The sequence below is a fragment of the Flavobacterium sp. Arc2 genome, assembly GCF_041431385.1.
GTDB lineage: Bacteria > Bacteroidota > Bacteroidia > Flavobacteriales > Flavobacteriaceae > Flavobacterium.
On sequence record NZ_JASMRH010000001.1, the window covers coordinates 1 to 57,671 of the forward strand.

The following is a 57,671-nucleotide window of genomic DNA, read 5'->3' on the forward strand; positions in this document are numbered from 1 at the left end:
CGAAAATTGAGCGGTTACGAACTTCCAGCCATCTCAAAGTGGCATAACGTCAGGCTGTGAAAAAACCTCCTTTTCCCCTAATTTCACAAATAATACATACTCATAAACGGCAATATAGTCGTTTTACTGCTAGCTGTTTTTTAGGCGGCAAATTGTCGCTCATTTTTAATACTGTCTTTAGAAAGCCTAAAATAGTTCGTTAGAAAGACAAAACAAGCTATTGCTTTATAGGGTGAGTTCCATTTTTTGAGTTTGGCAATTAAATCAGCCACGCCCAGTATATTGACCGAGCGTTTTATGTTGTATAGTTTAACCCCAAACCTCGCGAAGCCTTGGAGACGTTGTCATTCATTGCGGAACGCTCTTTAACCGAAACGTAAACATTTACATTTTGTAACATTTAACTATAATTAGTACACTAATAAAAAAACCATGATCTAATAAAGTAATAATATGAAAACTCAAGAAGGCGAATTTTTTATTGATAAAATGATTTTGAAGTACCAATCCCTATCAAAAAAGGAGAAATCAATTATTAATTTATGTTTAGGTGTGTTATTAGTTTTATTCATAATCGGAAAAATCTATAATGGTGGAGAAGTTATCGGAGAGTTTTTATATACCATTAGTCATTAAATTTTACAGAATTTAAAGCTTGTTTACCAACTGAAATCTCAATTGAAAAACCAAAACCGAATTGAATACGGAATTTAAGCTGTTGCGGAATTACTCACTCAAACGGAATTGAAAATACTTGCTGATTCAAAAACTGACAAAACTCAACCGAAAGACAAATCTTAATTTAACCCCTAATCACTTGTAGCAAGGGAACGTTAGGGGCAATGGCAACAGAGAAATTCCGGTGGAATTTACGCTGGCTTTTTTCATAGGTTTATGACTAAAACTGTGATTTAGAAAAGTGAAGTCTTGCAAAATAGAAACCTAAAAGTTACATTTTCTAGCAGAAGGTGGAAAAGCAAAACCGACAAACGAAACTTGCGAACGCTTTAAAGTTAGCAGAAATTTTAACACAACATTACAAATAAAAACAATGAAACAAATTTTACTTTTTTCCTTATTATTTTTAGGAAATTTAATGTCCGCTCAAAAAAAATATGATCAATTTTATGTAAATAATAAAAATGATACTATCAAATGTGAAATTATTAATTTCTCTAATAAAAGGGTAAATGTAATTGCAAACGGAGCAAAAATGAGTTTGAGTCCAAAGCTAATTAAATCTTTTTCATCATATACCTCTAATGGATATAGAACCTTTACTATTTTAAAAAATGATTTAAATAACTTCTATGAAGCAAATATTATAGGAAAAATATCATTTTATAAAGTTTATATAAGTAATGGCTATAATGGAATTTTACCCGTGATGGTTAAAGATGATAAAATTGTTTATTTAAATGTATTAAATCCAAGAAATAGAATTGCAGAATTAATAAGTGATTGCCCAAGTCTTTTAAAAGATTGGAATGAAACAGAAAATTATAAAACATCTGATAAGGAAAGAATTGTAAATGCATATAATCGTGATTGTGAATAAAAAAAATTCTGCTAACAGCCATTGAGCTAGCTGGAGTTTAGTGCAATTACCGTTTCGCATCAAGTTTTCGATAAGCTGAAAAGTGAGTGATTACGAATTTCCAGCCATCGTAAAGTGGCGAAACCCTGTATGCTGCTTTGCCCAGCTACAAACGCAAATCAGTATTAAATAGAAACTTTAAATTTACAACATTTAAAAAAAAGCACTATGAGTAATAGACGAAATTGGTTAAAGCAAACAAGTTTAGGTATTGTAGGTTTAGGTATTATTCCGTTTGAGAGTTTTGCAATTCCAACAAACGAAAATAGCACTAACGAAAAAAATATAAGTCTAATTCAGTTAAGGTCAAACGAAAATCCTTATGGCCCATCAGTTTTGGCTAGTAAAGCAATGAGAGATAGTGTGAGTGTCAGCAATCGCTATGATTGGGATTTGTTAGACGAACTAATGGAAAAAATTGCCCAAAAACATCATTTAACTTATCAAAACATATTATTAGGTGCCGGCTCTTCTGAAATTTTAAATTTAGTTGCTTTGTTTTGGTCAAAAAAATCAGGAAATTTAATTATTGCAGAAACTACGTTTGATTATTGGACAATAACAGCGGAAAATGCAGGTCTTAAAAAAATTGCAATCCCATTAACAGCAGATAAAAAACATGATTTATCTGCAATGTTAAATGCAATTGACACTGATACGAAAATGATTTATATATGTAATCCTAATAATCCAACTGGGACGATTTGTGCAAGTGAAGAACTTCTAAATTTCATAAATGAAGCCACAAAAAGAACGAAAGTTTTAGTAGATGAGGCTTACCTAGATTTTACCGACCAACCCTCACTTGCAAATCTTGTAACGGAGAATAAAAACTTAATTATTGCCAAAACCTTTTCTAAAATATATGCCTTAGCAGGTTCACGTATTGGATATGCAATAGCACATCCTGACACCATTAAGGAAATAAGTCAATTGCAATTTGCCGCAAATGGTAGTGTAAGTGTTGTCTCGGCTTCAGGAGCTTTAGCATCATTAAAGGATGATAAATTTGTAACAGATACTATTACATTTAACAATGAAGTAAGAAAATATACGGTTGATCAATTAGAGAATTTAAAAATACGTTGTATTCCGTCGCACGCAAACTTTGTCTATTTTTCATTAGAGAATTACAACAAAGACTTTTTTGAGCAATTAAAAAAGAATAATATTCAAGGAACTAAAATTTATGAAGAAAAGGGGAAATGGTCGAGAATTACAATTGGCACAATGAAAGAAATGAAACAATTTATTAAAGCATTAGAGTAAATATAAAAAACAGCACACAAACGCCGTTTAGCAATAAAACTATGAAATACATTAAAACATTAATCATTTTATTAGTCTTCACTAACTGTAAGGCTCAAGAAACTAAGATTCTTCTCAAACAAAAATTAATTTCTAATTTATCTAATACACCAATATATCAACATCTAACAGAAAATGTAGACGGTCAAATTAAATGGAAAGAAAATTTTAAATATTTAGATAGTATTGAAATTTTCAGCATAACATATTTAAGTGATGGCTTGAAAATAAATGGTCTTTTAGTAAAACCTAAAAAAGATGGGAAATATCCTTGTATAATTTATAATCGTGGTGGAAATAATGATTTTGGAGCTTTAGTAATTGCCAACGGAGCAATTACTCTTGGTCAAATTGCAAAAGAAGGTTATGTTGTAATCGCAAGTCAATATAGAGGAAATGCAGGAAGTGAAGGAAAAGAAGAATTTGGAGGCAAAGATGTAAATGATATTACTATACTTCCAAAAGTATTAAAAGAAATAAAAGAAGCTGATACTGAAAAAATTGGAATGTATGGCTGGAGTCGTGGAGGAATGATGACATATATTGCTTTAACAAAAATGAAAGAGATAAAAGTAGCTGTCGTTGGAGGAGCAGTTTCAGATATTTTTAGCTCAATTAAAGACAGACCCGAAATGGAAACTGATGTTCTATCAGAATTAATTCCCAATTATGCAGAAAACAAAGAAATAGAATTAGAGAAAAGGTCTGCTATCAAATGGGCAGACAAATTCCCAAAAAATATTCCGATTTTAATGATGCATGGAAATTCTGATTGGAGAGTTAAACCAACACAAAGTTTAAACCTTTCTTTAGAATTTGAAAAAAACAGAATTCCTTATAGACTAATAATGTTTGAAGGTGGTGACCATGGAGTTTCGGAACACGAAAAAGAAGTAAATGAACAAGTAATAAATTGGTTTGATAGGTATTTAAAGAATAATGAACCATTGCCAAATATGGCATATCACGGAAGATAAAAACGGCGTACAACAGCTGCGTTGATATCATGTGTGATTTAGTGGAATTAACTATTCGCATCCTATTTTCTGCAAAGCTAAAAAATGAAAGGTTACGAACCACATACCATCTCAAAGCAGCAAGACGTCAAACTGTCTAAAAACTTAAAACAAGTCTCTGAGATTTTTATATTTGAGATTTTTCATAGATAGGAGTCCAAATACAAAATGTAAAAGCATAGGTTATTAGACAAACTGACGTTGGCAGTAATACTCACCAATCCTGCATAGATTCTAAACAGTTATATATCAAAACGGCAAAGTAATTAAACGTTACAGCAAACCCTTAAAATTAAAAATTTCAGTCGAGTCGAATACTGATAAATACGCCACTAACTTTAGGCCTAAGTAGTGACTTGCATTTTAGTTCTGCCATTGGTACTGAAAATGTTGCCAACCGAAGATGAGAACGCTCAACTCATTTTAATAATGGGATTACAGATACCTCTAAAATTGGAATTTTAACACCCGAAAACGCTGTCTTTTATAAACTTTGTGATTCCCATAACCATACTATGCAAATACAACCATAAACTTAGCCAAAACCTTAATAAAAAAAGAATTTGCCTAGGAGAGGTATTTATAACAACAATATTAATGTTACATGTATCTATGTTACCACCTTTAATCCTTTTGAAGTAGTGGTTTTTTTAAGAAAAACCTTAACAAGACATGCAAGTGTTAAAGTTAACATATTGATTTTAAGACAGTATTAATAAAGTCCCCGTATTTAAATTGTAAACTGCAGATTAATAATTAAAACACTTATATATGAGTACAACATATTTGAATACCAAGTCAAGAGGATTAACCAAAACAGTAGCTGAATTCTCCAAACAGGATGGTCAGAGCAACAGTGAGTACCGTCAATTTATCAAGGAACAGGTGCTGGAGCATAGAAAAGAAGGAATGGACGTATTCAAATCCCCAAGACCAGGAGATGACCGAAATAACGAATAACTTCCTATCCACAATGGAAAAAGGAGTAAATAAAAAAGAAGTAAAAGGCTATTTAGGAAATCTAAATAGCCTTTTATCAATTTATCTAAAAAAGCAATAAAAACCATAAAGTATGACAATTAAATACCTATGAAACTAAAGCTAACACAGTATATAATTTATTACTAGTCCTCAACTACTTGCGAATCCTGAAGTGTCGGGACGCTGGAATTTACTATCTGTGATTTATTTAGTAAATTAGTTGCTTCAATGCGTAACAAAAAATATACCTAACGTTGTACTTCATTATGAAAACACTTAAAAATTAATAAATCATGAAACATCTTATTACAGCATTTGTTTTTGCAGGAATTTTGATTTCTTGTAATTCATCAGACAAAACAAAAACGGCAAAACAGGAATCCTCTGCAATGGAATCTGAAACAAAAAGTACATCAAATGATATCAATAAACAATTAAAGAATATTGATACTGATGAAGCTTTAATTGCAACAGCATTAATGGCTGCTCCCAAAGAAAGTAGATCCAAATGTAAAGTTATTGGATATAATATGGCAGGTGAATTTGTGACGCTCAAAGAAGGAGATAATGAATTTATTATTCTTGCAGATAATCCCAATCAGGATGGATTTAGTGCCGCATGTTATCATAAAGACCTCGAACCCTTTATGGCGAGAGGAAGAGCTTTAAGGGCAGAAGGAAAGACAGAACAAGAAGTCTTTGCTATCCGTGAAGCAGAGATGAAATCAGGTCAACTTAAAATAACACCTGGGTTGACGCTACAAATCTACTACGGGGCAAAGACAGTGTATGACCCTGCAGCCTCAAAAGTTGAAGGTGCGCAACTTCGCTATGTGGTATATTTACCTTGGGCCACATCAAAATCTACTGGTTTGCCAGAAGTTCCAATGGCTTCAAATCATCCTTGGATTATGAATTCCGGAACACATAAAGCGCACATTATGATTTCACCTTTACCAGAAGATAGAGAGTAGCCTTGATGAGGAACTATAAGTAATGATACCGCTGATTAAAACAAAACTAAAAAAGAGGAAATAACGAAACCACAACCCCCAGCATAATTTATTACAAGTTCTAGCCTACTTACTCTGCGAGACAAGCGAACTGGCTGAAAGCAATTTGCTCCCGGGAGCTATCTGGCCTATTCGGTCTGAATTTACTAAATTAGGTACTTAAAACACGTAAAAAAACATATACCAAACGTTGCCAACAATTAAAAAAATTTAAACTAAAAATTCAACAAATGGAAAAAATATGAATAATAGCAATATCGCTTTTTTTAATAATCACTTATGTTTTTTGGAGGGGTACTAGTGCTCATTTCAAAAAAGAATATGGTAAAAAGAGTTGGGAACTATGGGGGACGAGGACTTTTTATTGGCAAGGTGAATTATTAATCAGTGGAGGTATTACAATTCTACTACTGTTTGTTTTTAAATGGGCAAATGTATTGTCTTTTTAGAAGCCTAAAAAACAACTAAGCCGCCAAGACCGTGTTCCTACCTTCGCCGCCGTACGAATCTTTTTTTGTAGCTATAGCTAGCACTAATTTTCTATATTTAGTTAGTACTCTTTTTTTTTAGTAATGAGTAGCAATTATAAATTCCACAATGCAGAGTGTTTGTACGTTAAGAGCGCTACAATTGTAGCATTATCATTAGATGTATTTACCCATAATGATTACCAAAATTTATTAATTGAGTAAAGGATGTATCTGATCAAAAAAATAAAGGATTAGAAATTCATACTTGGTGTATTTGCGTTTTAGTGAAATTAAAAAAAATTATCGTGTTTTAGTCAATCGCAAATACACTGCTTTAAATTCCCCAACCTAGCAAATTGCCAGACCGTCAAACTGTCTAAAGACCCTTTTAAGAATTATGAGTTACTGCCTTTAAGAATAAATGAGTTGAAAAAAAGACATGGAATCAATCATTACACTCAACCCAAAACAGGGTGTTTCATAATAACTCAGTTATCAGTCCATACAGTTTAATGGTAATTCTACCTAAGAGTCAGAATTATTAAGAAGATTCAATTAGGATCTGCCAATCTTTATAATACTTCTAATAACGTCATCAAGTTGGTTGCAGCTTGCCAATATCATGTCACAAATATTACTGTTATTACTATCTAATAGCGTTTTGTCTAGAAGACCGGTAAGTCCGATTATATTACTTAGCGGCGCCCTAATAAGATGTGATTGTTGAAAAATGATTGTTGCCAAGATATTACTGTTTTTTTCAATCTCTTCTTTTGCCTTTTTTAAATGTAATTCTTCAGCAATATATTTTGTTATATTATATCCTATGCAGTATATCCCGACAGGTTTTTTTTGGTCATCAAACATGGCTTTATATTCCCACTGAGTATATACATACCCCCCATTCCCATCGTGTTTCCTAATTGTCGCCGGAAATAATTTGGTCGGGTTCTCAAAACATTTAGCAGCAACTTCGACGCAAGTATTCATATCGTCGGGATGCATTGTGATATGATAGGGTTGTCCTACAAAATTGCTGTTCACATGTAAAAATGCGTTAGCGTAATTTTCGTTTACATAAGAGTAATTGCCATCCATAGCAGTAGTTACCACATAAAATAAAGCCGAATCATTCAGTAATCCTCTAGTTTCTTCGAAATGTTTCATAACCCATTTTTCAATGCCTTAAATATAACAATAAATCCTACAAAGAGCCTCTTTTTTAATTCAAAATTAGGCTATCAGCCGATGAGGGCAATTTGCGGGAGAACCATATGGTACTAGGCAGTAGTGAAGCCAGTCATGCGTGATGCCCTAAAAAAGTCAGGTTTAACTAAAAAAGCCACCGTTCATACTTTACAGCATAGTTTTACTACCTATTTATTAGAGAGCGACACTGATATATATTACACTGAGGAATTACTAGCACATAGCAGTAGTAAAACGACTGAAATATACACCCGTGTAAGTACCAAAAGCCTACAACAAATAAAAAGTCAATTTGATGATTCGTACTATTTTATTTATACATTAGTACAATAATTAGCAGCAACTATTATGGCACAAAGCCAACCTAAATTGGGTGCATTGGAGCCATTTTAGCGCTAGTATATACAAGTTGTGCGTCACTTTAGAGCGACAGAAAACCGAAATGAAAATGAAAAAACATCATTGAAATTAACAAAAAAATGAAAAAATTAATTATTCCATCAATTGCAGGATTAATTTTCGCAGGTTTTTAATTTATGAACAAAATGGAACTTTTGGAATATCCGAAGTTATTGTTTTAATTATAACAGCAATTACATTACTTGGAGTATTATTTATAGTTAACAAAATGCCAAAAAATGACTAATTATTTACCTTTAATTTTCGGAATTTCATCTTTACTTCTTGGAATTTACTTGTTTTTAGTTTTTTTCGGTATTTACAAACCAAAAACTTCCGAAGAAACTGAAGAAAAATCAGAAAACATGAAATTAATGATGAAAGTAATATCTTTAATCTTAAAAGGTGGATATAACGTATTAAATCTTGATTCTGACACTTACAGAATAAACTCAAAAAAAGCAGAAACTAAATGGAGCGAAACTGCAAAAGATAGTTTAAACAAATATTGCTTAATTGGAATGAGGGAACAACCAAAAGAAAATTCAAAAATAAACTTTGATTATTGTAATTGCACAAGTGAAAAAATCATGAAAACTTATACGCAAATAGAATATGAAAAGATAATTAAAAAACCAATTGATGAACAATTTAAAGTGTTTTCTGAATTGGTAAAAGATTGCAAAGCAGAATTACAAAAGAAAATTGATAGTGTAGAAACAGCAAATAAATAAAAAGCGAACGCACAACAGCTAGGGTTTCGTTGCGTGCGTAGCACCAACAAAGAAACCCGGGTTGAACGGAACCAATTACACTTCCGCTATACTATGCACTTATCGTAAAGATTTTAAAGAGATATTCAAGAGGCTATTGCGCCTCTTTTTTTAATGAATAATAATGCCAGTGGTTTCCGAGTGTTTTCCATCACTTTAGAGCATAAATGCCCTTACCCGTCAAATTAATTTTCACAGTCCCGAGAGCTATCGGAAGAGTTTTGGCTATTGCCAAGATACCAAGCAGGAGGACCACGCTGATCAAAAAACATCAACCGGTATAAATGAGCTTTTAACCGTATTGTAATACGCATAGATATAGATTTTAAAAATGATATTGATGTAAAGTCAATAGCCTTGAAGTTAACTATTTTCTATAGCGGCATCGGTGGACAGAACTCGTCTTTCTACTAAAAACAATATTGTAAACTACTAAAAAGCAACATGTTGCATTTATATAAGTACATGTGTCGCCTCATTAAAAACCCAACTTTCTTACCGTTTGTTCAACTATTTTCGCTATTTTTGAGAGTAATAAAACGCAGGTTTTTTTTGACTGACGTTAGCAGTCAGTCAAAAAAAACCTGATTTCAATACTTTCTATTTTATCAAATGATTTGTTTTTATTACATCTCTTTTTTTAATTCTTGAAGCAATTGCTGTTTTATGAAATGAGAATCAACAAATGATCCGCTTATTCTAATTGGAATTGCTCGATGGAACACTGTAAGTAGTAGTAATCTATTTCTTTAAATGAAACTTATTTCACATCTGTAAAAATTATTATGTAAATAATTTCTATAGATTTTATTTATAATTAAATTAGATATGAAAATTAAGGATTGTAATTTAGTAATGCGATTTAGGCTAATTTTGGTAATGAAAGAAGATAACAACGAAAATATAAATCTATAAAACTTTTAAACATGGAAAATAATAACAATCCAGACCCTTCTAACGGTCAAGGTAAATGCCCTGTAAATCATGAACAGCTTCCATTAAATGAAGGCGCTACTATTGTTGAAACAAACCATGATGCATCAGCAGGTAAATGCCCAGTGATGCATGGCGGAAATACCTCTACCAAATCAAATGTTATGGATTGGTGGCCTAATGCACTTAATCTTGATATATTGAGTCAACATGATACTAAAACAAATCCTTTAGGACAAGAATTTAATTATCACGAAGAACTTAAGAAACTAGATATTGAAGCCTTAAAAAAAGATATGCATGCTTTAATGACGGATAGTCAAGAATGGTGGCCTGCAGATTGGGGACACTATGGAGGTTTGATGATACGTCTTTCTTGGCATTCTACTGGATCGTACCGTATTTCTGATGGTCGCGGAGGTGGTGGCGCAGGAAATCAACGTTTTGCACCTTTAAACTCTTGGCCAGACAATGTTAGTTTAGACAAAGCAAGAAGATTGCTATGGCCTATTAAGAAAAAATACGGAAATAAAGTGAGTTGGGCCGATTTAATTGTTTTGGCTGGTACAATTGCTTATGCTGATATGGGATTAACAACCTTTGGTTTTGCATTTGGACGTGAAGATATTTGGCACCCAGAAATAGATACGTATTGGGGAGCTGAAAAAGAATGGTTAGCGCCTAGTGATGAGCGTTATACTAATGTAGAGGATCCAAAAACAATGGAAAACCCTTTAGCTTCTGTACAAATGGGGCTAATTTATGTGAATCCAGAAGGAGTTAACGGAAAACCAGATCCTCTAAAAACTGCTGCTCAAGTACGTGAAACGTTTGAACGTATGGCGATGAATGATGAAGAAACGGTTGCTTTAACTGCTGGTGGACATACAGTAGGTAAATGTCACGGTAATGGTGATGCCAGTATTTTAGGACCAGATCCTGAAACTGCAGGTGTAGAAGAACAAGGATTAGGGTGGCACAACCCTAATAAATCAGGTAAAGGTCGCTATACGGTAACAAGTGGAATTGAGGGCGCATGGACTACAAACCCTACTAAATGGGACAATGGTTATTTTGAGATGTTATTTAAACATGAATGGCAGTCTGTCAAAAGTCCTGCAGGAGCATTTCAATGGGAACCAGTGACTATTAAAGAAGAAGATAGACCGGTAGATGTTGAAGATCCAAGTATTCGACAAAACCCAATAATGACTGACGCTGATATGGCTATGAAAGTAGATCCTATTTATAAAGAGATCTCATTGAAGTTCATGAACGACCAAGCTTATTTCTCAGAAACTTTTGCTCGTGCTTGGTTCAAGTTAACGCATAGAGATATGGGACCAAAAGTAAGATACTTTGGTACAGACGTACCACAAGAAGATTTAATATGGCAAGATCCTATTCCAGCAGGAACGACAGGGTATGACGTAGCCGCAGTAAAAGCCAAAATTGCTGCATCAGGATTATCTATTCCAGAAATGGTAAATACCGCTTGGGATAGCGCACGTACTTTCCGTGGATCTGATATGCGTGGTGGTGCCAATGGTGCCCGAATTCGTTTAGCTCCTCAAAAAGATTGGGAAGGAAATGAACCACAACGTTTAGCCTATGTTTTATCTGTTCTAGAGCCTATTGCTGCTGAGTTTGGCATTAGTATCGCTGATACAATTATTTTAGCGGGTAATCTAGGTATTGAGCAAGCTGCAAAAGCCGCAGGTGTTGCCGTTTCTGTTCCTTTTTCACCAGGTCGTGGAGATGCTACTGATGAAATGACTGATGCTGATTCTTTTGATCCATTAGAGCCTTTAGCAGATGGCTACCGTAACTATAGTAAAAAAGATTACATTGTAAGTTCAGAAGAATTAATGCTGGATCGCACACAATTAATGGGATTAACAGCTCCAGAAATGACCGTACTTGTTGGTGGTATGAGAATGTTAGGTACGAATTATGGTAATACAAAACATGGCGTTTTTACCAATACAATAGGTGCTTTGACTAATGATTTCTTTATCAACCTAACTGATATGCGCAACACTTGGAAACCAACAGAAAAAGGACTTTATGAAATTTGCGATCGCAAAACAGGATTAGTAAAATGGACCGCTACCAGTATGGATTTAGTATTTGGATCCAATTCTATTTTACGTTCTTACTCTGAAGTTTATGCACAAGACGACAACAAAGAAAAATTTGTACACGACTTTGTAAAAGCTTGGGCAAAAGTTATGGATGCTGATCGTTTCGATATAAAATTAAAATAGAATACTTATAGCTAATACTATAATCAATAGCGGTTTCGGTTCTATATCGAAACCGCTATTTTATTTATTACTGTTCTGATTAGTTGAGAAAATAATATTTAAAAAATGAAAGTTGTCTTAATAGGGAAAGAATACTAAGTAGCTATTGCACTCCTATTTACATCAATTTGGATTATCTTCAATACCCCAGGTATCCAAGCTTCGTAAAATATTTTCAAGAGATCGTCCTCTCTCGCTCAATTTATATTCCACTTTTGGAGGAACTACTGGAAAAACTTTTCTGGAAATAAGGCCGTCCGATTCTAATTCTCTTACGGTTTGGGTAAACATTTTATTTGAAATACCGGATATTTTCTTTTGTAACAATCCAGAACGTAAACCGCCATCCAATAAATGAAATAAAATCAAAGGTTTCCATTTAGTCCCTATTAAACTCATTGTATAATTCAGAGGACAATATTTTTTTTCGCTCATTTTAAAATATAAAACATTGATAATCCATATTTTACTCTTTTTAGTAACTATAATACTTTATGGTTAGTACTTGCTGTTTATGCAAATATAGCCTAAATTTGTAATCTAATACTATAACATATGACAACTAATACAAATTATCCAAAATCATTTTCTCATATCGGGATTACTGTTCCTAATATAAAAGAGGCTGTTAAATTCTACTCAGAAGTAATGGGCTGGTACATAATTATGGAACCATCTACAGTAAAGAAAGAAAAGGAAACGGCTATTGGCCAAATGTGTATTGACGTTTTTGGCGAAGATTGGGAAGAATTTGAAATTGCACATTTAGCAACTTCAGACGGCATTGGAATCGAATTATTCTCTTTCCCTCACGGAGTCAAGGAAGCGCCTGAATTCAATCCTTTCAATACGGGGCTATTTCATTTTTGTGTACAAGATCCAAATATTGAAGACCTCATCGAAAAAATCGTATCTTACGGTGGTAAACAAAGAATGCCTATTAGAGAATATTATCCAAATGAGAAGCCTTTTAAAATGTGTTACGTACAAGATCCTTTTGGAATCGTTTTCGAAATATACACGCACAGTTATGAACTGACTTATTCTTCTGGAGCCTACACGAAATAAAAAGGTTTAATAAGCTTATATTTGACCTTTAAAAACGCAACTAAAATGAAAAAAAGCCTTTATCTACTCTCTCTTTTTATAGTAGTAATTTCCTGTAAAGAGACGACAATCAAGAAAACAGAAACTGAAGTCCCACAACATACAGATAGTCTTACAACACAAGTGCAACAAGTCGCTGAATTCGTAGGGCAGCAAGTTACGGGTGTTACTGTGAGCAATACGGGGAAAATTTTCGTAAACTTTCCTAGATGGAGAAAAGGGGTTAAGAATTCGGTTGTTGAAATTACTAAAGACAATCAGCAAAATGCCTATCCGAATAAAGAATGGAATTCATGGGAAATTGGTGATGCAGTTGAAGAGCAAAAATTTATTGGCGTACAATCTGTTGTTGCTTTCGAAAATAAACTATATGTCTTAGACACCCGTAGTCCTCTATTTGGAAACGTTTTAGACGCACCCAGAATTTTTGTATTTAATCTTGATGATAACAAATTAGAGAAAACCTATCTATTACAAAAAGACAGCTACTATCCTAATTCTTACATTAACGATTTACGCGTTGATATAAAAAACAATAAAATCTATTGCACTGATTCTGGCAGAGCCGGATTGATTGTATTAGATATAACTTCTGGAAAATCTACTAGAGTTTTAGACAATCATTTTTCAACAAAAGCGGAGCAATCCTATTTGACTTTCGATACTAAAAAATGGGAGAATACGATTAATTCTGACGGAATTGCATTAGACACCAAGAATGACCTCCTCTATTTCCATACACTAACAGGCTATAGTTTATACTCAGTACCTACAAAGGTATTAGCTAATGGAACTAATAAAGAAATAGAAAAATCAGTAAAATTAGTAGCTAAAACCTCAGCTCCAGATGGAATGATACTTGACGAAAATGGCACATTATATTTTGCTGATTTAGAAAACAACAAAATTATGTACCGAAAAAAAGATGGCAGCATTCATACCCTAGTTGAAGGAGATGAAATTAGATGGGCTGATACGTTTAGTATTTATAACAACTACTTGTATTTCACAAACTCAAGGATTAATGAGGTTACAGCCGATATTTCCAACATGACTTTTACTTTGAATAAAATCGAATTGTCTAACAATTAAGAAAAGGAAAAAGCGACTTTCTGCTAAAAAAATCCAAAAGAAGACTGTATTTAAGGTAACTTAAATACAGTCTTCTTTGTTTGTTAATTACTTGATTGCTGTGTATTCGACACTCCAATTGCATTAGAAAATACCAATAACATCGTTGCCAATAAACTGCCTGATGATGATCACAAAGATAATTTAAAACTCAATCTATTCGAAGCTAATCAAAGATGAGGTAAATTAGCATCCTAATTTTACTACAAAGCAACTTTTTTCATCATATAAATGTAACAAATAATTAAACCGGCCGACTTATTACTATTAATTAAATTCCATTTTGAAAACTGAAATCAGCATTGTTCTAAAAGAATAACTCGCAATTTTCAATATAAAAAGGGAGGAAACTAATTTAATTTTAATCAAATATTAATTTACACCGTATGAAAAAGATAATGCTACCGCTTTTTCTTTTGCTCTCCTTAGCAGGACAAGCACAAATAAAAGCAGACGACGTAAACACTTTTACCCTGAAAAATGGAATGAAAATACTGGTAGTGAAAGACTTCTCAATCCCAAATGCAAATATGTATTTGTTTTACAAGGTAGGAAGCCGGAACGAATACCAAGGAATTACTGGTCTATCCCATTTTTTTGAACATATGATGTTTAATGGTGCAAAAAAATATGGTCCAAAATTATTTGACCAAACAATGGAATTTAATGGCGGGGCAAATAATGCCTATACTACTGAAAATGTTACGGTATACACGAACTGGTTTCCTACATCTGCTGCATCGGTTATATTTGATCTTGAAGGAGATCGAATATCCAGTTTGAGTATTGATCCTACGATGGTAGAAAGTGAAAGAGACGTAGTATTAAGCGAGCGTCGTACTGGTCTTGAAAATTCTCCTTGGCGTTTGTTGTCGCAATCCCTTCAGGCAACCGCTTTTCAAGAACACCCCTACCACTGGCCTGTTATGGGATATGAAGATGATATGAAGAATTGGACGCAACAAGACTTAGAACGGTATTTTAAAACATATTATGCGCCAAATAACTGCGTTGTTGTAGTAAGTGGCGCGATCAAAACTGAAGCGGTAAAACTATTAGCAGAGAAATACCTGGAACCAATTCCTGCTCAACCAGCTCCTCCAAAAGTTCATATTGTAGAACCTGCACAAACTGGAGAACGAAGAATAACTGTTCAAAAAGAAGTTGCTACCCCCTATCTTATGATTGGTTATCATACTCCTGAAACCAAACACGATGATTATTATGCTTTAAATATTCTTAGCTCAGTTCTTTCAAGCGGCAAATCATCCCGATTGTATGCTTCGCTTGTAGACAAAAAACAACTGGCTACCCAAGTTTTTACTGATTATGGCGATAGCTTTGATCCTGGTCTTTTCAATGTATATGCTGTAGCCAATAAAAATGTGGATGAAGTAGATTTGGAAAATGCAATATATGCTGAGATTGAAAAAATAAAAAAAGATGGAATTACCGAAACGGAATTGCAAAAAATAAAAAACCAAAAACTAATGGAATTTTACGACCAAGTAGAAACCATAGACGGAAAATCAAATAATATAGGTACTTACGAAGTGTTTTTTGGTGACTATCGAAAAATGTTTGATGCTCCAGCTAATTACAATAAAATAAAAATCGCTGATGTGCAGCGTGTTGCCAATGCCTATTTTACAAAAAGTAACCGAACAGTAGGAGTATTAAAAACAAATGTAGAAAACTAATCGTATGGAAAGTATTAACCAAAAAGTCATAATGATCTGTTTGCTTGTGATAACACAAATAAGCCTGTCAGCACAAAGTTATAAATTACCTAGTTACTCTACATTTAAATTACCAAATGGCCTCACTGTTTTTCTAATGGAACAACATGATGTACCCGTAATCAGTCTATCTACCATTATCCCCGCAGGTGCAATTTATGACAAAGACAAAGCAGGACTTGCATCATTGACTGCGACAGCTTTGAAACATGGTACTAAAAATTTCACAAAAGCAAAGTTAGATGAAGAACTCGATTTCATTGGCGCAGCCGTAAATACCTATTCTTCAAAAGAATACTCCGGAATTTCCTCCCATTTTGCAGCCAAGGACAAAGACAAGGTACTCTCGATAATTAAAGAAATATTGCTTAATCCTGTTTTTGACCCTGCTGAATTTGAAAAAGAAAAAAGTAGGCTATTGGTAAAGCTTGAACAACAAAAAGAAAGCCCGCAATCTGTGATAGGATCGTACTTTGAATCAATGCTTTACGGAGATCACGTTTATGGGAATATAATAACGGGCACTACGTCAACTGTGAGTAAATTAACCGTAAATGATCTCAGTACTTTTTATAAAACGAAATACAAACCTGACCATGCTGCCATAAGCGTAGTGGGTGATTTTTCTAGCAAGGAAATGAAAACCGCATTAACTGCTATGTTCTTAAAATGGGAAAAGACGTTAAAAGAAGAAGAAAGTCCTGCATCAAAAGCAATTAGCATTCCAAAAGAAAACAAAGTATTGCTAGTCAATAAGGACGATGCTAGAGAAACCACATTTTTCATTGGCTCTCCCGGTATAAGTAGAAACAATCCGGATTATGTTGCTATTGAAGTAGTCAACACTCTTTTTGGTGGGAGATTTACATCGATGCTAAATGATGAGTTGCGTGTAAACTCTGGTTTGACCTATGGAGCCAGTAGTCAATTTAAGGCATTAAAAAATGGTGGTTCCTTTGTTATCAGCACTTTTACAGACGTAAAAACTACAGAAGCAGCCATTGATAAGGCTCTCGAAGTCCTCACTAAATTGCATGAAAATGGTATTAATGAAAAAGCGTTGAGCTCTGCCAAAAATTACGTCAAAGGACAGTTTCCCCCACAATACGAAACGACCTCACAACAAGCCTATTTATTGACTCAAATGTTCTGGTATGATTTTGATAAAAGTTTCATTGACGATTTTGAAAAAAATGTTGACAACTTAGACTTGGCGAAAGCCAACCAAATCATTGCTAAATATTTCCCCAAAGACAAGCTACAGTTTGTGCTGATAGGGAAAGCAGATGAGATTAAAAACATTGCAAAAAAATATGGTACAGTAACCCAAGTAGAAATAAAGGACGACCCTAAGGAAAATCTTTAATTACTATCCAAGCGGAAATTTTATTTCCGCTTTTATTATTTTTAATAACTACTTAATAAAACTCAAAACGGCAATTCCTGATAAATAAATGCACTATTATTAAAAGTGTTTTTTTGTCAAAATTACCGGAGTATAGTTTAATAAATAATTACAAAAAGACCGCTCTTAAATTAATTTAATAGCGGTCTTTTTTATCGAATTGATTGCTATTCTTTTTAGTCCAATATTCAAATTGCATTAAAAAATCCCCAATCTTACCTTTGGAGTAGTCACTCCTATTTGCGTATTTACTCTCGTTCTGTTGGATCTGTTTTCATAACGTGGCTCACTATATCCATAGTAATAATGGCCTGCATATTGATACCAATAGTCACTGTGATGACAATGATTATCACAATGATCATGGTGCGCTGCATACCCTTCTTTTTTACCTTGAAGGTAAGCTCGGTGCGCTCTTCTGTCGTTTTTCTTTAATTCCTTTTCGTACTTTTTTTGTTCCTCCCAGAAAGCACGTTCTTCCGTTTTGCTTTTTGCTTCAAACTGTTGTTCGTATAGCGCGTCTTCTAAACCTCTTTGTTCATAATAGGATACACTATGTTTTGTTTCTACTTCGGTATCATTAGTAACTCTAGCCTTTTGCGCATTCGCATTGGGTAAGAAAGAAAAAATAATTAGTATTAATAGGGCTTTAACTGTTTTCATAATTTTAAAATTAGTGTTATTACAATAGTATCTCATTGGTAACTTCAATAGTAAGACAACTGCAAACTAGTTTACCCTACCTTACTATTCACTAATTATTAAAAAATATTTATTTCATCTCACTTTTAATAAAGCCAATAACCTCATCAAAACGATCACTCCACGGATAAAAGTACTGCGTAACCATAGGAACATGTTTTTTATCCAATCGTACCGATTGAACTCCTGGCTGAAAGGCATGCAAGGCATCAATAAAACGCTTATTGGTTGTTTTTATGGATGTGTACGTTTTATCACCAACATAAATTAAGAAAGGAGGTGTGTTTTTATTCAAAAAATAAATGGGCGAGGCATCTTGCCATTTAGTGGGCGAAGTACCCCATGTCGCTATATAATTGTGATCCATAGTAGGTGGATTTTCCTCTAAATAATGTTTCATATCTAATCCAGCGGCATCGTTCAAGATTATTCCGGAAATACTTTTAGGATCAATTCCGTACTTCGGATTCATAACGGCTAATGCGCCCAAATGACCTCCTGCTGAATGTCCAGTTACAAAGACTGCGTTAGGGTTACCCTTGTATTTACTGATACTGTCTTTCGTCCATTGAATCACGGAAGCAATTTGCTTGGTCATCCCGTCATAATCCATATCTGGACTCAAAGTATAATCTGGAATAACAGTTACTACTCCTTTCCGTGCAAAGTTCCTGCCTAACAAATCATACGTCCCCTTTCGCCCACTATTCCAGTAACCTCCATGTACAAATATCAGCACGGGAAGTTGTTTTGCTTTTGAATTTCTGGGAACAAAAACATTCAATCTCGGTGTGGCTATTGTGCTTTCTTTTGAAGTTTCTAAATAAGAAGCATCTTTTATTTTTTTTGAGGCACAACTCCCCAACAAAACACTATTAAGGAGAATTAGAATCGCAATTTTATAACGCATGTTTTTTTTTTACAAATATATAAATTAAAGAAAAAGCAGCCGCAATTATTACTAAAAGCTATCGTGCCATTTTCCTACCAATGAAATTAAACAATATCATAACAGAAGGAAGTGGAATTGATTAGCTTTGTAACGGCACGTAATAATTTAAAATGAATGATAGATTCGCAGTTACTATTGCGAACACCATTAGCAAAGTGAATCAGAAATGAGAAAATAATTTTTCTTCAATTCAAACTTGCACTTTAATAAAAAAGAAAAACATGAAGCACACTATATTAATCGTTCCCGGATTAGGAGACTCAGGAGAGACACATTGGCAAAACTATTGGTTACAGCATTTTGAAAATTCCAAAAAAGTGATTCAGAATGATTGGGACAACCCCATTTTAAAAGATTGGTTGGAGAGCCTCAACACTTCAATCGAATCTACGGAAGGCGAAATTATTATTGTTGCGCATAGTCTTGCCTGCTCACTGATTAGTCATTGGTCAAAAGAAAATAAAGTACATAAAATAGTGGGAGCCCTACTTGTTGCACCAGCAGATGTAGATTGTCCCGAACATACACCCGAGGAAACCCGTAATTTCTCACCAATCCCTTTAGTAAAACTAGATTATCCTTCGATTGTAATTACAAGTTCTAATGATCCTTATATTTCAGTAGAAAGAGCCGCATTTCTAGCGGAAAAATGGGGAAGTTCTTTTTTAAATATTGGCGAGAAAGGACATCTCAATTCAGAGTCAAAATTAGAATACTGGGAGGAAGGACAAGAAATCCTACAATCGCTATTGGAGAGAATAAAAGGAAATCATTAATTTTATAACGCATTTTCCTTTTTTCGAAAATTAAAATAACGAGAAAATTATCTACGTATTCTTGAATTGTATTTTTAACCATCAGTTGTTTTACCTATGTTGAGAATACTAAAAACAGCACAATCACTAGAAAATAGAATTGGGTTAAATCCTCGGGCGGCATTGATAGAAGTACAGCAACGCCATAGTCAAACGTAAAATCAATTCGATTAGAAATCTCAAACACAAAAATAAAAAAGTATGTAAATGAGTTTTTAGTTCTTGTATACTCCTACTCTATTCAAATTGGCACTGCCATTTTTGCACGAGAAAGAGAGTTAGTTGTATACTAAAATGATTCAAAATAATCTGTTGCAAGAAATTATAATCAATTGCCCCTTACCGACGAATGTTACGACTCCTACCTTAATAGAAAAAAGAATAAAGCTGTTTGCTATACTTATTCCAACCAATAAAACGACTCAAACATTATTTACTCCTCGGTGCAAGCAAACGAAGTTTACTATATATTTACCTGTCAAATAGATTCATTTTGTCTCTGCTTTCAAGCGCAACATTATTTAGCATATGGAAAGAATAAATAAAGTAGCACAAGTCACGCTACTGTTTTGGTTAATGAAAATTATCGCAACAACCTTAGGCGAAACTCTAGGTGATTATATTGCTCAAACACTAGATCTTGGCTATACAATTGCTTTAGTTGTTACGCTACTTTTCTTTGTTGTAGCCCTGTCCGTTCAATTGTTTACAAAAAAATACATTCCTGTTTTCTATTGGCTCGTCATCATTGCGACAACAACGCTGGGAACAGAAATATCTGATTTCATTGATCGAAGTTTACACTTAGGTTATACTGTTGGTAGCTTGATCTTGTTTTGCTGTTTAGCGCTAACATTACTACTCTGGCATAAAAGGTTCAAAAATTTAAATGTCTATCCTATTATAGACAGAGACAAGGAAATTTATTATTGGTTGGCCATCCTTTTTTCGAACAGCTTAGGAACTGCTTTTGGAGATTATTTAAGTGATGTAGTTGGGCTGACTTATTTAAACGGAGCACTTGTTACAGCAGCTGTAATTCTGATTGTGGTAGCCTTACATTATGCTACAAAAATAAACCATATTCTGCTCTTTTGGGTTGCTTTCATTTTCACAAGACCTTTTGGAGCCACCTTCGGAGACTTTTTGACGAAACCAATTGCAAAAGGAGGATTAGACTTAGGGACTTTAGCAGCCTCAATAGTTTCGCTTTTATTAATGACAACACTTATAATTATTGCTCATAGAAAAGGAAATACTGAAAGTACTTAGCCAAAGATAAATTACTCAAACCTTTTTGATAACAGAATTTAATTAGTAAGCAAAATGGAAAATATCAAAATATTTATAAACTACATCGCAGCAGCTATTGAAATCATAGGATGTATTACTATTTTTATAGGCGTTCTTTATTCCCTGGGAAAATCACTTTTATTATTTTTCAAAAAAGAACCGGAACCCTTTATTGAATTGAGACAAACTCTGGGAAAATCAATACTTTTGGGACTAGAAATACTGATTGCCGCAGATATAATTGCCACAGTAGTTGCAGAGCCTACACTCGAATCCGTATCTATTTTAGGCCTAATTGTATTTATCAGAACCATCATGAGTTTATCGTTGCAAGTCGAACTTGAAGGTAAATTTCCATGGCAAAAAAATTTAAATAAATAACCCTTAAGCAAATGAACATAACATGTTAGCAAAAAAAAATTGGCACCAAAAACATTTTGACAACTTAGGATTTGGGAGCCGCCTAGCCGATTCTGTGGCTAAAAGTATGGGGTCTTGGAAATTCATAATTATACAAACCGTTTTAGTCGTTCTATGGATGACCTTAAACTTAGTTGCTTTTATGAAGCATTGGGATGTCTATCCTTTTATTTTGCTTAATCTGCTGTTCTCTACACAAGCGGCTTATGCAGCTCCGATTATCATGATGTCTCAAAACAGACAAAACGAAAGAGACCGGGCTCAAGCACAAGCAGATTATCAGACTAATCTTGATGCCAAACTAGAAATAGAAGCACTGACATCTAAACTGAATAGCATTGAAGTCTACAAATTAGATAAAATAATAAGATTGTTAGAACAAATGGAAAGACAGCCTAAATAAAGGATGAAATCATACATCTCAATTTAAGTTTTTCTTGATTTTCACTTTATAAAACTAAATTAATAATAAGTTCATTTAGCCCGAAACAATTAGGGTATAAATGAGCTTATTATTTTTACAATATTTAAAACCAAAGCCTTCCTTTTAATAACTCAAGCTGTTTGTTACTCTTTTCACTCTGGTAGTAACCAAAAAAGAGTGCTAAAATTTACCTCTAAAAAAATCCCTATTGTTATTATTAAGTAACCCCTTATTATTTTAAGTTAAAAACATCCATTTAACTGATATTTAGTTTATTAAATATTTTTTACCAATTATTTTTTTTAATTTTAATATAAGCAAAAAGCAAATTATTAATATTTAAAATCAATTATTATGGCAACTACAACAGGAAAAAAAGTAGAAACTACAAAGGCAAAAGCAAATTCAGCTCATGGATTGAGAGATTTATTTGAAGTAGGATTGAAAGATATTTATTATGCAGAAAAAATATTGAGTAAAACACTTCCTAAAATGGCAAAAAATGCATCAACTCCAGAATTGGCTACGACTCTAAATAAACACTTGACCGAAACGAACGAACACATTTCCCGATTGCAAAAAATATTTGAAGTTACCGGCATTAAACCCGAGGCTAAAAAATGTGCAGCGATGGAAGGGATTCTAAAAGAGAGTGATGAGATGATTAAGAAAACAGATTTAGGTAACGTTCGTGATGCTAGTTTAATTGCCTCTGAACAAAAGGTTAAGCATTATGAAATTGCAACTTATGGTACTTTACATGCTTTTGCAAAAACAATGGGAGAAAACAAAGCAGCAGATTTGTTAGCTATGACGCTTGATGAAGAGAAAAAAGCTGATGCTGGATTAACTAAGCTTGCAATGGCTTCCATTAACAACAATGCTTTTAAAGCAGATGTACTTACCAATCCAACGATGTAATTATATTATATAAATTATTTAAGAAGCCTGTTCCGTACAGGCTTTTTTTATGAATACGATCTTAGCGATAGTCAATTGAACGTTAAATATTTGCTTGTGTAACAAAAGTTACTGACAAACCTTTTCCTTTGTGTTACTTTTGTTTTATCAAGTAGGAGTACAAGATACATACGATGAATAACAGTGCTACTTTTGAGAATAATTCAAACTTTATAAATTAAACAAGATGAGCGTAGAAAAAATAATCAAAGAAAACGAAGGAACTATTGTAGATGTTCGTTCATATGGTGAATTTATGGGAGGTAATGTAGTTGATTCCATCAACATTCCGCTTAATGAGATACCAGAAAGAGTAGAAGAATTAAAAAAACTGAAAGCCCCTTTAGTGTTATGTTGCGCCTCTGGAAATAGAAGCGGACAAGCACAACATTTTCTTTCCCAACTTGGAGTAGAGTGTTACAATGGAGGATCTTGGTTAGACGTAAATTTTTATAAATCACAAGCAACAAAATAAGATGATAAACACATTAAAAAAAATATTTGGCATCGGACCAAAAGTAGATTACGCCGATTTAGTAAAACAAGGAGCTGTAATTCTAGATGTTCGTAGTCCGGGAGAATACAAACAGGGACATATCAAAGGTTCAATCAATGCTCCATTGAATGATCTTTCGAGACATATTCCAAAATTAAAAAAGGATGCTACTATCATTACTTGCTGTGCATCAGGGATGCGAAGTGCTTCGGCAAAAAGTATTTTAAAATCGAGTGGTTTTGCGCAAGTACATAACGGCGGAGGCTGGAGTAGTTTACAAAACAAAATATAATGAATTTACAAAACCTATTAACTGATTGGCATTTTATGCGTTTTGTCCGTCTTGCTCTTGGCGTTTATATCGGTGTACAAGCGTTTCAAACCCAAAGCATTCTTTCAGGACTTTTAGCTAGTTTTCTATTATACCAAGTTGTTACAAATTCTGGTTGTGGTGGAGTTAATGGCTGCTCAGTACCCATGAAGAAAAAGAATAACGACGCCGTTGAAGATGTCGAATATGAAGAAATAACAGCAAAATAAATTAGCTGCATGAAAAAAGCCGGCTACTCCCGAAAAAAACAATCGTGAGAGGCCAACTAAAATTACAGCATATAAAAAGCCCCAAATAGGGGCTTTTTAAATTATTAGGTTCAACAATTTATATTGAAACAATACCTCTATTGCATCATTAGCATTGAATAATAAAAACGGCTATCCCATTCACAAATTAAATTCTATTCAATTAGATTAAGCGTCCATTTTTGGATAATCATTGTATCCCTTAGCTGTAAAAGTATAAAAAGTACTTTGGTCAGCAGCATTTAGCGGAGCGTCTTTCTCGAAGCGTGCAACTAAATCAGGATTGGCAATAAATGGAACTCCATAGGCTACCATATCTGCATAGCCATCTTCGATTACTTGGTTTCCAGATTCTTTAGTAAACCCTTTGTTAATCATCAATAACCCTTTGTATATAGGTCTGAAATGTTTAGCAATTTCAGTCACGGCATAAGGCACTTCGCTTACATCCGTAAATGGTTCCGAAAAATGCACATAGGCTAATCCATAATCATTTAAGCGGTTTACAATATATTCGTGGGTAGGAATCGTGTCTTGATCAACCGTCATTCCCTGCACTCCATGCATAGAAGGGTTTAGACGAACACCTACTCTAGAATAGTCTATAATACCTTTTAAAGCATCTAGAGTTTCGAATAAAATACGGGCTTTATTTTCGATACTACCACCGTATTCATCAGTACGTGTGTTAGATGTTCCATTAAAAAATTGGTGAAACAAGTATCCGTTTGACGCATGTAATTCTACTCCGTCAAAACCGGCTTCAACCGCATTTGCTGTGCTATTTTTAAAATCTAAAATAGTCTCTTTAATTTCTTTTACCGTCATCTCTTTTGGAGTTACAGTATCAATAAAACCACTTTCTACATATGCTTTTGCCTCTGGATTAATTGCTGAAGGTGCATGAGGTAACTCACCATTATGCAAGTCAGGATGTGACAATCTTCCAGTATGCCACAGTTGCACAAATATTTTTCCGCCTTTGTCATGAACCGCTTGAGTCACTTGTTTCCAACTTTCTGTTTGTTCGGCACTGTATATACCAGGAACATTGATAAAACCCACAGCTTTTGTACTCACCACAGTACCTTCAGTAATTAGTAAACCTGCATCAGCACGATCAGCGTAATAAATAGCCATCTGCTGTGTTGCTAAATTACCTACATTACCTGCACGGCTTCTAGTCATAGGAGCCATCGCCATACGATTATTAAAAGTAGTTGTATTATATTTATAGGGACGTAATAAAAGGGAATTACTCATATTGTTATTATTTATATTGTATTAATTTAGTTGAGATAAGTAAGTAGTAAAGCCACATCCTTCAAAAATACCTGAAACGACATCCAAAGCTTTTGAGTTATGGCCTTCCAAAAGAAATTCTTTCTCTGCATCTTCATCTGTAGAGATATTGATGATTTCTACTATTTTAGAATGAGGAAAAATCAAATCAAAGTTTAATTGGTTTTTTATTGAGGTCGTAAACTCATCTTCATTTTCTATAACAATGATGATTTTTGCAGTAGCGACTTCTTTTATTTTTTCAACAACAGCATGGTCGTGGATACAAAAACCAGAAAGAATAATAAGATCTGCTTCCCAACTGGCATTTACAGCACAATCCATTTTCTCAATATAAGCGTGGCGATTTTGTACCAATAGGCTTTCATGAAGATCTGAAAGTGCTTGTTGATTTTTATCAAATAATAAAAGCTGATACTGTTCCGACAACTCTTTAAGTAGCGAAAAATTTCTTTTCTCAGCAGCACCAATAACGGCGATAGTTCTTATGTTTTGCATCCTTCTTGTTTTTATTGTTGCAAAATTACAGTAAGAGACTGCTTGGTTCCATTGAGGTAGAACAAGAAATGCCATTGATCTAAATCAATTTTATTTTCGAAGAGTAATTTGTTTTCGCACTCGGCTTAGTGTTTCTGGGGTGAGACCAAGGTAGGAAGCTATCATATGTTGGGGTACGCGCGCTATAATATTAGGGTGTGCAATGGTGAGTTTAGTGTATTTTTCTTCGGCAGTTGCAGTTAAGGCAGAGTTTACTCTTCCCTGCAAAGCAATATAGGCGTTTTGCAATAAAAGTCTTTGGTAGCGTTCAAATGCCGGTAGCGCATCCATTAATTCCTGTCTTGCAGTCGCAGTTAACAACAACAGTTCTGAATCTTCGATAGCTTCTATCGTATAGGTTGAATGTCCTCCCATTAAAAAGCTCGATAAATCTGTAATCCACCAGCCTTCAAAAGCAAACTGCACGATGTGTTCATGTCCTTTTGCATCAGTAGTATACGAACGTAAAATTCCTTTTTCAATAAAAGCATTGTAGGTACACACATCCCCTTCTAACAGTAAAGTTTGTTTCTTTCTTATTTTTTTTGGAATAAAAAAGGTCTTACACAAATCAAACTCTGCTGCGGTCAGTGTCACTTTATCACCAATACTTTTTGCTAATTGTTCATACATATCCGCAAGATAATAATTACAGCATCAATTTAAAAAACCAATTGTTAAAAAGGAATAAATAGTAAAAACTAAATTCACAAAAAAGAACGTTGCGACCTTAAATTGCTGCCAATTGTATTACAAAGAGCTCTAACAAAATCAAAAATCATTTGTCTTACGGCAAAATAAAAATTACCTTTGGCTCAGTTTAACTTTTACACACAAAATGAAGCCTAACACACAACAATTAAGCGATTTAACTATCCAAGTCAGAAGAGACATTCTTCGAATGGTACATGCCGTAAACTCTGGTCACCCAGGAGGATCTCTTGGCTGTACTGAATTTCTGGTAACTTTATACCAAAACCTAATGGAACGCAAAGAAGGTTTTGATATGGACGGAATAGGAGAAGATCTTTTCTTCCTTTCAAACGGTCATATCTCTCCAGTTTTTTACAGCGTTTTGGCAAGAAGCGGTTATTTTCCAGTTTCGGAATTAGCTACTTTCCGTCTAATTAACTCAAGACTACAAGGACATCCTACTACTCACGATGGCTTACCTGGAGTTAGAATCGCATCTGGTTCACTTGGACAAGGTTTATCTGTAGGAATTGGAGCTGCACAAGCAAAAAAACTAAACAATGACAACCATTTAATCTATACTTTACATGGTGATGGTGAATTGCAAGAAGGTCAAAACTGGGAAGCAATCATGTATGCATCTGCTAAAAAAGTAGACAACCTTATTGCTACGATTGACCTTAACGGAAAACAAATTGACGGAACTACTGACGAAGTTTTAGCTATGGGAAGTATCCGCGCTAAATTTGAAGCTTTTGATTGGGTAGTGATTGACATAGTAAAAGGAAATGACATCGAAGCGATTATTGCAGGTATGACAGATGCTAAATCAAGAACAGGAAAAGGAAAACCAGTTTGTGTATTGTTACACACAGAGATGGGTAATGGAGTTGACTTCATGATGCATACTCATGCATGGCACGGGAAAGCACCTAATGATGCACAACTAGAAACTGCATTTGCTCAAAATCCAGAAACCTTAGGTGATTACTAATAAGTAAAAAGATACTGAAATAAATTCAGCATAAAATGAAAAAATATACAAATACAGGAAGTAAAGATACTCGTTCAGGTTTTGGAGCGGGGATGACTGAATTAGGTCAAAAAAATGAAAATGTGGTGGCACTTTGTGCTGATTTAATCGGATCCTTAAAATTTGATGATTTCAAAAAGAACCACCCAGAACGTTTTTTCCAAATTGGAATTGCTGAAGCAAACATGATTGGAATTGCAGCCGGATTAACTATTGGAGGTAAAATTCCTTTTACAGGAACATTTGCTAACTTTTCTACAGGAAGAGTATATGACCAAATTCGTCAATCAGTTGCTTACTCTGAGAAAAATGTGAAAATCTGTGCTTCACACGCTGGTTTGACATTAGGAGAAGATGGTGCAACACACCAAATTCTTGAAGATATTGGTTTAATGAAAATGTTACCAGGAATGACTGTAATCAACACTTGTGATTACAACCAAACAAAAGCGGCTACTTTAGCGCTTGCAGATCTTCATGGCCCAGCTTATTTGCGTTTTGGACGCCCTGTTGTACCTAACTTTATGCCAGCTGACGAACCATTTGTAATAGGGAAAGCAATCCTACTTAGCGAAGGAACTGATGTGACAATTGTAGCTACTGGACACTTAGTTTGGGAAGCACTTGTTGCTGCTGAAGCATTAGAAGCAAAAGGAATTTCTGCAGAAGTAATTAACATACACACAATCAAACCATTAGACGAAGAAGCTGTTCTAAAATCTTTGGCTAAAACAAAATGTATCGTTACTGCCGAAGAGCACAACATACTTGGTGGACTTGGAGAAAGTATCTCAAGAGTACTAGCATTAAATCACCCTGCTCCACAAGAGTTTGTTGCAGTTAATGACAGCTTTGGAGAATCTGGAACACCTGAACAATTAATGGAAAAATACAAATTAAACAATCAAGCAATTGTTGAAGCTGTAGAAAGAGTTATTAAAAGAAAATAATTCACATACATATCCAAAAAAAATCCCATTCGCTAAGCGAATGGGATTTTTTTGTTTTCAGTCTATACTTAATTAATGACAGCTTTTATCTAAATATTTTTTGATTCTTGCCGGATTAGTAGTATTACCATCACAACTAGGGATAGAAGCAAAAGGATAAACGACACCATTATTTGTAATTTCAATTTTTGTACCGTAACCATCTCCATCGTCATCAACATCTAGAAAGTTTGGAATACCATCGCCGTCTGTATCATCAGGATTTACTGCATTGGTCGGTAACTCGCTTGTAGTCCACATATAACCATCTCCGTCTAAATCTTCTAAGTAAGACTTGATACCATCTGGATCAGCTACAGCAACACCGTTAACCAATTTATATTCTTGATCCAATCTTTCTAATGCATATAATTTAAAGCTAAAAATTAAAGGCGAATAAGCAGGAATACCACTAACAGAGTTAAAATATGCTAATCCAGAAGGAATAAACATAATCCCCGCTCCAAAATTATTATATGATACTGTACCATCATCTTTTGCAGTATAGCTCCCCATTCTAAATTGTGGAAATATTTCTTTCCAACCTCTAATTGTAGTAAACAGACTTAACATTTGTTGTGGGTACTTCACTTCTTCGAACATTGTTGTACTCAAAGTAGTAACACTTGATGCTACGGTCTCTTCTAAATAATCTCCTCTATATGAAGTTAAAACTCCATCTACATTAGTAGGTTTTTCTCCCACACCTTCTCGCAATACTAAATAATACAGTTTATAAGTAATATCATGAAGTTTAACATCTCTACTCAACAATTTAGGAAAGCTAGCTTTGCCTTTATAAGACATAATCGAAGGTTGACTTCCACCATCAGGAATCTTAGTAAAAACGACATCTTGATCATCAGGAGAGCCAGGATTATTCGTAACCGTAATGTAATAGGTATTCAAATATTCTTCAATATTAGTAATATCACTAGCATATTGTACTGCATATTCTCTAGGCGGAGTTATATCTGGAGTATCATTATTCTTTGAACATGAAAATAAAGACAGGGTTGTAATTGATAAAATAAAATAATACTTAAATTTGTTCATTATAGCTGATTTTTAAGTGCGCAAGATACAATATTGATTGATTTTTGTAAACTATTTAACTCTGATTTTAGAATTTTTATGAGAATAGATAAATATTTATGGTGTGTCCGATATTACAAGACTAGAAATATGGTAACAGAAGCATGTAAAAAAAATCATGTTACTGTAAATGGTCATATTGCGAAACCATCAAAGGAGGTTTTTCCTACTGATAAAATCACCTTCAGAAAAGACCAAATAACACAAATCATTACGGTTTTAGACATTCCAGAAAGCCGTTTAGGAGCAAAACTGGTTGATATGTACAGAAGGAATGATACTCCTGCGGAGTCATATCAGCATCTCGAACTATTAAAACTATCAAAAGAACACTATCGAAAAAATGGTACTGGAAGACCTACCAAAAAAGACAGAAGAGATATTGATGAGTTTGGAAATGAGATAAAAACCGACGACGAGGAAGAGAGCTAGTTTTAAAGCTATTACTCTTCATAAACTAAACTTTAAACTAAAAAAAATGAGCAAAAATATCATTTTAACGAATCAAGAAATTGAACATAAAATAAAGAGAATAGCCTACCAGATCTACGAGACATTTGTAGAGGAAGAGGAAGTTATTCTTGCAGGAATAGCAAGCAACGGATTTGTTTTTGCCGAAAAAATCGCTCAAGAACTGCAAAAAATTTCCACTTTAAAAGTTTCGCTATGCGAAGTTAAAATCAACAAACTCAACCCAGAGTTGCCAATTCAGACTTCTCTAACAAAAGAAAAGTATGCAAACAAGGGTTTAATACTTGTCGATGACGTTCTAAACTCTGGTACAACCTTAATCTACGCTATAAGACACTTTCTAGACGTTCCTTTGAAAAAATTCAAAACAGCGGTTCTTGTTGATCGAAATCACAAGAAGTATCCAGTAAAGGCTGATTTCAAAGGAATCTCTCTGTCCACCTCCTTGCTGGAGCACGTTCAGGTAGTTTTTGATGAAAACGGAAACAACAGTTATGCGTACCTAAGCTAAAACGGCTAGAATATCCAAAACTGTCTCGTCAATAGTTCGATTATCCACACTAACTACATGTTGTGCCTGATTGTAATAAAAGCTTCTTTCAAAAAGATGCATCGCAATAAACTCCTTCATCTCCTCTTCATTTTTATTGGCGATAAGGGGTCTTTTGCTTTTATTAGCAACCAATCTATTAAATAAGGTCCCAATAGAAGCTTTTAGATAAATAGATTGTACATCGTCACCTTTTAACAATTCGTGATTATTGGCATAGCAAGGAGTTCCTCCGCCTAGACCAATTATCATTTCCCCGGGAGCATTTAATAATTCGACAAATGCTTCATGCTCCATCTTCCTAAATTTGATTTCTCCGTACTGTTCAAAAATAGCATTTATAGACAAACCCGCTTTTTTCTCTATATATGAATCCAAATCGATAAATGGTTGTCCATTGATTTTCGCGAGTGTTTTAGCTATTGTTGACTTACCGCAACCCATATAACCTAATAATATAATTTTCTTCATAGAATAAAACCTTGTAAACTAACACGTTAAAATTTATTGATAAAAAAAGACAAATTTAAAGCAAAAAACTTTGGAAAACATCAAATAAAGTCCTTATATTTGCACCCGCATTCAAGCAATGAAATACAAGACTCGATAGCTCAGTTGGTAGAGCACATCACTTTTAATGATGGGGTCCTGGGTTCGAGCCCCAGTCGGGTCACAAGTTAAGTGATCAACACCTAATATTTCAAATTGAATGCAATGACTCGATAGCTCAGTTGGTAGAGCACATCACTTTTAATGATGGGGTCCTGGGTTCGAGCCCCAGTCGGGTCACTAAAAGGTCGAGTAATTTATTACTTGACCTTTTTTATTTTTAGGCCACGTGGAGAAACGGTAGACTTGCCAGCTTGAGGGGCTGGTGCTCGCAAGGGCGTGTGGGTTCAAATCCCACCGTGGTCACGAATAAATAAAATGCCGGAATTAAATAGTAAAGCTCGCTTTGACTATTTAATTCCGGCATTTTGTTTTCAAAGCGGAGCTTTGTTGGGAACGACGAAGTCAATCCCGACGTTTAGGATATTGATAAGTTCCTCCCCTACCTTTTGTGATTGACCCTATTATTTCTGTTTTCAAAGCGGAGCTTTGTTAGGAACCACGAAGTCAATCCCTTTTTTTTAAACCTTTTTTTTCAAGCGCTATTTCTAAAAATCCCCTCCAAAATTCTTTAGAAAAGCCATTCTCAGTAAAAAAAATATTGAAAAACCAATTGTTATAATTACAAAAGCACCTATATACAAAAACAATCTGTCGTTTTTATGTTCCCTTCTTAGCAGCTCCACATTAGCTACGCTGTATTTCTTGGCAATCATCATCTAATTCTTTATTTTAACTCTGCAAACAGTACAATAACAACCGTTTCTACAGTAAAGTAAAGGAACGAGTATTACGCCTCTTTCACAATACCTACTTTTAGTGATATTGCAAACTAATCCTACTATTCAACAATAAAAACTCATTATGTTACGAATCGAGTTTAAACTTTCTAATAAGAGATTTATACACTCCTATAAAACCGCTTCAGCTAGCATAGCCTGAAAAAAGCCCGCTCCATTAATAGCAACTCTCAAAAACAAAAAAAGGCACCACACCCCCACTTTTACTATCTAACCTAAAATAGTTGTCACAAAAAAAGCGTCTCGACAAACTGCCGAGACGCTTTAAATTAAAAATATATTATCTTACTTTTCAAACATTTCCTGTAAAGGCTTTAATTGCTCCATATCAATATTAGACTGTCTCAAAACTGACATTAATGTGATAATATTATTAGGATTCATATCCTTACCTAAAACTCGCACGACAGCAAATCCTGCATCTTTACTATTTGCATACAAAACAAACTCATCTATATGCTCATCTGTCCCTACATAGCTTACTGAAGCACCTACCGAACCGGAACCATACTTCATCAACTGCTGGTACTTTTTGTCCTTTAGAATCAAACTAACCTTTGCCCGCTCTGATTCGAATTCTGCTTTGTTATTCTCATTAAGCTTAAAGGCTAAAACATTCATTTTATCAAACGCTTCTAAAGCCCCACTTTGTTCTGCAGATAGTTTAGTTTTATCTACATTCAGTATACTCGGAGAAACATCTAATGCAATGAAATCCGTGTTTTCTGTATTTTCCACAAAATACTTTTGTAGCGTAGGTTCTGAATTACAACTAACAGTTAACAGACTCACAAAAATCGCTATGCTATAAATCGTTTTCATTTTCTTTTATTTTTTTCCTTTGGTTGCTTTTTTCAAATCATCTCCACCTGGTATTCTCATTTTATCGGTAAGAATAGAAATTTCGTTCAAATCAAAATTACCCGTCAACGACATCAAAACAGTCTCATTTGATTTGCTCCCACCTTCGATAAACATTAAAAGTTCTCTTATTTGAGAGTCTGTCGCTCCAGATTTTACTAATATTTTAATATTTTTACCGCTATCATTGACACGCATCAATTCTTCCAGACCTGCCGTTCTTATATATTTTTCTGCAGTTAACCTCATATCACTAGTTGCTCTGGTGCTAGTAGTAGTAAAAACTTTAAGGTTGTCCAGCTTTTTTATCAAATTCATATATTGCTGCGTTTCCCTATCAGAAGCATCAACTTTAACCTTACTCATCAACTCAAACATTTTCTTATTTACGATAATAGACGTTACATCATCCTGACCATCAAACTTATCAAATGCAGCTTGTGCAAAAAACGGACTAGAAACCAATACTATTACTAATGTGATTATAAACTTTTTCATTTTGTTTTATTTATTATTGTTTAAAAATTAATTTTTTTGAATCCTCATATTTCTCAAGAACTATAACACTTTCTATGCCAACATTTACATGGCTTGACAACATGGCCAATGCTTTTTGTGTCTCTTTCATCGCTACCTCAGGATTATCATACGTCCCCAGTTCCTGATTTGAAACTTCACTATCAAAATACAGATAACTACCAGCACCTACCATAACAACAACTGAAGCAGCAATAGACAACCAGACTTTATTTCTTTTTTTACTCTGAGGCTTCGGCAATTCCATAACTTTTTGTTTGAATTCCTGTCCAGCGGCCTGTGAGAAATAAGCGAAAATTGGCGCATACTGCTTTAGATGAGGCGCAACTTCAGCCGAAGCAAAGTATTCCCGCAACTCTTTTTCCTCTACAATACTACTTTGACCTTCAAAGTATTTTTCAATAAGTATTTCTATTTTATTCAATTCCATAACCGTGGATTTTAATCATATTTTCTTTAATTGTTTTTCTTGCTCTTGAAAGCGCTACCCTTATCGCAGTTTCATTCATCTCCAATATTTTTGCAATTTCATCAAAATCATACTGTTCAACATCTCGCATCTGGATTATTAATTTTTGTTGCTGTGGCAGTCGATTAATTATTTTTTCTACCCAATTCAAACTATCTCCGTCTTCCACAATTTTATCTAATCTTGGAGAATTATCAGTAAAATTATCATGAGTGAGCTTAACATTTCCCGCTCTTTTTGACTTTAGCTGGTCCAAACAATAATTTTTTGTCATGGTCATCGCAAAAGCTTCGACACTATTGAAACCAACCAAACTTTCGTTTTTATTCCATAATTTAACTAAAATCTCTTGAGTAGCGTCCTCAGCCTCCTCTGTACTTATAAGCAACCGTTTTGCTAATCGAAAGACTTTGTCTTTGAATGGAGTTGTAATCTGCAAAAACTCTATTTGATTCATAAATCACTACATTATTAGTCCGGCTTATAGTATCAAGACGAGACAGTTTTATTTTTGTTACAAAATATATTTAAAATTAAAACTAAACATACTATTTTTACGTTTATTATATAAATTACCCCAATATATGAAACCTACATTTAAATTTGCGCTATTACTTCTTTTAGTAGTTTTTTCTTTCCAAAGCTGTCAAGATAACGATGATACTGCGGCACCAATAAACCTAGAAGTTCAGGATTTTATTTGGAAAGGGCTAAACCAATATTATTTATGGCAACCAGATGTCCCTAACTTATCTGATGATCGATTTGCATCTCAAAATGAGTTAAACACTTTCTTACAAACCTATTCAACTCCTGAGCAATTATTTGATGCGTTAAGAGTCGATAAATCCATCGATAGATTCAGTTGGATTGTAGATGATTACTTAGAACTTGAAGGAGCGCTTCAAGGAATCACAAAAAATAACGGTGTTGAATTTGGCCTAGTTTACAAACCAGGATCAAGTACAGATATCTTTGGTTATGTTCGTTATATCATTCCAGGATCAGACGCAGCAACTAAAGACATTAAACGTGGTGCTATTTTTTACGGTATTAACGGAACCCAACTTACAATTAGTAATTACCAATCTTTATTGGCTAATGATACTTTTACTTTAAACCTTGCTGACTATAATTCAGGAGCAATAACGCCAAATAATAAAACCGTTTCCTTAACAAAAACCGTAGTATCTGAAAACCCTATTTTAATCAATAAAGTAATTGTTAATGGAGCACATACGATTGGTTATTTAATGTACAATGGTTTTTATGCAGATTACGACACTAAACTAAACGAGGCTTTCGCGACGTTAAAATCGCAAGGAGTTACTGATTTAGTACTTGATTTAAGATATAATGGAGGTGGATCAGTGCAAACTGCCGCTCGACTAGCTAGTATGATTACAGGACAATACACTGGAAAAGTTTTTGCAAAACAACAATGGAACCCTAAAATCAACAGCTATTTTGAATCTAACAATCCTGAAGCACTGAATAACAACTTCACAGATAAAATAGAAACAACTGCAATAAACAGCTTGAAATTGAGCAAAATTTATATTCTAACCACAAAAAGTACAGCTTCTGCAAGTGAACTTGTTATTAATGGTTTGAAGCCTTATATGACCGTAGTTCAAATAGGAGATGTTACGACAGGGAAAAATGTTGGGTCGATTACATTATATGACTCCCCTACTTTTGGTCAAGAAAACAGAAACCCAAATCACCGATATGCGATGCAACCTATAGTTTTAAAAATAGTAAATGCTGCAGGTTTTGGAGATTACTTCAATGGATTAACACCTGATTATTCTCTAAAAGAAAATTACGGAAACATGGATGTCCTTGGGAATTCTACAGAACCTTTGTTAAGTACTGCAATAGGTAAAATTACGGGAACAAGCAAAATGCTAAAACAAAGCCCTGAAAAAGAACTCAACTATTTTAAAGATGCTAAATCTTTGAATGGTTTGCAAAACCAAATGTATTTAGAAAAAGCTCCAGAAGGTATTTTGAAATCTTTAGACTAAATCATAATTAGTAAAACTAAAAAAGGCTTTCATCACTGAAAGCCTTTTTTAGTTTTATCTAAAGAACGTACTATTAAAACAATACGTTTACTCCTATTTTAAAATTCCTTCCTCTTGTGCTATATCCTACCGTTTCTACAAAATCTTCATTTAAGATATTGTTTACTGACGCAAAAACATTCATTCTGTTTTTAATAACATCATATTTAGCCATTGCATTAACTAACTGATAAGAATCTAGAAGAACAGCCGTTGTAGCATATGTTCCTCCATCAAAGAAAGCGTCTTTCCTTTTATCAACATACTGATAATTGACATTGAAGAAAGCACGGCTTGTTGCTTGATAATCCAAGGAAACATTCCCTTTATGTTTTGGAATTAATCTACTTAAAGGCTCTTCCACTTGGGTAAATGTATAATTCCCATTAACCTTTAGAGCATTCGAAAAAGAATAAGAAACCATAGTTTCGACTCCTCTCGCATTATTCCTCCCCTCTATATTGATATAGTTTGAAGCATAGGTATCAGGATTCGTATAAAATCCAAATGAATTTTCCTCTTCCCTGTAAAAAGCAACAGTATTAAAAGTCAGTTTTTTATCTAATAATGATACTTCAAATCCCGCCTCTACCGTAGAATTTTCCTCAGGAGTCAAATCTAGATTTCCATAAGGAGAATACAATTGATACAAACTTGGAGTAATATAGGCTGTGCTATACGACGCCAATACTTTCAACGGAACTTCAGTAAAAGAATAAGATGGATTCACATTAAATACAAAATGATTATCATAAACACTATGCATATTAAAACGTCCTCCAACATTCAGATTTAAACCAAAATCAGAATTATAGACTGCGGTCAAATAAGGATCAATAGTATTAAATTTTGCTTTCTCTGCAGCAATTGCGCCGTAAGGGGTTTCAGAACTCATTTCCTGAAATTGAAACTGACCTCCTACTACCACAAAAAAATGATTGCTAAATTCATATTTATTAAAAGCATCTACATTTACACTTTTGGATTTGTAATCGCTGATGTCTACCGAATTAGAATAACTGCTAAACGTATTATAATTTCTTTCGATAGTATTAAAACTTGAATTCATAACAAACTCTCCTTTTTCATACTTGTACTTCGGAGAGAAACCAAAACGAAACTGCTCTGAAGTCGATACATTTAAAGAGTTATCGGGATTATTTAAATTATCAAATGTTCCGTCAAAATCATTTTTCAACCTATCATAATTACCAAAAAAGTCAAATGAAAGCTTTTTTGTTGGTTTAAAACCTAGTTTAACCAATGCGTTTATTCTGGAAAAGCGATCTACTTCAAAATCTGCTGATTTAGGAACTGCAGCTTCAGAAAGCCCTGATGTCTCTGTACTGTTTAACGAAGCGTAATAATTAAATTTGTCCAAATTTCCGTTGACAGAAAGCCCTTGATTATAGTCTTCAGGACGATAATTAGTTCTATCTGCTGTAGTTTGTGTCCCGATATTCATATAGGCATTTCCGGCAAATGCTTTCTTTCCTGCCTTTTTTAAAGTGATATTAATTACTCCTGTTGCCGCCCCTGAACCATACAAAGTACTTGCTGCCCCTTTCATAATCTCTATACTCTCTACTTGTTCTGCAGGGATTAGACGTAAATCGTACTCTAAATTAATACCCGAAGCATCTGTTACAGGGATTCCATCAATTAGGATTAGAGTTTGGCGGTTGCGACCACCTCGAATGTAATAGCCCAAATTTTTACCAGCACTACTTTGGTTTCCGTTTATCTCTAAACCTGCTACAGTACTTAAAATAGAAGCGAGAGATTGCCCCGATTTTTTAGCCAATTCCTCGGCCGTAATTTTTACAATTACCTTTCCCGACTTTTCTTTTGCCAAAGCAAATTTAGAATCCGAAATAACAACTTCATTCAACTCATTAGGAGTAGAAATAGTTTCTTTTTGCTGCGCAAAGGCACAAGCACTCATCAGCACGCATAACGCACTAATACGAACGATTTTGTTGTTCATTTTAATAAAACATTTTTAATAACGGCTCTTACCGTTACATGACTAAAAATGGGAAGAAAGTATGAAATAACCCATACCCAAACCTTTTTTCCCGAAAGTTTGATACAAATTGTAATAGGCAGGTCTCCTGGCTTGCGTCTTGTTGTTTCCCTTCCCATTCGCCGCGGCAAACAGTGGTTTTGTAGATAACAACAAGCTTGATAGCTTACAGTTGCGGGTACAGCCCAGGTTTTAAACCTGATTCCCTTTTAATGCTATTTTGAAAAAACAAAAAAGCAACCTCAATACGGCTGCAAATATAGAAAAATTGAAAGATATTATAAAAAAACCTAATGGAATTAACCACAATAAACACGCTACGCATTTAAAAAAACGCATAACAAACTACTAAACAATAAATTACAACAATTACTTTTCCTTATCTTTCTTTTTAGAAAGCTTAACTATAAGCCACACAAAACCAACTACAAAATGCAATATGATAATCCCTGCAACAATATAGATGAAGGTATTTGAATTGTCTCTCATGATTTATTTTTAGATAAAATTACTCTATTATTATTGGAAAAAATGTATCAAATATCACACAAGCTTATTTTTATTAAAACAAAACAATACTTTTGTAAAAAAATTAGATTTATGAAATTCGTTAAAAACACACTGTTCCTCTTTCTGATTTCTTTGTTATTTATCCAATGTAAAAAAGAAACCCATCAGGAAACAAAATCAGGGTTAAAAAACGAAATCCAGTATGCTAAAGGATTTGAGATCTATAGATATAAGGGCTATTCAATAGTTAAAATCACCAAACCTTGGCCTGGAGCCAAAGAAAATTTCACCTACGTTTTACAAGAAAAAAATGGAATCATTCCAGATAGCATAAAGCAGTTTACCACGATTCAAATTCCTATAAAATCTATTGTCGTAACCTCAACCACGCACATACCTTCCCTGGAAATGTTAGGCGTCGAAAATACATTAGTTGGCTTTCCCAATACCGATTATATTTCGTCTGAAAAAACCCGAAAACGCATTGATGCAGGAATGGTGAGAGAAGTGGGAAAAAACGAAAATCTAAATACAGAAGTTTTAATTGACATGGAGCCAGAAGTGATTGTTGGCTTTGGGCTAAACAGCAGTAATCCTTCTTTAGATATTTTACAAAAAAGCGGTTTAAAAGTAATATTCAATGGCGATTGGACGGAACAGTCCCCTCTTGGAAAAGCAGAATGGATCAAATTTTTTGGCGCTTTATACGGACTGGATTCCAAAGCAAATTCAGTATTTAGTGAAATTGAAAAAGAATACAATAGCACTTTGGCTTTAGCCAAAAAAGCAACACAAAAACCTACCGTTCTTAGTGGTTCCATGTTCCAAGATCAATGGTATGTACCCCAAGGGGAAAGTTGGGCTGCCCTGTTTTTAAAAGATGCACAAGCAGATTATTTATGGAAAGACACAAAAGGTACTGGAAGTATTTCCTTGCCCTTTGAAGTCATTCTAGAAAAAGCACAGCAAGCAGAATTCTGGATTGCTCCTGGTGATTTTTCCTCTTTAAAACAAATGAGCGACAGCAATCCCCATTACAAGGAATTTGAGTCATTTAAAAATAAAAAAGTATATTCGTATGCCTTAAACAAGGGGGCAAAAGGAGGAATTCTATATTTTGAATGGTCCCCTACCCGCCCAGACTGGGTTTTAAAAGATTTGATAAAGATCTTTCATCCAGAATTAGTACCAAATCACGAACTGTTTTTCTTTCAGAAATTAGACTAAATTGAATCACACCAATCGAAATACCGTTCTATTCGCAATCCTAACCATTGGAATGGTTTGCCTATTTTTAATCAACCTCAGTTTAGGATCTGTTTCCATACCCCTAAAAGAAGTATTTAACAGTCTCATAGGAGGAACCCCAACCAAAGAAACCTGGCATTACATCATCGTTAATTATCGATTACCAAAGGCGATTGCAGCAATATTAGTGGGTATGGGTCTATCGATAAGTGGCTTATTGATGCAAACCTTATTTAGAAATCCGCTAGCGGGACCTTATGTTTTAGGACTGAGCTCAGGAGCCAGTTTAGGTGTTGCCACCGTAATTCTAGGAGCGGCGTTTTTACCACAATCCATTGCTTCTATAATGATGTCTTCTTACGGAATCGTATTGGCTTCAAGCCTAGGAAGTTTTTTGGTATTAATGGCTGTTTTGGCTGTATCCTATCGGTTGCGAGACACGATGGCGATCTTAATTGTAGGGCTGATGTTTGGGAGTTTGACAAGCGCTATTGTGGGAACATTGACTTATTTCAGTACCGCTGAGCAACTACAAAAATTCACCTTTTGGTCTTTGGGAAATTTAGGGAATCTATCCTGGACCTCCATTGGCATTTTATTCGTTTGTGTACTACTAGGACTTTTTCTAAGTCTTTTTAGTATTAAACCGTTAAATGCGCTGTTGCTTGGAGAAAATTACGCCCGTAGTTTAGGATTGAACTATAAAAAAACAAGACTTATTATCATTTTTGCAACGAGTGTTCTGGCGGGTAGCATTACTGCTTTTGCCGGCCCAATTGCTTTTATAGGACTGGCCGTTCCACATATTGCAAAGCTGGTATTTCAGACCAGTAATCACACTATTTTGTTTTGGAGTACTTTGCTTTTTGGAGCCAGTATTATGCTTATTTGCGATAGTATTTCACAAGTTCCCGGCGGAGATATCACACTGCCAATTAATGCTGTAACTTCTGTTTTTGGAGCGCCGATTGTTATTTGGTTATTGGTTCGAAAACGAAAAATGATTGGATGATTTTTTTAAAAAACTCTTATTCTTATAATGATTAGCACTAAAGACATACTTACTACATCAAATCTAAGCATTGGATACACATCTAAAGCAGAGACTACTATTATCGCCGAAAATCTTAACTTGAATTTGCAGGCGGGAAAACTAATTGCTTTAATTGGAGCAAATGGAATAGGGAAATCAACCTTGCTTCGAACAATAACTGGCATTCAGAAACCACTTTCGGGAACTATTTCTCTTAACGGTAAAAACATTCATGCAATAGATGCTTTAACCTTAGCGCAAAATCTAAGTGTAGTACTAACTGAAAAATTACCACCCAGCAATTTAACTGTTTTTGAGCTGATCGCTTTAGGAAGACAGCCTTACACCAACTGGATTGGAAAACTGACAGAAACTGATATTGCCAAAGTACGTGAAGCCATGGAACTGACACAAATTAGTCATTTAGCAACCAAAAAACATTACGAAATCAGTGATGGTCAATTGCAAAAAGTGCTGGTAGCTCGCGCTCTTGCACAAGATACACCGCTTATAATTTTAGATGAGCCTACTACCCATCTAGATCTATTACATAAGGTAGCACTGTTTAAACTATTAAAAAAACTCACTCAGGAAACAAATAAATGCATTCTCTTTTCAACCCATGATATCGATATGGCCATACAATTGAGTGATGAAATGATTATCATGACTCCCGAAACTGTTATTCAAGATGAGCCCTGTAATTTTATTTCCAAAGGAACTTTTAATACCCTATTCAAAGATGAACATATTTTTTTTGATGCACAAAAAGGAAAGTTCGTAATTGTATAATAATCTAAAACTAGCTGATAAAAAGAGAGAGACCGCGTGTAAAAAACTAGTTTTAAAATACAATCTTACTCAGTAAAATTGAACACTAGAAAGAATGTCAAATTCAGAAAAATGATGCATTCTAATTTACTCATCTTCTTAACAACAGCATTCTTTTGCGACTTTTGATGCGAGTAAACTACTTGAGTAGAATCTGTCTTTTAGCCTCGCCAATAACAAAAGCCACTGAATTAGCGATGTTAAAACTCCGAATCAAATTTGACATCGGAATTTTTAAATGATTTTCGAATTTACCCAAAACTTCTTCGCTTAGTCCTTTACTTTCTTTTCCAAAAACCAACCAATCTCCGTCTTGGTACTCTATATCCAAATAGGATTTTTCAGCATGCGAACTCATTAAGAAAACACGAGAAGCATCAGGAATTTGAGCAATCCATTCTTCTACGTTTTGATATTCAGTAACATCAAGATGAACCCAGTAATCCAATCCCGAACGTTTCAGGTTTTTATCATTGATTACAAATCCGAAAGGGTGAACTAAATGCAAGCGGCTTTCGGTGCCTACGCACAATCGGCCAATATTTCCGGTGTTATTCGGTATTTCGGGTTCAACTAAAACTATATTTAACATTTAAAAAGATTTAAGATTGTTGGTTAACGACACCTGATTTTTGATTGATACCTATGATTAGACTTCTTGATTTTCGTAATTGTTATTGACTATTGATTTTTGCTATTGAAAATTTTCAACTTCAATAACTTCTCCAGATTGCAAATTATCCAGGTGTACATTTCCTATTCGCACACGAACCAGTCTAAGGGTAGGAAAACCAACTGCAGCTGTCATTTTACGTATTTGACGAAACTTGCCTTCGTTGACAGTTATCGAAGCCCAGGAGGTAGGACCGTGGCGTTCGTCCCTTATTTTTTTTCCTCTAGCGCCAAAAGCAGGAACTTCAATGATTAAGGAAGCTTCACATTTTTTAGTGATGTACTTGGTTCCATTGAAACCTATCTCGACACCAGCCTTTAGTTTGTCAATAGCGTCCTGATGGATAATCCCGTCGACCTGCACATAATATTCTTTGTCTACTTTTTTAGATCGAATGATTTCACTCATCATCCCATCTGTTGTTAGCAACAATAACCCTTCCGAATCTTCGTCCAGACGTCCTATTGCCATCGTTCCTTTTGGAAAATCGTGCAACTCGCCTAGCAGTTTCTTTTTTCGTTTCAACTCATAGATAAACTGACTTAAATAACCGTAGGGTTTGTGAAGGATGAAATGCTGATGGGACATTGACTTAATTTGATTTTATAAAACGCAAAGATAGTCTTGTTTTTAAAATAAAAAAGCGACAACCGTAAGGATGCCGCTTTGAATGTTTTCACAACGGAATAATCCTTATTGTGAATTGCTTCAAAATTGTATTGCAATTATACAACAAAAGTTTCAAAGTTCTATTGAGGTTTCCCGTAAGGATGTTAATTTTCTTATATTTATATTTCGAAACTCATTCAGATAACAGCAAAAATCAGCATAAAAATATAGAAAATGAAAAAAATATTAGGATTAGATTTGGGTACAAATAGTATTGGGTGGGCATTAACAAATAATGATTTTGATAATAAACTTGGGAATATTGAAGGATTAGGAAGCAGAATAATCCCAATGAGCCAAGATGTACTTGGTAAGTTTGACAGTGGTGTTTCTATTTCCCAAACTGCCGAAAGAACAAAGTACAGAGGAACTCGAAGATTAGTACAACGTTTTTTATTAAGAAGAGAACGACTTCATAGAGTTTTAAACATCCTTAATTTTCTACCTAAACATTATTCCGAAGCAATTGATTTTAATAAAAAACTTGGACAATTTAAACCTGAAACAGAAGTGAAATTATCATTTTATAAAAATGAAGATGGTAAAAACCAATTTCTATTTCTGGAAAGCCACCAAGAAATGCTTGCTGAATTCAAATTAAAAAATCCTGATTTAAAACAAGTCCCTTATGATTGGACTATTTATTATTTGAGAAAAAAAGCTTTAACTAAAAAAATATCAAAAGAAGAGTTGGCGTGGATATTACTAAATTTTAATCAAAAAAGAGGGTATTATCAATTACGAGGGGAAGAACAAGAAATAAAAAAAAACAAACTAGAAGAGTTCCATACCCTGATGGTAGTTGATGTAATTGAAAGAGAAAAAGGTAAATCTGGGATTTGGTATAATGTAATTCTTGAAAACGGATGGGTCTACAAACGTGAAAGCAAAATCACATTATTTGATTGGGTTGGTAAACAAAAAGAGTTTATTGTAACCACTGAATTAAATGATGACGGAACTATAAAACTAAATAAAGACAACGAAGAAAAAAGAAGTTTTAGATCGCCAAAGGAAGACGATTGGGGATTAATAAAGATTAGAACAGAACAAACTATTAACCAGAGTGGCAAAACTGTAGGTTCTTTTATTTATGACACATTACTTAGAAATCCTAATCAAAAAATAAAAGGTGAGCTAGTTAGAACAGTCGAAAGAAAATTTTACAAAGATGAAATATCAAAAATTTTAAAAACACAGATAACGTTTCATTCCCCTATTTTAACTGATCAAAATCTTTATGAAAAATGTATAAATGAGTTATATAGAAATAATGAAGCTCATAAAAACAATATTAAAGAAAGAGGTTTTGACTACTTATTTTTGGATGACATTATTTTTTATCAACGGCCGCTTAAAAGTAAAACTTCATTAATTAGTGATTGTAATTTAGAATTTAGACCGATTAAAGATAAAAAGGGAGTTTTAGTAAAAGATGTAAATGGAAAGCAAATTGTAAAACCTGTAAAATGTATTGCAAAATCAAATCCTATTTTCCAGGAATTTAGATTGTTACAATTTGTAAAAAATCTAAAAATTTATAAAAAAGGAATTACAGAAGATATTGATGTAACTAATGAATATTTAAAAACGGAAGAAGATATAGTAGAGCTTTTCAATTGGTTGAATGATAAAGCAGAAATAAGTCAGAAGCAATTTTTAGCATATCCGAAATTTAAATTAAAAGAAGACAAATACCGATGGAATTTTGTAGAAGATAAAAGTTATCCGTGTAACGAAACAAGAAATCAATTTTTGAATGCTATTGCAAAAACCGACATAGATAAATCTTTTTTTAATCTCAAAAATACTCAGGATTTATGGCATATTTTATATTCAGTAACTGATAAAATTGAATTATATTCCTTCGATGAAAATACTGGAATTCATTCTGGTGCAATTAGCACATTTGCAAGAAAACATAATTTACCAGATGAATTCATTGGAAATTTTTCAAAAATAAAACCATATAAAAAAGACTATGGTTCCTATTCTGAAAAAGCAATAAAGAAATTATTGCCATTAATGCGTTTTGGAAATTATTGGAACGAAAAAAATATTGACACAAAAACGTTAGCAAGAATAGACAAAATGCAAACAGGAGAATTTGATGAAAACATTAGAACTCGTGTACGTGAAAAGGCTATTGACTTACATGATATTTTAGATTTCAAAGGATTGCCTTTATGGCTAGCTTCTTATATTATCTATGACAGGCACAGTGAAGCGAGTGACATTTCTAAATGGAAAACGCCCGCTGATATTGATCAATTTCTAAAGTATGATTTTAAACAACATTCGCTGAGAAACCCAATTGTGGAGCAGGTTATCACAGAAACTTTACGCGTTGTGAAAGATATTTGGCAACATTATGGAGAAGGAAAAGAAAACTTCTTTGACGAAATTCATATTGAATTGGGTCGTGAGATGAAAAATCCAGCCGCAAAGAGAAAACAAATGACAAATCAGATTTCTCTAAATGAAAATACAAACCTGAGAATAAAAGCCATTTTGACTGAGTTGAAAAATGATGGAGCTAATGATGTCCGTCCGTATTCACCAAGTCAACAAGAGATTCTAAAAATTTACGAAGAAGGAGTTTATAGTAATGAAAACAGAAAAGAAAAATTAGAAGAAGTTGACAAAATTAGAAAAAATGCAAAACCCACCACTTCTGAAATCATAAAATACAAACTGTGGTTGGAACAAGGTTATATTTCTCCATATACAGGGAAATTAATACCATTAAGTGACTTATTTACAATAAAGTATCAAATCGAACACATCATTCCGCAATCAAGATTGTTTGATGATTCATTATCAAATAAGGTTATTTGTGAATCAGAAGTCAATGAACTTAAAAGCAACATGACAGCTGTAGAATTCATACTAAAAAACGAAGATAGAATTGTAACCTTAACAGGAGGAAAAACCGTCAAAATATTCACTAAAGAAGCGTACAACCAACATATAACCAGCTATTACAGCAAAAATAAAAACAAGCAAAAACGATTATTGAGTGAGGAAATTCCAGAAAAATTTATCGAAAGACAATTAAATGATACTAAATATATAAGTAAAATCGTAAAGAATCTTTTAAGCAAAATAGTTCGAGAAGACGATGAGCAAGAAGTAACTTCAAAACATGTTATTCCCCTAAATGGGTCAATTACTTCCAAAATGAAACAAGACTGGGGTTTGAATGATGTTTGGAACACTATAGTCACACCTCGTTTTGAACGTTTGAATGCAATTACTAATTCCACTGATTTTGGTAAATTAGAGCTTAAAAGAGATGCATATGGGAATGGTGGTAAACAAGTCTTTCAAACCACAGTACCGGATGAAATTGCAAAAGGCTTTTCTAAAAAAAGAATAGACCATCGCCATCATGCTTTGGATGCATTGGTAATTGCCTGTGTGACCAAAGACCACGTCAATTATTTAAATTCTATCAATACGGAAAGAACAAATTATTCGTTAGTTTCTAAATTAAGGAAAATAGATGAAATTAAAATTAATGGAAAAACACAAAATGTTGCTAAAGAATTCCACAAACCATGGGAGCATTTTACAAAAAATGCAGAAGATGAATTGAATCAAACTATTATTAGTTTCAAGCAGAACACAAGAGTTATCAATAAAACGGTAAACAAATACGAAGTGTGGAAAGAAAAGGATGGTGTAATGACCAAAATTACAACTAAACAGGAAAAAGGAGATAACTGGGCAATTAGAAAACCAATGCATGCTGAAACTGTGAGTGGAAAAGTAAGCTTAAAGCGCATTAAACAAAGCCATATTACTATTGCAAATGCAATTGAGCAAATAGAATTAATTGTCGACAAGGAAGCTAAAAAACAACTGCAAGCAAAAATCAAGCTATATCCAAACAATAATGATGGTTTAAAAAAACACCTCAAAGCTTTTCCTATAATGATTAATGGAAAAGCTATTGACAAAGTGCAGATTTATGAAACCATTCAAGCTACTGCGACTCGTAAAACACTTGACATTACTTTTGATAAAAACAAAATTGAGAAAATAACTGATACTGGTATTCAAAAAATCCTATTAAAGCATCTTCAACAAGAAATGTATCAAAATGTAGTTGACGAAAACGGAAAAAAATTCCCAACTCACGAAGTTGCTTTTTCTGAAAATGGTTTAGATGAATTAAATAAAAATATTACAGCATTAAATAATGGTAAAAAACATCAACCAATAAAAAAAGTTCGTGTTTTTGAGGAAAGTAATAAATTCCCTTTAGGAGAAACTGGAAATAAAGCGAATAAATTTGTTGAAACAGCTAAAGGAACAAACTTATATTTTGCTATTTACAAAGATGATTTACATAATAAAAAATTCATTACCATCCCTTTAAATATTGTTATTGAGAATCTAAAAGATGGATTGTCGCCAGTCCCAGATAAATATTTAGATGAGAAAACCAAAACACAGTACCAATTAACTCAATTTCTATCTCCTAATGACCTAGTATATATCCCAACAGACGATGAAATAGAGAATTCAAATCTAATAGATTTAAACAGCTTCAACAAAGACCAAGTACATCGTTTATATAATGTTAATGATTTTTCAGGTTATACTATTTATTTTACTCCAAATCAATTTGCGAAAAACATAGCTCCAAAAGAGTTAGATACAAGTTTTGATTCTAAACTATCTAAATCATTAGAAGGAATGACAATAAAAGAAAAATTTTGGAAGCTAGAAGTTGATAGACTTGGAAAAATTAAGAGAATAATTCGATAATAAACTATTATTCCAAAATTCGTTAGGATTAGCCTTTAACTATTCATTTGAAATCAATACAAAATCAATAGGAATGGGTTTTAACCCATTCAATAATATTAAATAGTCCAAATCGGCTTTAGCCAAAACAGTAAAAAAAATGATAAAACGAACCCTTTTCTTTGGTAATCCAGCTTATTTGAGCACTAAAAACGAGCAAATTGTCATTTCTTATCCTGACAAGGAGCAAGAAACTAAAACTGTGGCTATTGAAGATATTGGGGTTGTCGTATTAGAAAACCAACAAATCACTATTACCAATGGTTTGCTCGAAAAACTGACCAATAACAATGTGGCATTAATCAACTGTGACCAACAGCATTTACCTATTGGTTTATTAATGCCCTTGAACGGTCATACGGAACAAAGCGAACGGTTCAAGAATCAAATTAATGCTTCTGTCCCACTCAAAAAGAATTTGTGGCAGCAAACCATTAGTTCTAAAATTAGGAACCAAGCGGGACTACTAAAAGAAAAAGGAATCCCCTGCCGAAAAATGGAAATTTGGGCACAAGAAGTAACATCTGGAGATGCACTCAATCACGAATCGAGAGCGGCGGTTTATTATTGGCAAAAACTTATCACAGTGGAGAATTTTACTAGAAGCCAAAAAGGAATTCCACCCAATAATCTATTAAACTATGGCTACGCTATTTTGCGAGCCATTACCGCCAGAGCTATAGTCAGTTCAGGGATGTTGCCTACGTTAGGGATCTTCCATCGCAACAAATACAATGCGTATTGTCTTGCCGACGATATAATGGAACCCTATCGTCCCTATGTAGATTTAATTGTGTGTCATATTATGGAAACCGAAGATTCGTATGGAGAATTGACCATTGCTATTAAAAAACAATTGTTAAACATTGCCACAATAGATGTGTTCATAGACGGTAAAAACAGTCCACTAATGGTGGCAATGAGCCGTACAAGCAATTCCTTACACGAATGTTTTGAGGGAACAGCAAGGAAAATTTTATACCCTATCTATGTATGACGAACATTACACCCGATTAAATCAATATAGAAGTTTGTGGATACTCGTATTTTTTGACCTGCCTACTGAAACGCGGAAAGAGCGTAAAATTGCCAGTGGATTTCGCAAGAAATTATTGGACGATGGTTTTTCTATGTTTCAATTTTCCATCTATATGCGTTTTTGTGCTAGTAGAGAAAATGCAGAAGTACACACCAAACGAATTAGGAATAATTTGCCCGAACACGGCAAAATTGGCGTGATGCAAATAACCGATAAACAATTTGGGATGATGGAACTTTTTTACGGAAAAAAACCAGTTGAAACGGATAAACCTTCGCAACAATCGGAGCTATTTTAGAAATATAGGATTCTAAAACCGACTAACTACTTGAATAACAACATGTAGGTAGCTCTTTTTTTCGATTTCAAAACAAACTCGTAACTACCAACATATCAAACGATTATATCGCGGTATGTTGGGAATTATAAGTAAAAATACAATTTTGAAAGCAATTCACAACTATTAACACAGTATGGCTATGGCAAATATAGTTGGGAATTATAAGTAAAAATACAATTTTGAAAGCAATTCACAACAGATAGTTTATAATATGTATTTAGAAAAAGTTGGGAATTATAAGTAAAAATACAATTTTGAAAGCAATTCACAACACTTGTTGTCAATGTTGGTGAGAGTGGGAGTTGGGAATTATAAGTAAAAATACAATTTTGAAAGCAATTCACAACAAAGATAGAAGCGTCTTAGCTTCCTTCTCGGTTGGGAATTATAAGTAAAAATACAATTTTGAAAGCAATTCACAACGAAAAATCGTTGCAACAAAATCGGAAGGTCGATTTTCCGTTGTGAATTGGATGTTTAAAGCTGAGCAGCTAAACGCAACTGAATTGACCCTCCTCTCTTTAATAGGTACTAATTATTCAAAATATAATTTTTGAAAGAAATCACCAATCGTTGACTTAAATAAATGTAACATTTTAGGGTAACCTATTAATTCAGTTCAAATGATATTGGACGCAAAGATAGCATTGTTTTATTAGCATATAAATTTCAATGACCTACATTTTAGCAATCTAAAAGCTATGCTAAATGATTTTCTTTCTTCCTCAAAAAGCTGTAATATTATAATTCTGAAAAAACAATCACTTAAATTTTACATCATGGAAAATAAAGATTCAAATTCAAATAAAGACCTCGATAAACAAAACACAAATGAAGGTTTTAGCGAAAAACAGATCGCTGATACAGACAAAAATCAAGATTCTATGCTTACTAACGAAATAGAAATTGATGCCGAAGGAAATAAAGTCATTGTACAACGAGCCCGAAATGTTGATGGATCAATTGCTCACATCCCTGATGAAGAACGTACATGGAATGAAAACGAAAGCTTAAGCAGAGGAGTTACTACTGAGGAAGAAGAGATGAAAACAGTCGAAAATGAAGACCTCAACTCAGACATCACTGCAAATCGTTATCCGAACTCGAATCCCGATAATCACAAAGATCGAGGAAATATAAAATTAGATGATGAATAATGCCTATTCAATGATTTAAGAAGCCAATAAGAACAATCGTTTTTATTGGCTTTTTTTATTTTATGATTAATAAATTTAGCACTAAGATGTAATATTGTTTACTTTTACGAGTACATCAATCAATCTTTCTATGTCAAACATGGTCACTTTTTTATTCTTATTTATTATTGCTCTTGCGATTGGTATTTTCATTGGAAAGCTTATTTTCTCCGCCCGTTTTCAATCTGAAAAAATAAGCCTGGAAGAAAAACTGATTGCCTTTTCTTCTCAATTTAATCAAGTAAAAGAGCAACTTTTGAATGATAAGTCTGCTTTTGAAAAACAAATAGAAAATAGTACTTACGAGAAGGAAGTTATTCGTAACGAAAAAGACAGTCTGGCAATCCAACTTTCTAAAAAAGAAGTTGATTTTGAGAACCTATGGGAACGTAACAAAGAGCAAAAAGACGAAGTAGAAAAACTACAGCAGAAATTCACCAAGGAATTTGAGAATCTCGCTAATAAAATATTAGAAGAAAAATCCAATAAATTCACAGAGCAGAATAAGGAAAATATGAAAAACATCCTGTCTCCTCTGCAAGACAAGATCCAATTATTCGAAAAAAAAGTCGAAGATACCCACAAAGAAAGTATCGATTATCATGCGGCTTTGCGCCAACAAATTTTAGGCTTGCGCGAAATGAATATCCAGATGAGCAAGGAAACCATCAACCTGACCAAAGCATTAAAAGGAGATAGTAAAATGCAGGGAAATTGGGGAGAACTGGTGCTGGAACGAGTATTGGAAAAATCAGGTTTAGAAAAAGGACGGGAATATGAAGTGCAACAAAGCTTTACTACTGCCGAAGGAAACCGTGTTTTTCCAGATGTGGTGATTAACCTTCCGGACGGTAAAAAAATGATTGTCGATTCAAAAGTATCCTTGACCGCATATGAAAAATACATCAATGAGGAAGACGACGATTTAAAAAGTGGCTATTTAAAAGAGCATGTTAATTCGATAAAACGTCATGTAGAGCAATTAGGAAATAAAAATTATCAGGATTTATACCAGATAGAAAGCCCTGATTTTGTTTTGCTTTTTATCCCTATTGAACCCGCATTTGCGATGGCACTAAATGAGGACACTGCTTTATACAACAAGGCATTTGAAAAGAATATTGTAATTGTTACTCCTGCTACCCTACTGGCTACATTAAGAACGATTGACAGTATGTGGGCAAACCAAAAGCAACAGGAAAATGCCTTTGAAATAGCCAGACAAGCTGGCGCATTATATGACAAATTCGAGGGCTTTGTCGCTGATCTAATAAAAATTGGAAAGAAAATCGACGAAAGTAAAATAGAATATAGCAGTGCCATGAATAAACTAGTGGAAGGAAAAGGAAATCTTATTACTAGTGTTGAAAAGCTAAAAAAAATGGGGGCAAAAGCTAAAAAATCACTTCCTGAAAACATTTTATCAAGAGCTGAAAAGGAGGAAAACCAACTATTAAACTAAAACAAAATGAAGAAATTTTTAGGAATTCTTGCGGCAGTACTAGTACTATCTGTAATTAGCTATTTTACGTTTGTCTATTATGCTACTTATAGCGAAGGCATACGATCTGGCCAACTCATAAAGTTTAGCCATAAAGGAGTCGCTTTTAAAACCTGGGAAGGAGAAATAAGCCAAGGCATCTCAGGCTCACAAATTTTTGCTTTTTCTGTATTAGATAAAGACAAGGAAGTGATTAGTAACTTAAAAGAGATGGAAGGACAGTATGTAAAATTGTCTTATATAGAACGCTACAAAACATTCCCTTGGTGGGGTGACTCTAAATATTTTGTCATAGGCGTAAAAGAAGATGAATCCCCATTTAAATCAAAATAAAGATGAATAACACTTACAAGACAGTTGCCTCATCAAACATTACCATTTCAGAATTAATGTTGCCGTCTCATACTAACTTTAGCGGTAAAATCCATGGTGGTTATATTCTTTCTCTACTCGATCAGATTGCTTTTGCCTGTGCATCAAAATTTTCTGGAAATTATTGCGTCACAGCCTCTGTGGATACCGTGGATTTCTTAAGACCTATCGAAGTGGGAGAACTAGTAACTATGAAAGCTAGCGTCAATTATGTAGGCAAGAGTTCTATGATTGTAGGCATTCGAGTAGAATCTGAAAATATTCAAACAGGTGCGATAAAACATTGCAATTCCTCTTACTTTACCATGGTTTCAAAAGACAAAGAGGGTAAAAATGAACGAGTCCCCGGTCTAATTCTTTCTAATTTAGAAGAAGTACGTCGTTTCTTTAATTGCTTAAAACAAATTTCCTTGAAAAAAGAAAAAGACCGTCATGAGGAAGTTTTTGATTACACCTCAATAGAAACCTTAGCCAGTTTAGAAAAGTATAACGTATTAGTCGAGTTAGGCTAATTCTACCGTTTACTCCCACTATTAATATATAAAATCATTCAAAATCCATAAAGAGACCTGAAAATCAATTTTTTAGGTCTCTTTTGCTATGATAGCAACTGAATTTTACTGCTTATTTGAAATAAAAATCGTAACTTTAAGTAGTATCATTCAGACTCTACAATGAAGAAAACTCTACTCTTATTTTTACTATTAACTGCATTTATCATTGATGCTCAGGAAAAAATGACTTCCACAAAGGGAATCATTATTTTTGAAGCGTCAGTGCCCTTTTTTGAGCCAGTAAAAGCTATAAATAAGGACGTAAATCTTATTTTAAATACTAAGAGAGGAAGTATATCATTTGTAGTCTATATCGATCATTTTTCGTTTGAAAGAAATTTAATGCAGGAGCATTTTAATGAAAATTATATGGAAAGTAAAAGGTACCCAAAAGCGACCTTTAAAGGTTTAATTGAAAAGTTTGATTTAAAAAACATTGGGTCTAATGCAAAAGAATATTACATTAAAGGAAAAATAACCATGCACGGAAAATCAAAAAATATCCGTGTCTCTGCGAAAATTAAAAAAGTAGCGGCCGGGATAGAATTAATCTCTAATTTCACCTTAAACTCTGATGATTATAATATCGAAATCCCTTACGTTATTAGAAGCAAAATATCTAAAAAAGTAAATGTTAGAGTTAAAACCATTTTATAATAGGATTGCTTGGTTATAACGGCCCATTTCAGTTCAACATTTTATAAAATAAACCAATCTGAGATGTAAGTCAATAGTTTTAGTTTTGCCTTTTAAAAGTTTACTCAGCCTGCGACTTGTCTTCATCCTGATAGAATAAATGCCTCTTAACATTTTAGTCAGTTGTGTACTGACTTCTATAAACTAAAATTAAATTCATTAGGCACTTCTTTTGAATTACTCTCCTAACTTATAAAGTCTATTTAGATAAGCAAATTTTCAACGTTTCATCTAAATTAGTATGTTTAAAATTAAATCCTAGTTCCTGCACTTTATCGGACGACACTCGCCTCCCTGTCAACAATAATTTAGACATTTCCCCTAATACCATCTTAATTAAAAAACCTGGAACATTAGGAAGCCAGATTTTGTACCCATAAACCTTCGCCAATGTTTTAGAAAAGATTGTATTCGTTGTATTATCATTTATCGCAACATTATAAGGCCCTTTCATATCTTGATTCTTAATTGCTTCAAGATATACTGCACACAAATCCTCAACATGAATCCATGGCATATATTGTTTTCCCGAACCTAATGCCGAACCGAGTCTCCATTTAAAAATAGGAGCCAATTTATTCAGTATACCATCGTTTTCGCCTAACACTAAGCCAGTACGGATTTTCACTGTGCGTATACCTAATTTTTCAAACTGATCTGCAGCCTCCTCCCACTTTTGACATGTAAGTCCCAGGAAATCATCACCTGCAGCAGTATTTTCTGTGCAAATTTCGTCCCCGTTCACTGCTCCATAAATACCAATTGCCGATGCAGAAACAAAGGCATCCAACTTTTTATCGTTTTTCTTTAAAACAGAATAAATTAGCTGTGCCGATTGTTGCCGACTGTTAACAATTTCTTCTTTTCGCTTACTTGTCCACGGCTTTTCAGCAATATTTGCTCCTGCCAAATGAATTATATAATCTGCATTCAATATTGCTTCCTTTTCTATGGTCTGTTTTTGTATATCCCAAGTATAGTAAAAAATACTTGCTGTATTTTCTCTTTTACTTCTACTAAGTATAGAAACGGTATATCCGCTATTTATCAACAGCTTTGTGAGTTCCGTCCCAACAAAACCAGTACCTCCTGTGAGTAATACATTCTTTTTCATAACAGTATATTTAATCGTTCAATTCATTAAAATCAAAGATACAATAAAATTTTGTTTAACTTTATGATTGTTTTGTTAAACATTCCTTACCTTTATACTCTAATTTTTTAATTAATTGAAAATGGCTACTAAGAAAACTGCAATAACAAAAGAGAAAATAGTTTCTATGTATATGGACTATATTTTAGAAAATGGCGAAAAACCCAAATCAGTGTATCTTTTCGCAAAATCAAACGGCTTTACAGAAACAGACTTTTATGCCTTTTTTGGAACTATGGAAAGCATAGAGAAAGAAATTTTCAAAACTTTTCTGGAAATGACAATCGAATTACTCCATAAAGATAAAGCCTACGTTGACTATGATATGAAAACAAAGATGCTAAGTTTCTACTTTACATTCTTTGAATTACTTTCTGCAAATAGAAGTTATGTTACCATGACTTTAAAGGAGCACGATAACCAGCTAAAAAATCTAATGCAACTTTCAAGTCTGAGAACTGCCTTCAAGAAATATGTAGGCGAAATTATAACAGACGAGTATCGTATTAAGCAAGAAAAATTTCAAGACTTCCAGAAAAAAGCAATTCAGGAAAGTGCTTGGATCCAATTATTGTTAACGTTGAAATTCTGGCTAGATGATGATTCTCCATCATTTGAGAAAACAGACATCTACATTGAAAAATCAGTGAAACTGAGTTTTGAACTGATGAACATCGCACCAATAGATAGTTTAATTGACTTTGGGAAATTTATTCTTAAAGAAAAAATACAAAACAAATAATGAAAACGATAGATTATATACCAACGTCAAAAATTGAAAGAGCCACAAAACTTGTACAAACAGGGGCAAAAGTAGGCGTCAATTACCTTAAATATTACGGAGAAAAAATCGTTAACTCTGATCTTACTCGGGATAAGCTAAATGAAAACAATGCCGAAGACATTTACGACGGCTTAAAAAGCTTAAAAGGGAGCGCCTTGAAAGTTGCTCAAATGTTAAGTATGGATAAAAGTTTTTTGCCACAGGCTTATGTAGAAAAATTCTCTTTGTCTCAATTTTCAGTACCACCACTTTCGGCTCCGTTAGTATTAAAGACTTTCAAAAATAATTTAGGAAAAACTCCTTATGAAATCTTTGATGAGTTTAACGCTAATTCTGTAAATGCAGCCAGTATTGGTCAAGTCCATTCGGCAGTGAAAGACAATAAAAAACTAGCGGTAAAAATTCAATATCCTGGCGTTGCCAATAGCATCTCCTCTGATTTAGCATTGGTAAAACCAATTGCCATCAGAATGTTTAACCTACAAGGAAAAGATTCTGACAAGTACTTTAAAGAAGTCGAAGATAAACTAATTGAAGAAACCAACTATTTATTGGAACTAAAACAAAGCCAAGAGGTTGTTGATGCCTGCAAGAAAATAGACAATCTTGTCTTTCCAGAGTATTATCCTGAATATTCTTCTGAGAAGATTATCACTATGGATTGGATGACTGGAGTTCACCTTTCTGAGTTTAAAAATTCAGATCCTATAATCGCCAATAAAATTGGACAAGCTTTATGGGATTTCTACATGTACCAAATTCATGTTCTAAAAAAAGTACATGCTGACCCACATCCAGGTAATTTCTTGGTGAATGATAAAAATGAATTGATAGCGATTGATTTTGGATGTATGAAAACCATCCCAAATGAGTTTTACGTTCCCTATTTTGAATTAATCGATCCGAAAGTAATCGATAACAAAAAGATTTTTAGCGAAAAATTATTTGAACTAGAAATCCTTAGAACTGATGATTCTAAAGAAGAAGTAGATTATTTCACAGCTATGTTTTACGACTTACTATCGTTGTTTACTAAACCGTTCCAGGAAGAAACTTTCGATTTCTCAGACGCAGTGTTTTTTGAAAGTATAGCTAAATTAGGTGAACGATTTGCCAGTGACACCAACCTTAGAAAAATGAATGGAAATCGTGGTTCGAAGCATTTTATATACATGAACAGAACGTTTTTTGGTCTTTATAATTTAATGTTTGATTTAAAAGCCAAAATTACAGTGACCGAATATCTAAAATACTAACAATGACAGAACATCATTTATCTGATATAGAAAAAGACCGAGTAATTGAAATGGCTTGGGAAGACAGAACCACATTTGATGCTATTTTACTTCAATTTGGATTAAAAGAGCAGGAAGTTATTGATTTAATGCGCATAGAATTGAAACCCACAAGTTTCATAATGTGGCGCAAAAGGGTTCAAGGGCGCAAAACAAAACATGAAAAACTTCGTGATTTTAAAGAAGGTCGCTTTAAATGCAGTAGACAAAGACAAATTAACAACAATAAAATATCCAAAAGATAAACACCATTCAAATGAAAAACATCGTAATTGTAGGCGGTAGTAAAGGTATTGGAAATGCCATTTTACTAGAGCAATTAGAAAACAACCTTGTACACAACATCAGTAGAAATGAGCCAGACGTTTCACACCCTAATCTAACTCATTATTCTATAGACGTTTTAAAGGATGAACTTCCTTCTATAGAAAATATTGACAGCTTGATTTACTGCCCAGGTTCTATTAATTTAAAACCAATAGGCAGCTTAAGCATCGATGATTTTAGGAATGATTTTGAGATAAACGTCATAGGAGCAGTAAAAACGATTCAAAAATATTTACCTGTTCTAAAAAAAGGGACTAACCCATCAATTCTATTGTTTAGCACAGTGGCGGTAAAACTAGGAATGCCTTTTCATGCCAGTATTGCTACTGCAAAAGGAGGAGTGGAAGGATTAGTAAAATCATTAGGAGCAGAATTGGCATCGGTAGTACGCATCAATGCTATTGCTCCCACGATTACTGAAACCTCACTATCGGCAGGAATTTTAAGAAATGATCGAATGAAAGAAAACATGGTGGAACGCCACCCAATGAAAAATTATTTAAAACCAGCGGAAGTAGCCGAAATGGCCAATTTTATTATTTCAGAAAAGGCCAAATCAATTTCAG

At 33.8% G+C, this 57,671-nt stretch carries 58 protein-coding genes, 3 tRNA genes, 1 CRISPR repeat array and 1 riboswitch (1 of these 63 running past the window's edge); of the genes, 44 read left to right on the forward strand and 17 right to left on the reverse strand.

Going from position 1 to position 57,671, the window contains the following annotated elements; genetic code table 11:
• The first annotated feature begins 453 nt into the window (after positions 1 to 453).
• The 6 genes from QO182_RS00005 to QO182_RS00030 all read left to right on the forward strand — a co-directional run bounded on the left by QO182_RS00005 (position 454) and on the right by QO182_RS00030 (position 5,876).
• Positions 454 to 636, forward strand: a complete 183-nt coding sequence (locus tag QO182_RS00005) for a hypothetical protein (protein ID WP_371559171.1) — start codon at positions 454 to 456, stop codon at positions 634 to 636.
• A 415-nt stretch (positions 637 to 1,051) separates the two neighbouring features.
• Positions 1,052 to 1,558 (forward strand): hypothetical protein, encoded by a 507-nt coding sequence (locus QO182_RS00010; RefSeq protein WP_371559173.1) that lies wholly within the window; start codon positions 1,052 to 1,054, stop codon positions 1,556 to 1,558.
• Between the two features lie 207 nt (positions 1,559 to 1,765).
• Positions 1,766 to 2,866, forward strand: a complete 1,101-nt coding sequence (locus QO182_RS00015; RefSeq protein WP_371559175.1) for a histidinol-phosphate transaminase — start codon at positions 1,766 to 1,768, stop codon at positions 2,864 to 2,866.
• 41 nt (positions 2,867 to 2,907) lie between these two features.
• On the forward strand, positions 2,908 to 3,882 hold the full coding sequence (locus QO182_RS00020; RefSeq protein ID WP_371559178.1) for an alpha/beta hydrolase family protein: 975 nt from the start codon (positions 2,908 to 2,910) through the stop codon (positions 3,880 to 3,882).
• An 810-nt stretch (positions 3,883 to 4,692) separates the two neighbouring features.
• Positions 4,693 to 4,881 (forward strand): hypothetical protein, encoded by a 189-nt coding sequence (locus tag QO182_RS00025; RefSeq protein ID WP_371542703.1) that lies wholly within the window; start codon positions 4,693 to 4,695, stop codon positions 4,879 to 4,881.
• Between the two features lie 314 nt (positions 4,882 to 5,195).
• Positions 5,196 to 5,876, forward strand: coding sequence for a hypothetical protein (locus QO182_RS00030; protein ID WP_371559181.1), 681 nt, complete (start codon positions 5,196 to 5,198; stop codon positions 5,874 to 5,876).
• 1,064 nt (positions 5,877 to 6,940) lie between these two features.
• Here the strand turns inward: QO182_RS00030 and QO182_RS00035 are convergent.
• Positions 6,941 to 7,552, reverse strand: a complete 612-nt coding sequence (locus QO182_RS00035; RefSeq protein WP_371559184.1) for a PAS domain-containing protein — start codon at positions 7,550 to 7,552, stop codon at positions 6,941 to 6,943.
• Positions 7,553 to 7,687: 135 nt separating this feature from the next.
• Here QO182_RS00035 and QO182_RS00040 point away from each other — a divergent pair, with 135 nt between their 5' ends.
• The 3 genes from QO182_RS00040 (at position 7,688) to katG (ending at position 11,966) form a co-directional block, all read left to right on the forward strand.
• Positions 7,688 to 7,927: a tyrosine-type recombinase/integrase gene (locus QO182_RS00040; RefSeq protein WP_371559550.1), complete on the forward strand. Its 240-nt coding sequence runs from the start codon at positions 7,688 to 7,690 to the stop codon at positions 7,925 to 7,927.
• Between the two features lie 305 nt (positions 7,928 to 8,232).
• Positions 8,233 to 8,727: a hypothetical protein gene (locus QO182_RS00045; protein ID WP_371559187.1), complete on the forward strand. Its 495-nt coding sequence runs from the start codon at positions 8,233 to 8,235 to the stop codon at positions 8,725 to 8,727.
• A gap of 965 nt (positions 8,728 to 9,692) precedes the next feature.
• Positions 9,693 to 11,966, forward strand: a complete 2,274-nt coding sequence (katG, locus tag QO182_RS00050) for a catalase/peroxidase HPI (protein WP_371559189.1) — start codon at positions 9,693 to 9,695, stop codon at positions 11,964 to 11,966.
• Positions 11,967 to 12,128: 162 nt separating this feature from the next.
• On the opposite strand, the gene QO182_RS00055 is transcribed toward katG, so the two are convergent.
• On the reverse strand, positions 12,129 to 12,440 hold the full coding sequence (locus QO182_RS00055; RefSeq protein ID WP_371559191.1) for a winged helix-turn-helix transcriptional regulator: 312 nt from the start codon (positions 12,438 to 12,440) through the stop codon (positions 12,129 to 12,131).
• A gap of 120 nt (positions 12,441 to 12,560) precedes the next feature.
• Here QO182_RS00055 and QO182_RS00060 point away from each other — a divergent pair, with 120 nt between their 5' ends.
• The 4 genes from QO182_RS00060 to QO182_RS00075 all read left to right on the forward strand — a co-directional run bounded on the left by QO182_RS00060 (position 12,561) and on the right by QO182_RS00075 (position 17,348).
• Positions 12,561 to 13,073 carry a VOC family protein gene (locus tag QO182_RS00060; RefSeq protein WP_371542731.1) on the forward strand — a complete coding sequence of 171 codons (513 nt, stop codon included), beginning with the start codon at positions 12,561 to 12,563 and terminating at the stop codon, positions 13,071 to 13,073.
• A 45-nt stretch (positions 13,074 to 13,118) separates the two neighbouring features.
• Positions 13,119 to 14,204: an L-dopachrome tautomerase-related protein gene (locus QO182_RS00065; protein ID WP_371559193.1), complete on the forward strand. Its 1,086-nt coding sequence runs from the start codon at positions 13,119 to 13,121 to the stop codon at positions 14,202 to 14,204.
• Between the two features lie 425 nt (positions 14,205 to 14,629).
• Positions 14,630 to 15,943: a M16 family metallopeptidase gene (locus tag QO182_RS00070; protein ID WP_371559195.1), complete on the forward strand. Its 1,314-nt coding sequence runs from the start codon at positions 14,630 to 14,632 to the stop codon at positions 15,941 to 15,943.
• A gap of 4 nt (positions 15,944 to 15,947) precedes the next feature.
• Positions 15,948 to 17,348 (forward strand): M16 family metallopeptidase, encoded by a 1,401-nt coding sequence (locus QO182_RS00075; protein ID WP_371542738.1) that lies wholly within the window; start codon positions 15,948 to 15,950, stop codon positions 17,346 to 17,348.
• A 237-nt stretch (positions 17,349 to 17,585) separates the two neighbouring features.
• Here QO182_RS00075 and QO182_RS00080 read toward each other — a convergent pair whose 3' ends face one another.
• Both QO182_RS00080 and QO182_RS00085 read right to left on the reverse strand, forming a co-directional pair.
• Complete coding sequence (locus QO182_RS00080; protein WP_371559197.1) at positions 17,586 to 18,050, reverse strand: hypothetical protein; 465 nt, start codon at positions 18,048 to 18,050, stop codon at positions 17,586 to 17,588.
• 109 nt (positions 18,051 to 18,159) lie between these two features.
• Entirely contained in the window at positions 18,160 to 18,999 is an 840-nt protein-coding gene (locus QO182_RS00085; RefSeq protein WP_371559199.1) for an alpha/beta hydrolase, read from the reverse strand.
• A gap of 263 nt (positions 19,000 to 19,262) precedes the next feature.
• On the opposite strand from QO182_RS00085, the gene QO182_RS00090 reads away from it, so the two are divergent.
• From QO182_RS00090 to QO182_RS00125, 8 genes are all read left to right on the forward strand, one after another.
• Positions 19,263 to 19,817, forward strand: coding sequence for an RBBP9/YdeN family alpha/beta hydrolase (locus QO182_RS00090; RefSeq protein WP_371542746.1), 555 nt, complete (start codon positions 19,263 to 19,265; stop codon positions 19,815 to 19,817).
• A gap of 567 nt (positions 19,818 to 20,384) precedes the next feature.
• Complete coding sequence (locus QO182_RS00095; RefSeq protein ID WP_371559201.1) at positions 20,385 to 21,128, forward strand: hypothetical protein; 744 nt, start codon at positions 20,385 to 20,387, stop codon at positions 21,126 to 21,128.
• A gap of 54 nt (positions 21,129 to 21,182) precedes the next feature.
• On the forward strand, positions 21,183 to 21,530 hold the full coding sequence (locus QO182_RS00100) for a DUF1622 domain-containing protein (protein ID WP_371542751.1): 348 nt from the start codon (positions 21,183 to 21,185) through the stop codon (positions 21,528 to 21,530).
• Positions 21,531 to 21,552: 22 nt separating this feature from the next.
• Positions 21,553 to 21,972, forward strand: coding sequence for a DUF1003 domain-containing protein (locus QO182_RS00105; RefSeq protein ID WP_371559203.1), 420 nt, complete (start codon positions 21,553 to 21,555; stop codon positions 21,970 to 21,972).
• A 375-nt stretch (positions 21,973 to 22,347) separates the two neighbouring features.
• Entirely contained in the window at positions 22,348 to 22,914 is a 567-nt protein-coding gene (locus QO182_RS00110; RefSeq protein WP_371559205.1) for a ferritin-like domain-containing protein, read from the forward strand.
• A 226-nt stretch (positions 22,915 to 23,140) separates the two neighbouring features.
• The gene (locus QO182_RS00115; protein WP_371542760.1) at positions 23,141 to 23,428 is read left to right on the forward strand and encodes a rhodanese-like domain-containing protein; all 288 of its coding nucleotides are present in this window, start codon (positions 23,141 to 23,143) and stop codon (positions 23,426 to 23,428) included.
• A gap of 1 nt (position 23,429) precedes the next feature.
• A complete protein-coding gene (locus tag QO182_RS00120) occupies positions 23,430 to 23,741 on the forward strand; it encodes a rhodanese-like domain-containing protein (RefSeq protein ID WP_371542763.1) in 312 nt (103 codons plus the stop codon).
• Entirely contained in the window at positions 23,741 to 23,989 is a 249-nt protein-coding gene (locus tag QO182_RS00125) for a hypothetical protein (protein WP_371542766.1), read from the forward strand. Before QO182_RS00120 ends, QO182_RS00125 begins: the two co-directional genes overlap by 1 nt.
• A gap of 207 nt (positions 23,990 to 24,196) precedes the next feature.
• Here QO182_RS00125 and QO182_RS00130 read toward each other — a convergent pair whose 3' ends face one another.
• The 3 genes from QO182_RS00130 to QO182_RS00140 all read right to left on the reverse strand — a co-directional run bounded on the left by QO182_RS00130 (position 24,197) and on the right by QO182_RS00140 (position 26,500).
• On the reverse strand, positions 24,197 to 25,291 hold the full coding sequence (locus tag QO182_RS00130) for an alkene reductase (RefSeq protein ID WP_371559207.1): 1,095 nt from the start codon (positions 25,289 to 25,291) through the stop codon (positions 24,197 to 24,199).
• 21 nt (positions 25,292 to 25,312) lie between these two features.
• Positions 25,313 to 25,828: a hypothetical protein gene (locus QO182_RS00135; protein ID WP_371542771.1), complete on the reverse strand. Its 516-nt coding sequence runs from the start codon at positions 25,826 to 25,828 to the stop codon at positions 25,313 to 25,315.
• A gap of 90 nt (positions 25,829 to 25,918) precedes the next feature.
• Positions 25,919 to 26,500 carry a Crp/Fnr family transcriptional regulator gene (locus QO182_RS00140; RefSeq protein WP_371542774.1) on the reverse strand — a complete coding sequence of 194 codons (582 nt, stop codon included), beginning with the start codon at positions 26,498 to 26,500 and terminating at the stop codon, positions 25,919 to 25,921.
• 205 nt (positions 26,501 to 26,705) lie between these two features.
• Between QO182_RS00140 and QO182_RS00145 the strand changes: the two genes are divergently transcribed.
• Positions 26,706 to 27,554, forward strand: a complete 849-nt coding sequence (locus tag QO182_RS00145; RefSeq protein WP_371559211.1) for a transketolase — start codon at positions 26,706 to 26,708, stop codon at positions 27,552 to 27,554.
• A gap of 35 nt (positions 27,555 to 27,589) precedes the next feature.
• The gene (locus tag QO182_RS00150; RefSeq protein ID WP_371559214.1) at positions 27,590 to 28,543 is read left to right on the forward strand and encodes a transketolase family protein; all 954 of its coding nucleotides are present in this window, start codon (positions 27,590 to 27,592) and stop codon (positions 28,541 to 28,543) included.
• Positions 28,544 to 28,615: 72 nt separating this feature from the next.
• Here QO182_RS00150 and QO182_RS00155 read toward each other — a convergent pair whose 3' ends face one another.
• Positions 28,616 to 29,638: an FKBP-type peptidyl-prolyl cis-trans isomerase gene (locus QO182_RS00155; RefSeq protein WP_371559217.1), complete on the reverse strand. Its 1,023-nt coding sequence runs from the start codon at positions 29,636 to 29,638 to the stop codon at positions 28,616 to 28,618.
• Between the two features lie 78 nt (positions 29,639 to 29,716).
• Between QO182_RS00155 and QO182_RS00160 the strand changes: the two genes are divergently transcribed.
• Both QO182_RS00160 and QO182_RS00165 read left to right on the forward strand, forming a co-directional pair.
• Entirely contained in the window at positions 29,717 to 30,109 is a 393-nt protein-coding gene (locus QO182_RS00160) for an RNA-binding S4 domain-containing protein (RefSeq protein WP_371559220.1), read from the forward strand.
• Positions 30,110 to 30,155: 46 nt separating this feature from the next.
• Entirely contained in the window at positions 30,156 to 30,659 is a 504-nt protein-coding gene (locus QO182_RS00165; protein ID WP_371542787.1) for a phosphoribosyltransferase domain-containing protein, read from the forward strand.
• Here QO182_RS00165 and QO182_RS00170 read toward each other — a convergent pair.
• Complete coding sequence (locus QO182_RS00170; protein ID WP_371542791.1) at positions 30,651 to 31,169, reverse strand: shikimate kinase; 519 nt, start codon at positions 31,167 to 31,169, stop codon at positions 30,651 to 30,653. The genes QO182_RS00165 and QO182_RS00170 overlap by 9 nt on opposite strands.
• Positions 31,170 to 31,298: 129 nt before the next feature.
• Here QO182_RS00170 and QO182_RS00175 point away from each other — a divergent pair.
• The 3 genes from QO182_RS00175 (at position 31,299) to QO182_RS00185 (ending at position 31,613) form a co-directional block, all read left to right on the forward strand.
• A tRNA-Lys gene (locus QO182_RS00175) sits at positions 31,299 to 31,371 on the forward strand.
• Positions 31,372 to 31,414: 43 nt separating this feature from the next.
• Positions 31,415 to 31,487, forward strand: a tRNA-Lys gene (locus QO182_RS00180).
• A 43-nt stretch (positions 31,488 to 31,530) separates the two neighbouring features.
• Positions 31,531 to 31,613 (forward strand) — tRNA-Leu (locus tag QO182_RS00185).
• Positions 31,614 to 32,392: 779 nt separating this feature from the next.
• On the opposite strand, the gene QO182_RS00190 is transcribed toward QO182_RS00185, so the two are convergent.
• From QO182_RS00190 to QO182_RS00205, 4 genes are read right to left on the reverse strand one after another with little or no spacing between them, the layout of a single operon-like run.
• A complete protein-coding gene (locus QO182_RS00190; protein ID WP_371541264.1) occupies positions 32,393 to 32,929 on the reverse strand; it encodes a DUF4252 domain-containing protein in 537 nt (178 codons plus the stop codon).
• A gap of 6 nt (positions 32,930 to 32,935) precedes the next feature.
• A complete protein-coding gene (locus tag QO182_RS00195; protein WP_371541263.1) occupies positions 32,936 to 33,466 on the reverse strand; it encodes a DUF4252 domain-containing protein in 531 nt (176 codons plus the stop codon).
• A gap of 13 nt (positions 33,467 to 33,479) precedes the next feature.
• Positions 33,480 to 33,935 (reverse strand): hypothetical protein, encoded by a 456-nt coding sequence (locus QO182_RS00200; RefSeq protein WP_371541260.1) that lies wholly within the window; start codon positions 33,933 to 33,935, stop codon positions 33,480 to 33,482.
• Positions 33,922 to 34,431 carry an RNA polymerase sigma factor gene (locus tag QO182_RS00205; RefSeq protein ID WP_371541258.1) on the reverse strand — a complete coding sequence of 170 codons (510 nt, stop codon included), beginning with the start codon at positions 34,429 to 34,431 and terminating at the stop codon, positions 33,922 to 33,924. The genes QO182_RS00200 and QO182_RS00205 overlap by 14 nt, the downstream gene beginning before the upstream one ends.
• A 127-nt stretch (positions 34,432 to 34,558) precedes the next feature.
• Between QO182_RS00205 and QO182_RS00210 the strand changes: the two genes are divergently transcribed.
• Positions 34,559 to 36,004, forward strand: coding sequence for a S41 family peptidase (locus QO182_RS00210; protein ID WP_371541255.1), 1,446 nt, complete (start codon positions 34,559 to 34,561; stop codon positions 36,002 to 36,004).
• A gap of 73 nt (positions 36,005 to 36,077) precedes the next feature.
• On the opposite strand, the gene QO182_RS00215 is transcribed toward QO182_RS00210, so the two are convergent.
• Positions 36,078 to 38,030, reverse strand: coding sequence for a TonB-dependent receptor plug domain-containing protein (locus QO182_RS00215; RefSeq protein WP_371541252.1), 1,953 nt, complete (start codon positions 38,028 to 38,030; stop codon positions 36,078 to 36,080).
• Between the two features lie 99 nt (positions 38,031 to 38,129).
• A riboswitch (cobalamin riboswitch) is annotated at positions 38,130 to 38,329 on the reverse strand.
• A 340-nt stretch (positions 38,330 to 38,669) separates the two neighbouring features.
• Between QO182_RS00215 and QO182_RS00220 the strand changes: the two genes are divergently transcribed.
• From QO182_RS00220 to QO182_RS00230, 3 genes are read left to right on the forward strand one after another with little or no spacing between them, the layout of a single operon-like run.
• Positions 38,670 to 39,806, forward strand: a complete 1,137-nt coding sequence (locus tag QO182_RS00220; protein ID WP_371541250.1) for an ABC transporter substrate-binding protein — start codon at positions 38,670 to 38,672, stop codon at positions 39,804 to 39,806.
• 52 nt (positions 39,807 to 39,858) lie between these two features.
• The gene (locus tag QO182_RS00225) at positions 39,859 to 40,839 is read left to right on the forward strand and encodes an iron chelate uptake ABC transporter family permease subunit (protein WP_371541271.1); all 981 of its coding nucleotides are present in this window, start codon (positions 39,859 to 39,861) and stop codon (positions 40,837 to 40,839) included.
• A gap of 27 nt (positions 40,840 to 40,866) precedes the next feature.
• The gene (locus QO182_RS00230) at positions 40,867 to 41,652 is read left to right on the forward strand and encodes an ABC transporter ATP-binding protein (RefSeq protein ID WP_371541247.1); all 786 of its coding nucleotides are present in this window, start codon (positions 40,867 to 40,869) and stop codon (positions 41,650 to 41,652) included.
• Between the two features lie 178 nt (positions 41,653 to 41,830).
• On the opposite strand, the gene QO182_RS00235 is transcribed toward QO182_RS00230, so the two are convergent.
• Together QO182_RS00235 and QO182_RS00240 are read right to left on the reverse strand one after the other, a co-directional pair.
• Positions 41,831 to 42,283: a tRNA (cytidine(34)-2'-O)-methyltransferase gene (locus QO182_RS00235; RefSeq protein ID WP_371541244.1), complete on the reverse strand. Its 453-nt coding sequence runs from the start codon at positions 42,281 to 42,283 to the stop codon at positions 41,831 to 41,833.
• A gap of 102 nt (positions 42,284 to 42,385) precedes the next feature.
• Positions 42,386 to 42,952: a pseudouridine synthase gene (locus QO182_RS00240; protein ID WP_371559223.1), complete on the reverse strand. Its 567-nt coding sequence runs from the start codon at positions 42,950 to 42,952 to the stop codon at positions 42,386 to 42,388.
• Positions 42,953 to 43,207: 255 nt separating this feature from the next.
• Here QO182_RS00240 and cas9 point away from each other — a divergent pair, with 255 nt between their 5' ends.
• From cas9 to QO182_RS00280, 8 genes are all read left to right on the forward strand, one after another.
• The gene (gene cas9, locus QO182_RS00245; protein WP_371559226.1) at positions 43,208 to 47,809 is read left to right on the forward strand and encodes a type II CRISPR RNA-guided endonuclease Cas9; all 4,602 of its coding nucleotides are present in this window, start codon (positions 43,208 to 43,210) and stop codon (positions 47,807 to 47,809) included.
• Between the two features lie 139 nt (positions 47,810 to 47,948).
• Positions 47,949 to 48,845, forward strand: coding sequence for a type II CRISPR-associated endonuclease Cas1 (gene cas1 / locus QO182_RS00250; protein ID WP_371541236.1), 897 nt, complete (start codon positions 47,949 to 47,951; stop codon positions 48,843 to 48,845).
• Complete coding sequence (cas2, locus tag QO182_RS00255; protein WP_371559230.1) at positions 48,838 to 49,185, forward strand: CRISPR-associated endonuclease Cas2; 348 nt, start codon at positions 48,838 to 48,840, stop codon at positions 49,183 to 49,185. Before cas1 ends, cas2 begins: the two co-directional genes overlap by 8 nt.
• 117 nt (positions 49,186 to 49,302) lie before the next feature.
• Positions 49,303 to 49,650: a CRISPR direct-repeat array (repeat unit 46 nt; unit sequence GTTGGGAATTATAAGTAAAAATACAATTTTGAAAGCAATTCACAAC).
• A gap of 356 nt (positions 49,651 to 50,006) precedes the next feature.
• Entirely contained in the window at positions 50,007 to 50,384 is a 378-nt protein-coding gene (locus QO182_RS00260) for a hypothetical protein (protein WP_371541230.1), read from the forward strand.
• A 130-nt stretch (positions 50,385 to 50,514) separates the two neighbouring features.
• Positions 50,515 to 51,885, forward strand: coding sequence for a DNA recombination protein RmuC (gene rmuC, locus QO182_RS00265; RefSeq protein WP_371541227.1), 1,371 nt, complete (start codon positions 50,515 to 50,517; stop codon positions 51,883 to 51,885).
• 6 nt (positions 51,886 to 51,891) lie between these two features.
• Positions 51,892 to 52,257 (forward strand): 6-phosphogluconate dehydrogenase, encoded by a 366-nt coding sequence (locus QO182_RS00270; RefSeq protein WP_371541224.1) that lies wholly within the window; start codon positions 51,892 to 51,894, stop codon positions 52,255 to 52,257.
• A 2-nt stretch (positions 52,258 to 52,259) separates the two neighbouring features.
• On the forward strand, positions 52,260 to 52,808 hold the full coding sequence (locus QO182_RS00275) for an acyl-CoA thioesterase (RefSeq protein ID WP_371541221.1): 549 nt from the start codon (positions 52,260 to 52,262) through the stop codon (positions 52,806 to 52,808).
• Positions 52,809 to 52,970: 162 nt separating this feature from the next.
• A complete protein-coding gene (locus tag QO182_RS00280) occupies positions 52,971 to 53,507 on the forward strand; it encodes a YceI family protein (protein ID WP_371541218.1) in 537 nt (178 codons plus the stop codon).
• A gap of 238 nt (positions 53,508 to 53,745) precedes the next feature.
• On the opposite strand, the gene QO182_RS00285 is transcribed toward QO182_RS00280, so the two are convergent.
• On the reverse strand, positions 53,746 to 54,660 hold the full coding sequence (locus tag QO182_RS00285) for a TIGR01777 family oxidoreductase (protein ID WP_371541215.1): 915 nt from the start codon (positions 54,658 to 54,660) through the stop codon (positions 53,746 to 53,748).
• 121 nt (positions 54,661 to 54,781) lie between these two features.
• On the opposite strand from QO182_RS00285, the gene QO182_RS00290 reads away from it, so the two are divergent.
• The 4 genes in view from QO182_RS00290 to QO182_RS00305 are tightly spaced (at most 11 nt apart) and all read left to right on the forward strand, a layout consistent with a single transcriptional unit that may run on beyond the window.
• A complete protein-coding gene (locus tag QO182_RS00290; RefSeq protein ID WP_371541213.1) occupies positions 54,782 to 55,441 on the forward strand; it encodes a TetR family transcriptional regulator C-terminal domain-containing protein in 660 nt (219 codons plus the stop codon).
• On the forward strand, positions 55,441 to 56,739 hold the full coding sequence (locus QO182_RS00295) for an ABC1 kinase family protein (RefSeq protein WP_371541211.1): 1,299 nt from the start codon (positions 55,441 to 55,443) through the stop codon (positions 56,737 to 56,739). Before QO182_RS00290 ends, QO182_RS00295 begins: the two co-directional genes overlap by 1 nt.
• 2 nt (positions 56,740 to 56,741) lie before the next feature.
• Entirely contained in the window at positions 56,742 to 57,023 is a 282-nt protein-coding gene (locus QO182_RS00300; RefSeq protein WP_371541208.1) for a TIGR03643 family protein, read from the forward strand.
• Positions 57,024 to 57,034: 11 nt separating this feature from the next.
• Positions 57,035 to 57,671: the 5' portion of an SDR family NAD(P)-dependent oxidoreductase gene (locus QO182_RS00305; RefSeq protein WP_371541206.1), read on the forward strand. 47 nt of this gene lie beyond the right edge of the window; the window shows 637 of its 684 coding nt (coding positions 1-637); it begins with the start codon at positions 57,035 to 57,037; its stop codon lies off the right edge, out of view.

Coding starts and splice junctions, on each gene's coding strand:
- QO182_RS00005 (WP_371559171.1), top strand. CDS start 454: ATGAAAACTCAAGAAGGCGAATTTTTTATTGATAAAATGATTTTGAAG.
- QO182_RS00010 (WP_371559173.1), top strand. CDS start 1,052: ATGAAACAAATTTTACTTTTTTCCTTATTATTTTTAGGAAATTTAATG.
- QO182_RS00015 (WP_371559175.1), top strand. CDS start 1,766: ATGAGTAATAGACGAAATTGGTTAAAGCAAACAAGTTTAGGTATTGTA.
- QO182_RS00020 (WP_371559178.1), top strand. CDS start 2,908: ATGAAATACATTAAAACATTAATCATTTTATTAGTCTTCACTAACTGT.
- QO182_RS00025 (WP_371542703.1), top strand. CDS start 4,693: ATGAGTACAACATATTTGAATACCAAGTCAAGAGGATTAACCAAAACA.
- QO182_RS00030 (WP_371559181.1), top strand. CDS start 5,196: ATGAAACATCTTATTACAGCATTTGTTTTTGCAGGAATTTTGATTTCT.
- QO182_RS00035 (WP_371559184.1), bottom strand. CDS start 7,552: ATGAAACATTTCGAAGAAACTAGAGGATTACTGAATGATTCGGCTTTA.
- QO182_RS00040 (WP_371559550.1), top strand. CDS start 7,688: ATGCGTGATGCCCTAAAAAAGTCAGGTTTAACTAAAAAAGCCACCGTT.
- QO182_RS00045 (WP_371559187.1), top strand. CDS start 8,233: ATGACTAATTATTTACCTTTAATTTTCGGAATTTCATCTTTACTTCTT.
- katG (WP_371559189.1), top strand. CDS start 9,693: ATGGAAAATAATAACAATCCAGACCCTTCTAACGGTCAAGGTAAATGC.
- QO182_RS00055 (WP_371559191.1), bottom strand. CDS start 12,440: ATGAGCGAAAAAAAATATTGTCCTCTGAATTATACAATGAGTTTAATA.
- QO182_RS00060 (WP_371542731.1), top strand. CDS start 12,561: ATGACAACTAATACAAATTATCCAAAATCATTTTCTCATATCGGGATT.
- QO182_RS00065 (WP_371559193.1), top strand. CDS start 13,119: ATGAAAAAAAGCCTTTATCTACTCTCTCTTTTTATAGTAGTAATTTCC.
- QO182_RS00070 (WP_371559195.1), top strand. CDS start 14,630: ATGAAAAAGATAATGCTACCGCTTTTTCTTTTGCTCTCCTTAGCAGGA.
- QO182_RS00075 (WP_371542738.1), top strand. CDS start 15,948: ATGGAAAGTATTAACCAAAAAGTCATAATGATCTGTTTGCTTGTGATA.
- QO182_RS00080 (WP_371559197.1), bottom strand. CDS start 18,050: ATGAAAACAGTTAAAGCCCTATTAATACTAATTATTTTTTCTTTCTTA.
- QO182_RS00085 (WP_371559199.1), bottom strand. CDS start 18,999: ATGCGTTATAAAATTGCGATTCTAATTCTCCTTAATAGTGTTTTGTTG.
- QO182_RS00090 (WP_371542746.1), top strand. CDS start 19,263: ATGAAGCACACTATATTAATCGTTCCCGGATTAGGAGACTCAGGAGAG.
- QO182_RS00095 (WP_371559201.1), top strand. CDS start 20,385: ATGGAAAGAATAAATAAAGTAGCACAAGTCACGCTACTGTTTTGGTTA.
- QO182_RS00100 (WP_371542751.1), top strand. CDS start 21,183: ATGGAAAATATCAAAATATTTATAAACTACATCGCAGCAGCTATTGAA.
- QO182_RS00105 (WP_371559203.1), top strand. CDS start 21,553: ATGTTAGCAAAAAAAAATTGGCACCAAAAACATTTTGACAACTTAGGA.
- QO182_RS00110 (WP_371559205.1), top strand. CDS start 22,348: ATGGCAACTACAACAGGAAAAAAAGTAGAAACTACAAAGGCAAAAGCA.
- QO182_RS00115 (WP_371542760.1), top strand. CDS start 23,141: ATGAGCGTAGAAAAAATAATCAAAGAAAACGAAGGAACTATTGTAGAT.
- QO182_RS00120 (WP_371542763.1), top strand. CDS start 23,430: ATGATAAACACATTAAAAAAAATATTTGGCATCGGACCAAAAGTAGAT.
- QO182_RS00125 (WP_371542766.1), top strand. CDS start 23,741: ATGAATTTACAAAACCTATTAACTGATTGGCATTTTATGCGTTTTGTC.
- QO182_RS00130 (WP_371559207.1), bottom strand. CDS start 25,291: ATGAGTAATTCCCTTTTATTACGTCCCTATAAATATAATACAACTACT.
- QO182_RS00135 (WP_371542771.1), bottom strand. CDS start 25,828: ATGCAAAACATAAGAACTATCGCCGTTATTGGTGCTGCTGAGAAAAGA.
- QO182_RS00140 (WP_371542774.1), bottom strand. CDS start 26,500: ATGTATGAACAATTAGCAAAAAGTATTGGTGATAAAGTGACACTGACC.
- QO182_RS00145 (WP_371559211.1), top strand. CDS start 26,706: ATGAAGCCTAACACACAACAATTAAGCGATTTAACTATCCAAGTCAGA.
- QO182_RS00150 (WP_371559214.1), top strand. CDS start 27,590: ATGAAAAAATATACAAATACAGGAAGTAAAGATACTCGTTCAGGTTTT.
- QO182_RS00155 (WP_371559217.1), bottom strand. CDS start 29,638: ATGAACAAATTTAAGTATTATTTTATTTTATCAATTACAACCCTGTCT.
- QO182_RS00160 (WP_371559220.1), top strand. CDS start 29,717: ATGAGAATAGATAAATATTTATGGTGTGTCCGATATTACAAGACTAGA.
- QO182_RS00165 (WP_371542787.1), top strand. CDS start 30,156: ATGAGCAAAAATATCATTTTAACGAATCAAGAAATTGAACATAAAATA.
- QO182_RS00170 (WP_371542791.1), bottom strand. CDS start 31,169: ATGAAGAAAATTATATTATTAGGTTATATGGGTTGCGGTAAGTCAACA.
- QO182_RS00190 (WP_371541264.1), bottom strand. CDS start 32,929: ATGAAAACGATTTATAGCATAGCGATTTTTGTGAGTCTGTTAACTGTT.
- QO182_RS00195 (WP_371541263.1), bottom strand. CDS start 33,466: ATGAAAAAGTTTATAATCACATTAGTAATAGTATTGGTTTCTAGTCCG.
- QO182_RS00200 (WP_371541260.1), bottom strand. CDS start 33,935: ATGGAATTGAATAAAATAGAAATACTTATTGAAAAATACTTTGAAGGT.
- QO182_RS00205 (WP_371541258.1), bottom strand. CDS start 34,431: ATGAATCAAATAGAGTTTTTGCAGATTACAACTCCATTCAAAGACAAA.
- QO182_RS00210 (WP_371541255.1), top strand. CDS start 34,559: ATGAAACCTACATTTAAATTTGCGCTATTACTTCTTTTAGTAGTTTTT.
- QO182_RS00215 (WP_371541252.1), bottom strand. CDS start 38,030: ATGAACAACAAAATCGTTCGTATTAGTGCGTTATGCGTGCTGATGAGT.
- QO182_RS00220 (WP_371541250.1), top strand. CDS start 38,670: ATGAAATTCGTTAAAAACACACTGTTCCTCTTTCTGATTTCTTTGTTA.
- QO182_RS00225 (WP_371541271.1), top strand. CDS start 39,859: ATGGTTTGCCTATTTTTAATCAACCTCAGTTTAGGATCTGTTTCCATA.
- QO182_RS00230 (WP_371541247.1), top strand. CDS start 40,867: ATGATTAGCACTAAAGACATACTTACTACATCAAATCTAAGCATTGGA.
- QO182_RS00235 (WP_371541244.1), bottom strand. CDS start 42,283: ATGTTAAATATAGTTTTAGTTGAACCCGAAATACCGAATAACACCGGA.
- QO182_RS00240 (WP_371559223.1), bottom strand. CDS start 42,952: ATGTCCCATCAGCATTTCATCCTTCACAAACCCTACGGTTATTTAAGT.
- cas9 (WP_371559226.1), top strand. CDS start 43,208: ATGAAAAAAATATTAGGATTAGATTTGGGTACAAATAGTATTGGGTGG.
- cas1 (WP_371541236.1), top strand. CDS start 47,949: ATGATAAAACGAACCCTTTTCTTTGGTAATCCAGCTTATTTGAGCACT.
- cas2 (WP_371559230.1), top strand. CDS start 48,838: ATGTATGACGAACATTACACCCGATTAAATCAATATAGAAGTTTGTGG.
- QO182_RS00260 (WP_371541230.1), top strand. CDS start 50,007: ATGGAAAATAAAGATTCAAATTCAAATAAAGACCTCGATAAACAAAAC.
- rmuC (WP_371541227.1), top strand. CDS start 50,515: ATGTCAAACATGGTCACTTTTTTATTCTTATTTATTATTGCTCTTGCG.
- QO182_RS00270 (WP_371541224.1), top strand. CDS start 51,892: ATGAAGAAATTTTTAGGAATTCTTGCGGCAGTACTAGTACTATCTGTA.
- QO182_RS00275 (WP_371541221.1), top strand. CDS start 52,260: ATGAATAACACTTACAAGACAGTTGCCTCATCAAACATTACCATTTCA.
- QO182_RS00280 (WP_371541218.1), top strand. CDS start 52,971: ATGAAGAAAACTCTACTCTTATTTTTACTATTAACTGCATTTATCATT.
- QO182_RS00285 (WP_371541215.1), bottom strand. CDS start 54,660: ATGAAAAAGAATGTATTACTCACAGGAGGTACTGGTTTTGTTGGGACG.
- QO182_RS00290 (WP_371541213.1), top strand. CDS start 54,782: ATGGCTACTAAGAAAACTGCAATAACAAAAGAGAAAATAGTTTCTATG.
- QO182_RS00295 (WP_371541211.1), top strand. CDS start 55,441: ATGAAAACGATAGATTATATACCAACGTCAAAAATTGAAAGAGCCACA.
- QO182_RS00300 (WP_371541208.1), top strand. CDS start 56,742: ATGACAGAACATCATTTATCTGATATAGAAAAAGACCGAGTAATTGAA.